At 54.2% G+C, this 40824-nt stretch carries 35 protein-coding genes and 1 other RNA gene (1 of these 36 only partly in view); 21 read left to right on the top strand and 15 right to left on the bottom strand.

All coding sequences use genetic code 11. The features are described 5' to 3' along the window. Positions 1-230: 230 nt before the first annotated feature. From nuoK to NTU47_10170, 4 genes are all read left to right on the top strand, one after another. Complete coding sequence (nuoK, locus tag NTU47_10185) at positions 231-569, top strand: NADH-quinone oxidoreductase subunit NuoK (protein ID MCX6134166.1); 339 nt, start codon at positions 231-233, stop codon at positions 567-569. Positions 570-614: 45 nt separating this feature from the next. Further along, positions 615-2876 carry an NADH-quinone oxidoreductase subunit L gene (gene nuoL / locus NTU47_10180; protein MCX6134165.1) on the top strand — a complete coding sequence of 754 codons (2262 nt, stop codon included), beginning with the start codon at positions 615-617 and terminating at the stop codon, positions 2874-2876. A 70-nt stretch (positions 2877-2946) separates the two neighbouring features. Next, on the top strand, positions 2947-4545 hold the full coding sequence (locus NTU47_10175; GenBank protein ID MCX6134164.1) for an NADH-quinone oxidoreductase subunit M: 1599 nt from the start codon (positions 2947-2949) through the stop codon (positions 4543-4545). Between the two features lie 51 nt (positions 4546-4596). After that, a complete protein-coding gene (locus tag NTU47_10170) occupies positions 4597-6099 on the top strand; it encodes an NADH-quinone oxidoreductase subunit N (GenBank protein ID MCX6134163.1) in 1503 nt (500 codons plus the stop codon). A 146-nt stretch (positions 6100-6245) separates the two neighbouring features. Here NTU47_10170 and NTU47_10165 read toward each other — a convergent pair whose 3' ends face one another. Genes NTU47_10165 through NTU47_10155 form a run of 3 tightly spaced genes read right to left on the bottom strand, consistent with a single transcriptional unit; the run spans position 6246 to position 9424 of the window. Further along, positions 6246-7040: a type III pantothenate kinase gene (locus NTU47_10165; GenBank protein MCX6134162.1), complete on the bottom strand. Its 795-nt coding sequence runs from the start codon at positions 7038-7040 to the stop codon at positions 6246-6248. Positions 7041-7073: 33 nt separating this feature from the next. Further along, positions 7074-7850 carry a biotin--[acetyl-CoA-carboxylase] ligase gene (locus tag NTU47_10160; GenBank protein ID MCX6134161.1) on the bottom strand — a complete coding sequence of 259 codons (777 nt, stop codon included), beginning with the start codon at positions 7848-7850 and terminating at the stop codon, positions 7074-7076. Positions 7851-7855: 5 nt separating this feature from the next. Further along, positions 7856-9424 carry a M28 family peptidase gene (locus tag NTU47_10155; GenBank protein ID MCX6134160.1) on the bottom strand — a complete coding sequence of 523 codons (1569 nt, stop codon included), beginning with the start codon at positions 9422-9424 and terminating at the stop codon, positions 7856-7858. 340 nt (positions 9425-9764) lie between these two features. Between NTU47_10155 and NTU47_10150 the strand changes: the two genes are divergently transcribed. The 8 genes from NTU47_10150 to uvrA all read left to right on the top strand — a co-directional run bounded on the left by NTU47_10150 (position 9765) and on the right by uvrA (position 21440). Then, positions 9765-10169 (top strand): Hsp20/alpha crystallin family protein, encoded by a 405-nt coding sequence (locus NTU47_10150; protein ID MCX6134159.1) that lies wholly within the window; start codon positions 9765-9767, stop codon positions 10167-10169. 11 nt (positions 10170-10180) lie between these two features. Next, positions 10181-10651, top strand: a complete 471-nt coding sequence (locus tag NTU47_10145) for an Hsp20/alpha crystallin family protein (protein MCX6134158.1) — start codon at positions 10181-10183, stop codon at positions 10649-10651. Positions 10652-10803: 152 nt separating this feature from the next. Further along, entirely contained in the window at positions 10804-12756 is a 1953-nt protein-coding gene (gene dnaK, locus NTU47_10140; protein MCX6134157.1) for a molecular chaperone DnaK, read from the top strand. A 96-nt stretch (positions 12757-12852) separates the two neighbouring features. Next, positions 12853-15498: an ATP-dependent chaperone ClpB gene (gene clpB, locus NTU47_10135; GenBank protein ID MCX6134156.1), complete on the top strand. Its 2646-nt coding sequence runs from the start codon at positions 12853-12855 to the stop codon at positions 15496-15498. 92 nt (positions 15499-15590) lie between these two features. Continuing rightward, on the top strand, positions 15591-16922 hold the full coding sequence (gene rsmB / locus NTU47_10130; protein MCX6134155.1) for a 16S rRNA (cytosine(967)-C(5))-methyltransferase RsmB: 1332 nt from the start codon (positions 15591-15593) through the stop codon (positions 16920-16922). Between the two features lie 80 nt (positions 16923-17002). Next, on the top strand, positions 17003-17479 hold the full coding sequence (locus tag NTU47_10125; protein ID MCX6134154.1) for a tetratricopeptide repeat protein: 477 nt from the start codon (positions 17003-17005) through the stop codon (positions 17477-17479). Between the two features lie 3 nt (positions 17480-17482). Beyond that, entirely contained in the window at positions 17483-18379 is an 897-nt protein-coding gene (locus NTU47_10120) for a DUF58 domain-containing protein (protein ID MCX6134153.1), read from the top strand. 187 nt (positions 18380-18566) lie between these two features. Continuing rightward, the gene (gene uvrA, locus NTU47_10115) at positions 18567-21440 is read left to right on the top strand and encodes an excinuclease ABC subunit UvrA (protein MCX6134152.1); all 2874 of its coding nucleotides are present in this window, start codon (positions 18567-18569) and stop codon (positions 21438-21440) included. Positions 21441-21453: 13 nt separating this feature from the next. Here the strand turns inward: uvrA and NTU47_10110 are convergent, their stop codons facing one another. Together NTU47_10110 and NTU47_10105 are read right to left on the bottom strand one after the other, a co-directional pair. Further along, positions 21454-21810 (bottom strand): DNA-3-methyladenine glycosylase, encoded by a 357-nt coding sequence (locus tag NTU47_10110; protein ID MCX6134151.1) that lies wholly within the window; start codon positions 21808-21810, stop codon positions 21454-21456. Further along, the gene (locus NTU47_10105; GenBank protein ID MCX6134150.1) at positions 21740-22003 is read right to left on the bottom strand and encodes a DNA-3-methyladenine glycosylase; all 264 of its coding nucleotides are present in this window, start codon (positions 22001-22003) and stop codon (positions 21740-21742) included. Before NTU47_10105 ends, NTU47_10110 begins: the two co-directional genes overlap by 71 nt. 320 nt (positions 22004-22323) lie before the next feature. Between NTU47_10105 and NTU47_10100 the strand changes: the two genes are divergently transcribed. Further along, positions 22324-23070 (top strand): RluA family pseudouridine synthase, encoded by a 747-nt coding sequence (locus NTU47_10100; GenBank protein MCX6134149.1) that lies wholly within the window; start codon positions 22324-22326, stop codon positions 23068-23070. Between the two features lie 179 nt (positions 23071-23249). On the opposite strand, the gene ruvB is transcribed toward NTU47_10100, so the two are convergent. From ruvB to NTU47_10050, 10 genes are all read right to left on the bottom strand, one after another. Continuing rightward, positions 23250-24287, bottom strand: coding sequence for a Holliday junction branch migration DNA helicase RuvB (gene ruvB, locus NTU47_10095; GenBank protein ID MCX6134148.1), 1038 nt, complete (start codon positions 24285-24287; stop codon positions 23250-23252). Between the two features lie 87 nt (positions 24288-24374). After that, a complete protein-coding gene (gene ruvA / locus NTU47_10090) occupies positions 24375-24977 on the bottom strand; it encodes a Holliday junction branch migration protein RuvA (protein ID MCX6134147.1) in 603 nt (200 codons plus the stop codon). Next, positions 24974-25546, bottom strand: coding sequence for a crossover junction endodeoxyribonuclease RuvC (gene ruvC / locus NTU47_10085; GenBank protein MCX6134146.1), 573 nt, complete (start codon positions 25544-25546; stop codon positions 24974-24976). Before ruvC ends, ruvA begins: the two co-directional genes overlap by 4 nt. 13 nt (positions 25547-25559) lie before the next feature. Next, positions 25560-26312, bottom strand: a complete 753-nt coding sequence (locus NTU47_10080; protein ID MCX6134145.1) for a YebC/PmpR family DNA-binding transcriptional regulator — start codon at positions 26310-26312, stop codon at positions 25560-25562. A 68-nt stretch (positions 26313-26380) separates the two neighbouring features. Continuing rightward, a complete protein-coding gene (gene recJ, locus NTU47_10075) occupies positions 26381-28120 on the bottom strand; it encodes a single-stranded-DNA-specific exonuclease RecJ (GenBank protein MCX6134144.1) in 1740 nt (579 codons plus the stop codon). Positions 28121-28145: 25 nt separating this feature from the next. Further along, positions 28146-28548: RNase P RNA component class A (rnpB, locus tag NTU47_10070), an RNA gene on the bottom strand. A 35-nt stretch (positions 28549-28583) separates the two neighbouring features. Continuing rightward, complete coding sequence (locus tag NTU47_10065) at positions 28584-29000, bottom strand: ribonuclease HI family protein (GenBank protein MCX6134143.1); 417 nt, start codon at positions 28998-29000, stop codon at positions 28584-28586. Continuing rightward, on the bottom strand, positions 28997-29707 hold the full coding sequence (locus NTU47_10060; GenBank protein ID MCX6134142.1) for a C4-type zinc ribbon domain-containing protein: 711 nt from the start codon (positions 29705-29707) through the stop codon (positions 28997-28999). The genes NTU47_10065 and NTU47_10060 overlap by 4 nt, the downstream gene beginning before the upstream one ends. Positions 29708-29849: 142 nt before the next feature. Further along, entirely contained in the window at positions 29850-30977 is a 1128-nt protein-coding gene (locus tag NTU47_10055; protein MCX6134141.1) for a Nif3-like dinuclear metal center hexameric protein, read from the bottom strand. A gap of 235 nt (positions 30978-31212) precedes the next feature. Further along, on the bottom strand, positions 31213-31944 hold the full coding sequence (locus NTU47_10050; GenBank protein MCX6134140.1) for a response regulator: 732 nt from the start codon (positions 31942-31944) through the stop codon (positions 31213-31215). A gap of 214 nt (positions 31945-32158) precedes the next feature. Here NTU47_10050 and NTU47_10045 point away from each other — a divergent pair, with 214 nt between their 5' ends. The 8 genes from NTU47_10045 to NTU47_10010 form a co-directional block, all read left to right on the top strand. After that, the gene (locus NTU47_10045) at positions 32159-32530 is read left to right on the top strand and encodes a response regulator (protein MCX6134139.1); all 372 of its coding nucleotides are present in this window, start codon (positions 32159-32161) and stop codon (positions 32528-32530) included. Between the two features lie 24 nt (positions 32531-32554). Then, positions 32555-33940, top strand: a complete 1386-nt coding sequence (locus NTU47_10040) for a sigma-54 dependent transcriptional regulator (GenBank protein MCX6134138.1) — start codon at positions 32555-32557, stop codon at positions 33938-33940. Between the two features lie 446 nt (positions 33941-34386). Then, positions 34387-35556, top strand: a complete 1170-nt coding sequence (locus NTU47_10035; protein ID MCX6134137.1) for an acyl-CoA dehydrogenase family protein — start codon at positions 34387-34389, stop codon at positions 35554-35556. 29 nt (positions 35557-35585) lie between these two features. Continuing rightward, positions 35586-37046 (top strand): IMP dehydrogenase, encoded by a 1461-nt coding sequence (gene guaB, locus NTU47_10030; GenBank protein MCX6134136.1) that lies wholly within the window; start codon positions 35586-35588, stop codon positions 37044-37046. A 15-nt stretch (positions 37047-37061) separates the two neighbouring features. Beyond that, positions 37062-38126 (top strand): Xaa-Pro peptidase family protein, encoded by a 1065-nt coding sequence (locus NTU47_10025; protein ID MCX6134135.1) that lies wholly within the window; start codon positions 37062-37064, stop codon positions 38124-38126. Next, positions 38123-39442 carry a glycosyltransferase family 4 protein gene (locus NTU47_10020; GenBank protein MCX6134134.1) on the top strand — a complete coding sequence of 440 codons (1320 nt, stop codon included), beginning with the start codon at positions 38123-38125 and terminating at the stop codon, positions 39440-39442. The genes NTU47_10025 and NTU47_10020 overlap by 4 nt, the downstream gene beginning before the upstream one ends. Further along, complete coding sequence (gene purD / locus NTU47_10015; protein ID MCX6134133.1) at positions 39439-40749, top strand: phosphoribosylamine--glycine ligase; 1311 nt, start codon at positions 39439-39441, stop codon at positions 40747-40749. The genes NTU47_10020 and purD overlap by 4 nt, the downstream gene beginning before the upstream one ends. 1 nt (position 40750) lies before the next feature. Then, on the top strand, positions 40751-40824 hold the 5' end (the start) of the coding sequence (locus NTU47_10010; protein ID MCX6134132.1) for an NAD-dependent epimerase/dehydratase family protein. It continues 850 nt past the right edge of the window; 74 of the gene's 924 nt are visible here — the first part of the coding sequence; it begins with the start codon at positions 40751-40753; the stop codon falls past the right edge of the window.

Below are 40824 nucleotides of genomic sequence, written 5' to 3'. Positions count from 1 at the left end.
CCGACTGGAGGATCGCTCCGGAAGCACAAGGGTTCGAGAAAACGGCGCCAAGAATCGGAGAGATGCTGTTAAGCACCTACCTCCTGCCGTTCGAGGTCGCATCGGTAATTCTCCTCGTATCGCTGGTTGGTGCTGCGATGATCGCTCGCAGGGAAAAGAAGATTTCGTAGCTTGCGTCGAATGATGCGCGTCGGTTTGATTCCGCCGCGTGTGATAACGGAGTATTCGGTATGACGATTGAACAATTTCTGCAGTGGCTGCAGACTCCCGGTCTGAACCATTTCTTGCTGATCAGCGGCATCCTGTTTTCTCTCGGGGTCTTTGCGATCCTGACGCGCCGCAATGCGATCATGGTCCTCATGGGAATCGAGCTGGTGCTGAACGCCGCGAACATTAATTTCCTGGCTTTCTCAAGGTTTACGACCGGGACGCTGGATGGGCAGGTCATCGCGATCTTCGTGATCATCCTCGCAGCCGCCGAGGCGGCAATCGCCCTGGCAATCATCCTGAACATCTACCAGAACTTCAACACTGTGAACGTCGACGAGATCAATCAACTCAAAGACTGAACGGACGGCATTTCCATCGGGAACAAGTAGAGCCAAAAACTGACAATGTCTCACGACACGATTATCCAGCTTAGCGTTGTTGCTTATCTTCTCCCGCTCCTCGGGTTTACGATTCTTATTTTCTTCAATAAACGCCTCCCGAGGCAGGGTGACATCATCGAGACGGGGATTGTGTTCCTTGGCCTGATCCTGTCAGCGGTGATCTTCGCCGTGAAGATGGGTTCCTACCACGACGAAACAATTCAGGCGACGTTTACATGGGTGAACTGGGGAAACGTCCCTGGCGTCGGACCGATGACCATGACACTCGGTCTGATGATCGACAACCTGGCGGCCGTGATGCTGCTGGTGGTCTATATCGTCAGCGCGTTCGTCCACCTGTTCTCCATCGGATACATGCGCGGCGATGTCCGCTACGGACGCTATTTCGCCTTCCTCGGAATCTTCACGTTTTCCATGCTTGGCATCGTCCTGACGAACAACTTCTTCATGATGTATGTCGCGTGGGAACTCGTCGGTCTGAGCTCATACCTCCTCATCGGCCACTGGTTTGAGAAGAAATCTGCGAGCGATGCCGCCAAGAAAGCATTCATTGTGAACAGGGTGGGAGATGTCGGGATGTTCATCGGCATCATGATCTTGTTCACAACGTTTCACACGTTCAGCTTCGGAACGATTTTCGAGTCGATAAAAGCGGGAACGCTCCCCTTCGGCAGCGAAGCGTGGCTTACCGCAGCCGGCATCCTGGTGTTCTGCGGTGCGGTCGGCAAATCGGCGCAGTTCCCGTTGCACGTCTGGTTGCCCGACGCCATGGAAGGTCCAACGCCGGTCAGCGCGTTGATCCATGCCGCCACGATGGTTGCCGCCGGTGTGTATCTGATCGCACGCACCTTCCCGATGATGACCGCCGATGCACTGATGGTCATTGCCGCGATCGGTGCCGTCACAGCGTTCATTGCCGCGACGATCGCCATCGTTCAGAACGATATTAAGAAAGTTCTCGCGTATTCGACGATCAGTCAGCTTGGCTATATGGTCATGGGGCTCGGCGTCGGTGCCTTTACGGCCGGCTTCTTCCACCTGACGACCCACGCAATGTTCAAGGCCGGATTGTTCCTCGGTTCGGGTTCTGTGATACACGCGATGCATCACGCCCTGCATCATGCCGGAGACCATCACACTGATCCCCAGGATATCAGGAACATGGGCGGCCTGAGATCGAAGATGCCTATCACGTTCTGGACGTTTGTGATCTACACGCTGGCGATCTCGGGAGTTCCCTTTACATCGGGATTTCTGAGCAAGGATGAGATCCTGGCCGGGACGTTGGCCTACGCGAACCTCACGGGCCGCTGGTACATCCCGATCGTTGCCTTCTTCGTCGCAGGGCTGACAGCCTTCTATATGTTCAGGATTGTGATCCTGACGTTCCTTGGCGAGCACAAAGACCACCACCGGTTTGAAGCGATTCACGAATCGCCGAAGACGATGACGATCCCGCTTATCGTGTTTGCCGTTCTTTCGTTCTTCGCATTCTACAGCTTCAACCCGTTTGGTGCAGCCAGCGGCTGGGTCTACAGCGCCTTGCCCAGGCCGGAATCGGTTGTACCTGCAAGTGTTGCTGCTGCCGGAACAGAGCTATTCGAAGAGACCGTTCACCATGGCCATTCGCTGGCGATGGTCCTGTCTTTGCTTGTCGCCGGTCTCGGGATCGCTGCGGCTTTTGCAACCTACTACTGGAAGAAGATCGATGCAGATGCAATCGCCGCCAGGACGGGACCGCTGTACCGGTTCCTGCTCAATAAGTGGAAGTTCGACGAGCTCTACGGTGCCACATTCGTCTCGGGAACAGTCGGCATCGCGAAACTCTTCCGTTGGTTTGACGGACACATTATCGATGGTATCGTGAATGGAACGGCGAGCTGGACGCGGGGACTGACGCTGGGGACAAAACGGAACTGGGAAGAAGGCACCGTCAGCTCGATCATCTATATGGCCGTCACCGCTGCTCTCTCGCTGTATGTCGGATGGATTGTCGGGTTTGGGCTTCTGCCGGCCGAAGCGGCGATCGGGACGATCATCGGTTACGTTGTGCTTGGGTTTGCAGTTGCCGGTTTGAGCTTCTTTCTCTTCTACGTCGGAGTTGGAGGATTTGACAACCACATCGTGGACGGCCTTGTGAACGCCACCGCTTATCTCGCAGGGTTCCTTGGACTGCTGATGCGCCGTGTGCAAACCGGAAGGGTCCAGACGTATCTTGCATTTGTGATCCTCGGAGTGATGATTCTTTTCCTCTGGTTTCGTTAGTCCGGAGATTTGATTCTGAAAAGCAGCACGGATTGTGTTCGACTTGACTTCATGAAGGAGTAGACTACAAATGGAATTAATGGGAATCGGTGTTCTGAGTTGGATAACGTTCATTCCGATCGTCGGTATGATCCTGATCCTCTTTATCCCAAAAGAGAATCAGAATGCGATGAAATGGACGGCGGCGGCGGCGACATTCCTGCAACTCGTGTTTGCGGTGATGATTTATTTCCATTTTGACCGGAGTCTGACCGGCATCAACTCGCAAGAAGGAATGCAGATGGTCGAGAAGGCCTCGTGGATCGATGTCCGCGGCGTACCGTGGTTTGGAAGGATACACGTGGATTATTTCCTTGGAGTCGATGGTCTGAGCGTCCCCATGGTTTTGCTGACGGCCCTCATCAGCTTCATCGCTGTGTTCGCCTCATGGAACATCCCGAAGGCTCTCAAGGGTTATATGGCAATGCTGCTGCTGCTCGATACCGGGATGATGGGTGTATTTGTGTCGCTCGATTTCTTCCTTTTCTATGTGTTCTGGGAAGTGATGCTCCTTCCGATGTACTTCCTCATCGGCATCTGGGGCGGTCCGCGCCGCGAATATGCTGCAATCAAGTTCTTCCTGTATACGCTCCTCGGAAGTGTCCTGATGCTGCTCGCCGTGATCGCATTGTATTTCAGTGTCACGGTGCCCGACGGAACCACTGGGGAGAGAATATATACGTTCAACATGCTGGCGATGATGAACCCCGCGAACTTCCAGCCCGGCTCGCTGCTTGCCGGATTGGGAACGTATTGGCGGCATCTGGCATACATCGCCCTCTTTGTCGGGTTTGCCATCAAAGTTCCGATCTTCCCCTTCCATACGTGGCTGCCTGACGCGCACGTGGAAGCTCCGACGGCGATCAGCGTCATCCTGGCCGGCGTTCTCCTGAAGATGGGCACCTATGGGATACTTCGTATCAGCTATCCGATATTCCCTGAGCTTGCGATGTACTACGCTTGGCCTCTGGCTGTCGTCGCCCTCATCAATATCATCTATGGCGCTCTCTGCGCCATGGCCCAGCAGGATTTCAAGAAGCTCATCGCCTATTCCAGCATCAGCCATATGGGCATCGTGCTGCTTGGTATGTCCGCCATGAACACGCAGGGAATGATGGGAGCGGTGTTTCAGATGTTCAACCACGGCACCATCACCGCGATGCTCTTCTTGATTGTTGGCGTGATTTACGACCGTGCCCATACGCGTGACATCGATGCCTTCGGCGGCCTCGCGATCACGATGCCGAAATACACTGGAATCATGACCGTGGCATTCTTCGCGGCCCTTGGTCTGCCGGGACTGAGCGGATTCATCTCGGAAGCGTTCTCGTTCCTGGGTGCATTTCAGACTTTCCGCACGCTGACGATCATTGCGACGCTTGGTATCGTTCTGACGGCGGCATATATGCTCTGGACCCTGCAGCGCGTGTTCCTGGGGCAGCCCAATGAGAAATGGGCTTCGCTTCCCGATATCAATGGCCGGGAGCTTTTCACGCTCGTGCCGCTTGCCATCATCGTACTTGCCTTGGGTCTCTACCCGGCGCTATTGCTCGATCTCATGACCTCGTCGTTGAATCACCTGGTTGAATTCGTCAAGCAGGGTGGAGGCGCTCTTGCGCTGGTTCATTGATACCAGTGTAACGTTCTGCAAATACTTTTTGAATCGACTACTGAAAACAATATGATGGTAGACCAAGTCTTGCAGAGTCTGGCGAAGTTTCTCCCTGAAACTACCCTGACGATCACATTCTGTCTGGCGCTGCTTGTCGGCGTCATCTTCCGCTCGAGGCCCAGGTATTCCTTCTTCGTCGCCTTGATCGGCATTCTCATTTCCATAGTCTTCACGGTGCAGGAAATGGGAACTTCGCAATCGATTTTCTCCGGCATGATCGCTGTCGATCCGTTTGCGGTGTTCTTCAAATTGGTCGTCGGAGTTTGTGCGGTGATCATCTTCCTCTTTTCGCTCTATTCGGCCGAGGTACAATCGACCGTCAAACGGCTTGTCGAGTACTCCTCCCTGTTAGTGGCCATGACATTGGGAATGTACCTGATGGCTGGCGCCACCAGCTTGCTGATGATTGTGTTGTCCATCGAATTGACCGGCCTGAGTTCCTACGTGCTTTCCGGCTATGTGAAGGAAGCCCCCGACTCCAGCGAGGCGTCGCTCAAATACATCATTTACGGCGCACTTTCGACTGGCCTGATGCTCTATGGGATTTCGATTATTTTCGGACTCACAGGCGGAGCAGTCGATGTCTATGGAATCAACAGAGCCCTTTCCGCCGGAACTGTCAGTCCGATCGCGTTGCTCGTGGCAACGCTTCTGATCATCGCTGGGATGGGATACAAGATCTCTGCGGTCCCGTTCCACTTCTGGACGCCGGATGTGTATGAAGGCGCTCCGATCACCATCACGGCGTTCCTGTCTGTCGCGTCGAAGGCAGCCGGCTTCGCTATCCTGATCCGGTTCTTCAAGATTTCGTTCATTGATTCAACTGCGTTCGGCCTGCCTGTCGGCTTCTGGTCCGTTCTGCAGGGATTCGAGTGGAACAAGATTATCGCGATACTCTCAGTGCTGACCATGACGCTTGGAAATCTCGTGGCGGTCTGGCAGAACAATCTCAAACGGCTGCTCGCATACTCGAGTATCGCTCACGCGGGCTATATGCTCATGGGAATCGTCGTTCTCAGTGACAAGGGGATTGCGGCAGTGCTGATCTATTTCGTGGTCTACATGTTCATGAACCTCGGTGCTTTCTATGTCGTGATGCTTGTCGCGAACAAGACCGGGAGCGAAGACATCGACTCGTACAAGGGCCTCGGTTTTCGGGCTCCGTTCATCGGCGTGTCGATGGTGATCTTCTTTATTTCCCTGGCAGGTCTGCCGCCAACGGCGGGGTTCATCGGAAAGCTGTTCATCTTCGCTTCGTTGCTCGATGCGAAATGGGTGTGGCTGGCGGTGGTGGGGGCTATCAACAGCGTCATCTCGCTATACTACTACGTCCGTGTCGTGCGGAACATGTTTCTGCGCGATCCTGAAGGGAATGCCGGACCATTGGTCTTCAGTGCTCCTGAAATAGCGATCGTTCTTCTGCTCGTCGTGCCGACACTTCTGTTCGGTCTGTACTACTCTCCGATTGTCGAGCTCGCAAACGCTTCGGTAACGATGCTGGGGGTTCGTTGAGCACGATCTGATTCTGAATGAGTGGGGTTCTTCAACACACAGCCTCCTCCCGGGAAATTGGGAGGAGGCTGTTTCGCGTTGACGAGGGTAGATCGGTTTGCTTCCGTACGGCGTCCGCAAAATGGGAGAAACGACTTTGCTCTCTGCTACACCCGGCTCTTGAGTTTGCTTGTCCTTTCGTGTATGATGCGCACTCCGTCGAGAACAAGGGAAGGGACGCACTCCGAAATCGCCCGCGAGCGGCTTGCCATCAGAAGGGAAAACCCCCCCGTAGCAATGACAAGAGCATCCTTCCGTTCACGTTTTCGGATTTCACCCTGAATCCTCTCCACCATCCCCTCAAGAGCGTCAACTGCTCCATAGAGAATGCCGGCCTGCATGCTCGAAACCGTGTCTTTCCCAATGATCGTCTTTGGAAAGTGGAGCTCTATCTTTGGCAGCTTCGCGGCGCGCCTGTGAAGATCGACAGCAGATGTTTCGATGCCGGGAGCGATGACGCCTCCGAGATAATCTCCGTTGCCGGAGACGACGTCATACGTTGTCGCTGTGCCGAAATCGATGATGATCAGCGGGCCTCCGAACGAAGCAAACCCGGCCACAGCGTTGCAGATACGGTCAGCCCCGACGGAATGAGGGTCGTCATAGAGGATCTTTATCCCAAGGTCAAGGGAGGACGAAATACTCAACGGCTCGACTCTGAAGTACTTCCGGGCCATGGCGGAGAAGATGTCAGTCAGATTGGGAACAACGGAAGAGATGCCGATACCCTTGATTGCCGTCAGGGCGATCTTCTTTTCTCTGAGGAAAAGGCTGACCTGCGTCCCTACTTCGTCCTCTGTTCTCTGCAGCATGCTTGTCACGCGCCAATCTGCGATGAGTGCAGACTTCCTGTAGACCCCAAATACCGTATGCGTATTACCGATGTCTATTGCGAGGAGCATCGTTGCTGTCCTTCAGACGTATTCGTTTGGTTTTCACGATACAAGTGTGACATCACCGGCATAGACCGTGAGCATGCCTGAGGTAGTGGAAATAATGAGGCCTGCATCGTGGTTCAGCCGCAGGGCCGTCCCTTCGATCGCTTGTTCGTGCTGCTGCACCTTGACGGTCTTGCCGAACATGGTGCATCGTCTTGTCCACTCTGACACAGCGAGTGAAAAATCTCCGCCGCGCACCGGCACGTACATTCCGTCCATCTCACGGAGGATGGCGTGGAACACAGCTTTTCGGTCATGAACCCTGCCGGTTTCAAGAGCCAGGGAGGTTGCCCGTTCCGAGATTTCGGGTGGAAGCTGCGATTGGTTCACGTTGACGCCAACCCCGACAACCGCATACGCCAGTCCGGATTGCTGCAGCGAATTTTCCAGGAGAATGCCGCAGAACTTCTTCCCGTGCAGAAGGAGGTCATTTGGCCACTTGCATTCGACGGGTTCTCCTATGCATTGCTCGATTGCCCGTGCCACCGCAACCGACGCATACAGCGTGAGCAGGCCCGACGATTCGACCTGAATGTCGGGACGGAGCAACACTGAAAACAAGAGGCTGGATTCAGGCTCGGAGTGCCACGGTCTTCCCAACCGGCCCCGGCCGTTTGTCTGGAAGTTGGCCACGACGACGCCGCCTTCTTCAGCGGACGCATCACCGAGTGTGTGCGCACAAGCGTTCGTGGAATCGATCGTCTCGAAAACGAAGATCTTCTTCCCGATAACCTGCGTTGCCAATCCCTGGAGGAGCTCTTGTTTTGTGTACATCCCCGTTACTTCGCGAACAGGGAAGAGCCGACGTTCTTTACCAGCCCGCCCTTCATGTTGGCGACTTTCCATCCTGTTGCATAGATGACGCGAACGATCCGCACCATTCTGTCGAAAAGAATCTTGTCCACCGTGTCGGTCGGCCGATGGTAATCGGCATGGACGCCCGTGAAGAAGAACACAATCGGGACTCCATTCTTGGCAAAGTTGTAGTGGTCGCTGCGGCGATAGAACTGATTGGGATCCTTGTCGTCGTTGAAAGTGTAATCAAGAATGAGGTTCTCGGTTTCCTTGTTTGATGCCTTCAGCACACTGTCAAGCTGCGTACTGATTTTGTCTGATCCGATCACGTAGACGTAGTTGGAGCTCTTGAGATCATCATACTTCTTGTCCGTCCGGCCAATCATGTCAGTATTGAGATCTGCGACGGTTTTCTCAAGAGGGAGGATCGGGTGGTTCACGTACCATTCGGATCCCCAGAGTCCCTTTTCTTCGCCGACCACAGTCATGAAGAGCATGCTTCGCTTGGGTTTGACAGGATTTGACGTGAATGCTTCTGCCAGTTCGAGTACGGTCACGGTTCCTGACCCGTCGTCATCTGCACCGGGGTACACTACTCCATCCGGAGTGACCCCAAGGTGATCGTAGTGACCGGTAAATGCCACGACCTCATCTTTCAACTTCGGATCGGATCCTTCCATGAATCCAACCACGTTTTCTGTCGTCTTCAACTCTTTCGAGTTCTTGATATCGATGGTGACCGTCGCTTGAGTAAGGGCAATCGGTTGAAACGAAGAATCTTGGTACGCTGAGAGGCGCAATTGGGCAAGTGTTTTCCCCGTTTCCTTCAGAATCGCAGTCGCCATGCCGGGGCTTACCAATGGCGGAAAACCACCAGTGGCCCGGCCAGGGCGTGCCTGGGCGCCGACGACCGCCATTGACCCACGTTTCATAGCCGCTTCGAATCTGGCCGATTGTCCCTCAATGGAGAGTGGGCCGGATTCATCTGCGATGATGATTCTGGCGAGGCTTCCGGGGAAGAGACGAACAAGGCCCATACGCGTACGAGGTGAAACGCTGGTGTCGCGGCCGTCTTCCTTGCGTCCGGGCAATGCCATGACGATCTTTCCCTTGGTGAGCGATGAGTCAACTTTGGCGTCCATATACCCCACGAAGATGACGGGAGCTGTCACCGGAGCATCCAGGGCAGAGTAGGCGATGAAGTCTTTTCCGATCATAAAATTCGAACTGCCTTGCTTCATCGTGACGGCAAGATTGGATTGGTCGCTGATCTTTGTGGCCTCCGCGTTGAACCGTTGGAAATACGTGCCGCTGTCACCGATTGGTTTGAGCCCAAGTCGCTGAAATTCCGATGCTATGTACCGTGCTGCGATCTTTTGTCCCCGCGTGGTTGTCTCCCGTCCTTCCAAATCCGGTGAAGCGATGAAGTGAAGTCTGGCGCTGAGGTCATTTGCATTGATTGACTGATAACCGACTCGTGCTTCTTTCGGAATTTTCGGGTTTTGTGCGAGCACCAAAGCGCAAGGAATGAGCAGGAGCAGTAGACGACGCATGAGAGACCTCAAATTGTGTGAATGGATTCGATTGTGCAAGTGAAGTGCTTGGCGGAAAAATAGAATAGTTAAAACACGCCTCAGAATCAACTGAAGCAAACGCGGAGGCGACCTGAAATATTTTCAGTCGTCCTGACAGAATAGCTTAATAGCGTGACAATTGTGATGAACAAATCCTGCCAAAATGGCTGGCTGACGTTGCGCTTTGGTTCACGGCTGGAGCAAACTCTCTGAAAATACGCTGAATTACTGGTTTCCATTGACGAGAGACTGTTGGCACGCAGATTGCCACTTGTGTGTCACAAGCATACAAAAACAAAAACTCAGAAAGGGACTCACCATGCTGCTGCAATTCGATTTTCCGAAAACGATGAATGAACTCCTCGAGGAGAGCATTCCAACAGAATACCAATCTGCCAGAAGTTCAGTCCCTTCAATGGATATCACCGAGATCGAAAGTGAATACCTCGCAATCCTTGAGCTCCCTGGTGTGAAGAAAGAGGACGTGAAGATCACGTTCGAAAAGAACGTCTTGACCATCGAAGGTAAGCGAACGCCGTATGCCAATCCTCAGGAAGCGCAGATACTCCTCAAAGAAATGGCCATTCGCGATTTCAATCGATCAATTCGGATCCCAGTCGAAATCGATGCAAGCAACATCAGCGCAGAACTCGAGAACGGGATACTGAAGGTTGTGCTGCCGAAGTCGCAGCAGGCACGTGTTCGCACCATCGCAATCAAATAGGAGAGCACACCATGACACTCATTCGATGGAATTCATCCCCTGAGCTGGACCGGTTGCCCTCTGACTTCTCCGGAATCCACCGGGAGATGAATCGGATGTTCGGAAACTTCATCCGTGGGGGTGTACAAGCCGACGGGAACTTCATCACTTCCTTCTGGACGCCCGCCGTGGATATTGCAGAACAGGGGAACGGCTACATCGTCAAGATGGAACTACCTGGCGTCAATAAGGTTGATGTGAAGATCAGCCTCGAATCCAATATCCTGACGATCAAAGGCGAGAAACATCAGGAGAAGGAAGAGAAGGAGAGGACCGTGAACAGGCGCGAGCGGATCTACGGCTCGTTCCAGCGCTCCTTCGCCCTGCCGGTGACACTGAAAAGCGACAATATCGAAGCGGTTTTCGAAAATGGGATATTGTCCATCTCTCTCCCGAAAGCAGAGGAGTTGAAACCGAAACCTATCGAGGTCAGGGTCAAATAGCATATGTCGGAGATGCATAGGGAATTCAAGGTCGGTCGGGTCCGCTGGTGGGGTGGGCCCGGCCAATCGTATTTGTTGGTTCGAAGAGGAGCGTCACTAAACAGTGCCAGCAGCAACGAGAGCTGTTTCAACCAAAGAGGAGTAATCAAGACATGTCAACCAAATCGAGCAAAATCATAGGAATCGATCTCGGCACGACGAATTCTGTTGTCGCTGTGATGGAAGGGAATGACCCTGTCGTTATCGCGAATGCTGAAGGTGCTCGCACAACGCCATCCGTCGTGGGTTTCCCGAAATCCGGAGAACGGCTTGTCGGTGCTGCTGCGAAACGCCAGGCGGTGACAAACTCACAGAATACCGTCTTTTCCATTAAACGGTTCATGGGGCGCTTCTACAACGAAGTCAATGAGGAAATGAAGCTGGTGCCGTATAAGGTTGTCCATGGAGACAATAACACGGCACGCGTTGAAATCGGTGATCGGATCTACTCACCCCCCGAGATTTCTGCGATGATCCTACAAAAAATGAAGCAGACGGCGGAGGACTATCTGGGGACGAAGATCACAGAAGCCGTCATCACCGTACCCGCGTATTTCAATGACGCGCAACGCCAGGCAACGAAAGAAGCCGGCGAGATTGCCGGACTCAATGTCCGGCGCATTATTAACGAGCCAACGGCCGCGGCTCTGGCGTACGGCATGGACAAAAAGGGGAAGGATGCAAAGGTCGCTGTCTTTGATCTCGGCGGCGGAACGTTTGACATCTCGATCCTCGAGCTCGGCGAAGGTGTGTTCGAAGTGAAGTCGACCAATGGCGATACTCACCTCGGTGGTGATAATTTCGACATGCGGGTTCTGGAGTATATCGCGGATGAGTTCAAGAAACAGGAAGGAATTGACCTTCGAAAAGATCCGATGGCTCTTCAGCGCCTGCGTGAAGCAGGCGAAAAAGCGAAGATGGAGCTCTCGCAGCTGATGCAGACCGAAATCAACTTGCCGTTTATTACGGCCACCGCTGACGGGCCCAAACATCTCAACCTGACGCTGACACGCGCAAAGTTTGAGCAATTGGTGGAAGACCTGATTCAACGATGCCTTCCCCCCGTGGAGAGAGCCCTGAAGGATGCCGGCTTGAATCCAAGCCAGATCGATGAAGTGATCATGGTCGGCGGGATGACGCGTATGCCCAGGGTGCAAACCCTCGTGAAGGAGATCTTTGGAAAAGAAGGACACAAGGGAGTCAATCCGGATGAAGTCGTTGCAGTCGGGGCAGCGATCCAGGGGGGCGTCCTCTCGGGCGATGTGACTGATGTTCTGCTGCTCGACGTCACGCCGCTCACGCTGGGTATCGAGACGCTGGGTGGTGTCATGACTCAGATGATCCAGGCCAACACCACGATTCCGACGAAGAAGAGCGAGATCTTCTCGACGGCATCCGACAGCCAGCCCTCGGTCGAGATTCATGTCCTTCAGGGCGAGCGGCCGCTGGCGATTGACAATCGTTCGCTTGGACGGTTCCACCTTGACGGGATTCCGCCCGCACCGCGGGGAATTCCCCAGGTCGAGGTAACGTTCGACATCGACGCGAACGGGATTCTTCATGTGTCGGCGAAGGACAAAGCGACGAGCAAGGAACAGAGCATTCGCATCACCTCGTCCAGCGGGCTCAACAAGGAAGAAATCGACAAGATGAAATCCGATGCCCAGTCTCACGCGGCCGAAGACAAAAAGCGGAAGGAAGAGATCGAGATCAAAAACCAGGCTGACAACCTTGTCTTCCAGACGCGGAAGCAGCTCACCGACCTCGGCGAAAAAATGTCCGCCGACGTGAAGGCCAAAGTTGAGAACGCAGCGACTGCACTTGACGAGGCTGTCAAGGGGGGCAACCACAACGACATCAAGGCAAAGATGGATGTGCTCAATACCGTGTGGAACGAAGCGTCAACCAAGATGTACGAATCAGCACGGGCACAACAGACGGCTGGTCCGACAACGGGACAACCGTCCGAAGGACAAGAGCAGCAGCAACAACAACAGCAACAAGCTAGCGCCGACAAGGGCAAGAAGGTCGAAGACGCCGATTTCGAGGTCGTGGACGACAAGTAGCCTCACCTTTAGCCGGCAGCCTGCAGGTTGCAGACGCGGTCAAGAAGAAAAAGGCGAGGTGATCCCTCGCCTTTTTTATACTCTGGAGTGACGAGAATGAATTTCAGCAAATTCACTTTGAAATCGCAAGAAGCTGTACAGAATGCCCAGGAAATCGCTTCGAGCTACAGCAACCAGGCAATCGAGCCGGAGCATCTGTTGGCGGCTCTTGTTCAGGATGGCGAAGGGATTATTGTACCGCTTCTCCAGAAAATCGGTGGCAACATCAACTACCTGAAGATAAAGATCAATGAGTCGATCGAGAAGCTCTCGAAGGTGCAAGGCGGAGGGGCGGGGAACCAGCATTTTTCGGCGGCACTCGGGCAGGCGATCGAGGTAGCTCAGAAGGAAGCCGCGCAGCTGAAGGACGAATACATCAGCACTGAGCATCTGCTGCTCGGACTACTGGATGATGGAAACCGAAAATCCTCCGGTGCGTCAAGGCTTCTTCAGGATCAGGGAGTGACCAAGGACGCGGTCTACAAAGTCCTTCGTGATGTGAGAGGGTCGCAGCGGGTGACCGACCAGAATCCCGAGGACAAGTATCAGTCTCTGGAGAAATTCGGCCGGGATCTGAATGAACTCGCCCGAAAGGGAAAACTCGATCCTGTGATTGGGAGGGAGGATGAGATCCGCCGGGTGCTCCAGGTCCTTTCCCGCCGGACAAAGAACAACCCGGTGCTGATCGGAGATCCAGGCGTTGGCAAGACTGCCATTGCCGAGGGTATTGCACAGCGGATCATCCAGGGCGATGTTCCCGAAACATTGAAAACTAAACGAATCGTTGCGCTTGATATGGGAGCGCTCGTTGCGGGAACCAGCTTCCGCGGTCAGTTCGAAGAGCGTCTCAAGTCCGTACTCAAGGAGGTCTCGGATTCGAATGGAGAGATCATCCTCTTCATTGATGAACTTCATACGCTCGTCGGTGCCGGCGCGGCGCAGGGGTCGGTGGATGCGGCAAATATGCTCAAGCCCGCGCTCGCCCGGGGCGACCTGAGGGCCATTGGCGCGACCACGATTGATGAATACCGGAAATACGTCGAAAAAGACCCTGCATTGGAGCGCAGGTTTCAGCCGGTGCTGGTGGATGAGCCGACCGTCGAGGATACAATCTCAATCCTCAGAGGTCTCAAAGAGCGGTACGAGGTCCATCACGGTGTGCGCATCACTGACGGCGCCATTGTAGCTGCCGCTCAACTGAGTCACCGGTACATTACCGACAGGTTTTTGCCTGACAAGGCAATTGACCTGGTTGATGAATCTGCCGCAAAGCTACGGATTGAAATCGATTCGATGCCGGAAGAACTCGATTCGGTAGAGCGAAGGATCAAGCAGCTCGAAATCGAGCGGGAGGCCATCAAACGAGAACGCGATGAAGACTCCAGGGAACGGTCCGCGGCAATTTCGCAGGAATTGTCACAGCTCAATGAGGAGCGCTCGGAGCTTCGGGTGCACTGGCAGCTGGAAAAGGAACTCATCCAGTCCATAAGGAAGATGAAGGAGGAGATGGAACGCGCCAGGCTTGAGGCGGAGCAGCAGGAGCGGCAGGGAGACCTTGGCCGGGTTGCAGAATTGCGCTATGGCATCATTGCCGGCCTCGAAAAAAACCTCAAAGGTGCTTCCGTCAAATTGGGCGATGTGCAGAAGAACAAGAAGATGCTCAAAGAAGAAGTCGACGCTGAAGACATAGCGGAGATCGTGGCGAAATGGACAGGGATCCCCGTTCAACGCATGCTGGAAAGCGAGCGGGCAAAGCTCCTCCATCTCGAAGACAAGATCCATGAGCGGTTGGTAGATCAGCAGGACGCTGTGAAAGCTGTCGCCGATGCGATTCGCCGAAGCCGGGCGGGTTTGCAGGATGAAAAGCGGCCGATTGGCTCGTTCATCTTTCTCGGGAGCACGGGCGTCGGGAAGACCGAGCTGGCCAGGGCCCTCGCCGAATTCCTTTTCGATGACGAATCCGCTCTCGTTCGTATCGATATGAGCGAGTATATGGAAAAGTTCTCCGTTTCGCGCCTGATTGGTGCTCCGCCGGGGTATGTCGGATACGAGGAGGGGGGGCAGCTGACGGAAGCGGTTCGTCGCAAACCGTACTCTGTCGTCCTGCTCGATGAGATCGAGAAGGCGCACCCGGAAGTATTCAATGTCCTGCTCCAGCTCCTGGACGAGGGGCGGCTGACAGACAGCAAAGGACGAACGGTGAATTTCAAGAATACCATCGTCATCATGACTTCAAACCTCGGATCTCACCTGATTCAGGAGAAGCTGCAGACTCTGAATGAGGACAACCGGGACGCATTGATGGACGATATCAGGGTACGGTTGCTTGACCTGTTGAGGCAGAGTATTCGTCCGGAGTTCCTGAATAGAATCGATGAGATTATTCTCTTTAAGCCACTTACTCTGAGTGAAATCCGGCAAATCGTCGACCTTCAACTGGCAGTCGTGCAGAAGCTTGTTGCAGCGAAGGAGATTACGCTTGAATTTACTGAAGATCTCAGGGAATGGCTCGCGAGGGCAGGTTTTGATCCGAGTTTCGGAGCCAGGCCGCTGAAGCGAACAATTCAGAAACACGTTGTCAATCGGCTCTCTGAAAAAATACTTGCCGGTGAAATTGCATCGGGAGATCACGTTGAGGTCATAGCGGATGAGCGCGGGGGAGCGGCATTCATTACAAAAGTCAGAGGAGATGCCGCCGGATAATTGCATCTGGCTCAACCATGATCCCCCTGTCCTTCCGAGGAGAGGGGGATTTCTTTTTTGTGTGCCGAGCAATTTCTCTGTATCTTGACCCCATGAAGTTCTCTTCTCTCCTTGGGCATACACGCGAAGTGCTCCAGCTCGTGCAGGAATCGGGCAGGCCTGCGGACAATCTCATCGACACCTTCTTCCGTACGCACAAGTACCTGGGTTCCCACGATCGACGGTTTATCGCCGAGACAGCGTATGGTACGTTGCGCCACCTGCGGAGATGTGAAAAGATCCTTGTCCAGGTCCTGGGGGCCCGCGCAGATGGAATGCTCCCGGAGGACGCCTTTCTGCTCCTCGCTGTTACATATCTCGCGGCAATCGATCGCCGGACTCCGCTCAACGTCGCCGATGTCACCGAAGCTGTCAAGTCGGGGAGACTCAGGCCTCATCTGCATGCGATCCTGCAGGAAATCCCCCAAGCGAATCTCCCGGAGCCGGTCGATCCAATGGAACGGATTGGTCAGCAGTATTCCTTTCCGGATTGGATTGTGCGAAGGCTCCTGGATCAATACGGGGAACCGGAGACGGAGCAGATATGTAAGAGCCTCAACGGTCAGGCTCCTTTGACGCTGCGTGTGAACACGTTGAAGACGACGGTTGAGGAATGCCAGAGATCGCTTGCGGAAGAGGATATTCAGACGCAGCCCACCCGGTTGTCGCCCTTCGGGCTCACCGTTTCAAAACGAATGAATGTGTTCCAGTTTCAGGCATTTCGCGACGGGTTCTTCGAAGTGCAGGATGAGGGAAGTCAGCTTCTGCCGTTCCTTATTGACCCGAAACCTACAGCAAAAGTGCTGGATGCATGCGCCGGAGCCGGCGGCAAGACACTCGAGCTTGCGGCATTGATGAAGAACCGCGGTGAAATCGTTGCCTCAGATGTGCACAGCACGCGGCTGGAAGAGCTCCAGCGACGTTTGCGACGTGCCGGTGCTTCGAACGTGAGAGTCCGTCGCGTAGACGATATTGCAGATCTGACAGATCGTTACAGTGACTATTTTGACGTGGTGCTCCTTGATGCGCCGTGCAGCGGAATAGGGACGCTTCGAAGGAACCCGGGAATGAAGTGGGTGGTTACAGAAGAGACGGTGCACGAAGTTGCGGAGAAGCAAATGCATATCCTGGAATCGAGCGTTCAGCTTGTGAAGCCGAAAGGGATGATTGCATATGCTACGTGCACGTTGTTTCGGGAAGAAAACGAAGATATTGTGGAGAGATTTCTTTCAGCCCATCCGGACTTTGCCCTGGAACGCCCGCCGCTGAGTGAATCGAGATTCGATCTCACTCCATTTGCCTCAGGGAAGTACACGAAGCTGTATCCGCACCGGGATGGGACTGACGGGTTCTTCATCGCCGTCATGAGAAGGAACGGGATCTGACATCGGTTGTCTCTGTTGTCTCTGTTCCGTATGACGATGTTCACGTCGATGGGCATTCATGTGGTAGACGCGAGGATTGAATGATGCATAGAATCGTATTCTTTATCTTTCTCTTGTGCGTCCTGTTCCCAGCGGTGCAGGGATGCTCCAAGCCGCCGACTGAAGACGAGCTCCTCAAGTCGGCAACATTCCACCATGGCAACGACGAGTTCGACGCGGCGCTGAGCGATTTTCAACAACTGACCGAACTCTACCCGAAAAGCGGTAAGATGCCCGAGGTCCTGTATGCGATGGCAATAATCTATCAGCAGGAGAAGAAAGAGTTCAGGAAGGCAGAATCGCTCTACACGAAACTCGCGATGGAATTTCCGGGGGAGCCGACGGCCCAGGGGGCCGCATATCAGAGGGCAAGGATCCTTGCGTGGAACCTCCACTCGCCCGACTCTGCCGAGACGGCATACGAGTTGTTTCTCCAGAGATATCCCGATATCATGGCAGCCTCATCTGCCCGACAGGAGCTCGATTCATTGAAAAAGACACTGTCCCTGCCGAAGTAAACTATGCAGGATGCTCTGAAATATCTTCAGCCTGAAGTTGTCGCTCAGCTCGCGAACATGGAACTGCGCGCGCGGCTCGTTGTCGAAGGCTTCATCACCGGTCTCCACAAAAGCCCGTACCACGGTTTCAGCGTCGAGTTTACGGAGCATCGGCCCTACATGCCCGGCGATGAGATCAAGCACATTGATTGGAAAGCATACGGCAAAACCGACCGGTACTATATCAAAGAATTCGAAGAAGAGACCAATCTCAAGTCATATCTCATCCTCGACGCAAGTAAGTCGATGGAGTACGCCTCTCCTGGCAATATCAAGAAAATTGAGTACGCATCGTACGTCGCCGCTGCATTGGGGTACCTGATGGTCGAGCAGCGCGATGCCGTCGGCCTTTCAGTGTATGATGAGCGCGTTCGGACGCACCTGCCGCCACGAGCAACAAAGCTGTATCTGCAGCAAATTTTGCGCGAGCTGGAAAATGTTACTACGGGCAACAAAACGGGGACTGCCCAATCGCTGCACGAAGTCGCAGAGAGGATTAAACGCCGCGGGCTCGTAGTCGTGTTGAGCGATTTGTTTGACGACCCAGCACGTGTATCCACTGCGCTGAAGCACTTCCGGCACAAGAGAAATGAGGTCATTGTCATGCAGGTACTCGACCCCCTGGAGCGCTCGTTCGCATTTGGCACGGATGCGGTCTTCCGCGACATGGAAACGGGGGAGGAGCTGCTGACCCAGCCGTGGCACATACAGGCGGCATACAAGCAGTCCTTTCACGAATTTCTGGAATTCTACAAGCGGGAATGCCGTGAAAATGCAATTGACTACGTTCTGCTTGATACCACGACGCCGTTTGATCGGGCCCTGTTTGAGTATCTGAACAAGCGCAAGAGAATCCACTGAAGAATCGGGTGATCCCGCGATCTGTCCATCGGGAAGGCGAACCACTGGATGCACAAGCCCTGAAGACCATCTTCAGATGACCCCGTGAATCCGTGACCTGGCTCGCTCTGAAGCCATCTGTCTTCGTCGGGATGTGGCAAGCCGCAAAATGCATAGTAAACCTATACCTACTACCTGCAACTGAGCATTGGCTGAAGACAAGATCATAGTGAAGGGCGCGCGCGTCCACAATCTCAAGAACATCGATGTGGAGATGCCCCGCGACCAGTTGATCGTGATAACCGGGCTGTCTGGCTCGGGCAAATCGAGCCTCGCGTTCGATACGATCTACGCGGAAGGACAGCGACGTTATGTCGAGAGCCTCTCGGCCTACGCTCGGCAGTTTCTCGGTTTGATGGAGCGTCCCGATGTGGACTACATCGAAGGGCTCAGCCCGTCGATTTCGATCGAACAAAAGACCGTCAGTACCAATCCGCGCTCGACTGTCGGGACTGTGACGGAGATCTATGATTTTCTCCGTTTGCTGTTCGCCAGGGTTGGAACGCAGTTCTGCTACAATTGCGGACGTAAGGTCCAGCGGCAAACTGTCGATCAGATCATCGACGCTCTACTTCAATATCCAGTCGGATCCAAAGTGCAGATTCTCGCTCCTGTTGTGAAAGGACGCAAGGGGCACTACCGGGAGCTTTTTGAGCAGATCCTGAAAGATGGATTCGTCAGGGTTCGTATCGACGGCACGATCAAGGAGATCACGGAGGGACTGAAGGTCGACCGGTACAAGATTCACAACATGGAAATCGTCGTGGACAGGCTTGCCGTTAAGAAGGACGCCCGGTCCCGCGTTGCTGAATCTGTCGAGGTCGCTCTGCGATACGGCAACGGGGCCTTGATCGTTTTTGACGGGGAAAAGGATCAGCTTTTCAGCAGCCACTACGCCTGCCATGTGTGCGGTATCAGCTACGAGGAGCCATCGCCCGGTTCATTCTCCTTCAATTCCCCCGCCGGATCCTGCCCGAATTGCGAAGGGCTTGGGGAGAAGAAGGCGTTTGATCTTCGGCTGGTTATCCCTGACGATACAAAGAGCATCAACGAGGAAGGACTGGCCGCGCTTGGCAAGCCGCGACCGACATGGATGTTTAGTCAGTTGCGCGCAGTTGCCAAGAAGCACGGTTTCACATTTGACACGCCCTTGATGGACCTTTCCGCACAGGCGAAACAGGTCCTGCTGCACGGTGGAGGGGATGAGAAATTCGAAATTGAGTACGCACAGAACGGCCGAAAGACTGTCACCTACCGGCACCGGTATGGCGGTGTGATGGATATGCTGAAGCGATTCTATGAGGAATCGAACTCCAACAACATCCGGGAGTGGGTGGAGTCGTTCATGACAACGACACAGTGCGAGTTGTGCGGGGGAGGAAGACTCCGCAAGGAGAGCCTTTCGATAAAACTCGAGGATTCAAAGACCGGAGAGCTTTTTACAATGCCGGATGTAGTGTCCCTCTCTATCGTCAGCGCCCGTCGTTTCTTTTCTTCGCTTTCCCTCACGTCTCGTCAGGGTGAGATCGCCCGACCAATTCTGAAGGAAATCACGCAGCGGCTCGACTTTATGCTGAATGTCGGGCTCGACTATCTCACCCTCAACCGTACGGCTCGGACGCTCTCTGGCGGAGAAGGTCAGAGAATCAGACTGGCCACGCAGATCGGTACGCAGCTTGTCGGGGTCCTCTACATCCTGGATGAACCCAGCATTGGTCTTCACCAGCGCGACAATATCAAGCTCATCAACTCGCTGAAATCGCTCCGCGATTTGGGGAATACCATCGTCGTCGTCGAGCACGACAAGGAAACGATCCTGAGCGCCGATTACGTCGTTGATCTTGGTCCGGGAGCCGGTGAACATGGCGGATATGTCGTGACCTGCGGAGCGCCTCACGAACTCAAGGTGAGAAACGAGAAGCTGAAACGCTCCGGAAACGGCCTCGAGGGGCAATCGCTCACGGCCCTCTATCTGAAAGGAAAAAGAAGCATCGATGTTCCGGCTGCACGGCGGAAGGGAAACGGCAAGTGGCTGTCTGTCACCGGATCTGCCGGGAACAACCTGAAGAACATCACGCTGAAAGTGCCTCTCGGGCGCTTCGTGTGCGTGACCGGCGTGAGCGGTTCGGGGAAATCGACCCTGATCAACGAAACGCTTTATCCCATACTTTCGAACAAGTTCTACCGGACGCGAATGGTGCCCCTCCAATTCAAGTCGATCAAGGGGCTGGAGCATATCGACAAGGTCATTGACATCGACCAGTCTCCGATAGGGCGCACACCCCGCTCTAATCCGTCGACATATACAGGGGTCTTCACGCTCATCCGTGATCTGTTTACCCAGTTGCCAGAGGCGAAGATCCGCGGCTACAAAGCAGGAAGGTTCAGCTTCAACGTGCAGGGAGGACGATGCGAAGAATGCGAAGGGGACGGGGTCAGGAAGATCGAAATGAACTTCCTGCCGGACGTTTACGTGCTCTGCGATGTCTGCAAAGGGAAGCGATACAACAGAGAGACTCTCGAGGTTCACTTCAAAGGTAAATCGATTTCTGATGTCCTCGACATGACGGTTGACGAAGGGATGGAACTGTTCAGCGAGTTCCCACGCATCCTCCGTCATCTGCAAACACTGCACGATGTTGGCCTCGGGTACATACGCCTCGGTCAACAGGCAACGACGCTCTCGGGCGGCGAAGCACAGCGTGTGAAGCTCTCCACGGAGCTCTCAAGAGTCGGAACCGGAAAAACACTCTACATTCTCGATGAGCCGACAACCGGACTTCACTTTGAAGACATCCGGATGCTTCTTTCCGTGCTTGACAAGCTTGTGGACAAAGGGAACACAGTTATTGTGATCGAGCATAACCTTGATGTCATCAAGACGGCTGACTGGATCATTGATCTTGGTCCGGAGGGAGGAGATGCGGGCGGAGAAATCGTTGCTGAGGGGACTCCCGAAGACGTGGCTGCTGCTGAGAAATCCTATACAGGTCAATTCATCAAACGAGAGCTGTCACAGTAGGGTTTGTTTCGGGTCAACGCGAGACCCACCTGTTCCCCTTTATAGTGAATCTCCACTTCTTCTCTCTCCCCTGACTGATCCCGATTCTCGTTGACCGTGCCACCTTCGCCGAAGTAATCGCAGATGCTGCGACGATATAAACTTCATCCTCCAGAAGGTTCGCTCCGTTCTGCTTCCAATGAATAGAGAGCGCCTGACAGAGCTTCGCAGGTCCGTTGGTGAGATTGTGATGATGCGGATTTCTGGACAAGCGAGCTCCGAATCTGTTTTTCGCCATCGCTTCGATACCTTCCATCGGCTCAATTGCCCGGATCAAAACCGCTTCTCCGCTTTCTTTTCTCCCTGTGACAACATTGGCGCAGAAGTGCATGCCGTACGTGAAGTAGATATAGAGACGTCCTCCCCCCCCAGTACATCACCTCGTTGCGCTTCGTTTTGCCCCTGAACGTATGAGCTGCCGGATCGAGTGCTCCCCGGTACGCCTCGGTTTCGACAATCCTGCCGATCAGCCTCATGCCTTTGTGGTGCCGAACGATGCATTTGCCGAGCAGCTCTCTGGCCACTGTCAGCGTCGGGCGCTGGTAAAACGAAAGAGGTAGTTTTCTCAATTGTCGAATTGCGATTGAGGATTGTCGATTGTGTACTTGCCGGTGGAGTGTTCAGAACCCCCCGACGCAATTGCGAAACTCGTAGAGAGCCTGCAGGCAGGTCCCATCTCATTACGGCTCACCGAAGTACCTAAAGTCTATGGAGCTAAGAGTATTCCTCTCAAGGTGAATGTAGGTGAAAATAGAGTGAGTTTCAAACGAGCGTCGTGCCGAAACGAATGCGCCGGGGGTCCGGCTTGTAAATGTCTTGCCGATATTCTATTTTGATCCTTATCATGCACCGCAAACTGAAATGGCGGCTGGAATCGACGGGGTCGGAGATTGTCCATGAGGATGATCAACTGCTCGTTCTGAACAAGCCAGCGAACCTGCTCGTCCTTCCTGACCGGATCCGGCACGATCTTAAGAGTCTCGATGCCATCCTCTCCGAGGAACTGGGAACGGCCTACGTCGTGCACAGGATCGACAAGGAAACGAGCGGCATCATCGTGTACGCGAAATCGGCTGAAGTGCAAGCTGCTCTGAATGACCAAATCGAGCATCGACTTGTGGAAAGAGTCTATTTCGCAATCGTGGCTGGTGCGCCAGCGGTCGAGTCAGGGCGCATCGATACGCCCATAGCCGAGAGGGTTCATGAGGTGTCTGATCTGAAAGTGAATATTCGGGCTGGGAGGGACGCCGTCACCGAATTTCGGGTACTCGAACGTTTCAAAGGATACACCCTCCTGGAATTAAGGCCACGCACCGTGAGGATGCATCAGATCAGACTCCACCTGCAATCGATTGGAACTTCACTCCTCGCAGACCGGACGTATGGCGATGGTCAGGCGTTCTTCCTTTCCCATATCAAGCCGGGATACAGACCTGAAGGGGAGGAGAAGCCACTGCTGGACAGGACCGCGCTCCATTCGTTTGCCATTTCGTTCGACCACCCTGAATCCGGTGCTCGCACGAATCTCATGGCTGAGCTGCCAAAGGACATGAATTCTGTTCTGCGGTATCTGAGGAAGTTTCGACTGTAGGGAAAGGAAGTGCAGTGGGGAGAAATGCGAATACCGATATCCTAGACAGAGACGGAGAGCGGAAGATCATAACTGAGCACTCTGTTTCCGTGGCTCTTGTGGAGATGTCCTGGCATTGAGTTCTCAGACCACCCTCGAGCTTCGGTCTTAGAAACTCGGGTTTGATATCTTTCTGTTGCTCAAAACAGCTTGTCCTGCCCCGGAGGTCTTTTTACCGCGCCGAGGTGCTTGTATGCCATCGATGTTGCCTCGCGGCCTCGGGGAGTCCGTTGCAAGAACCCTTCCTGAATGAGATAGGGTTCGTACACTTCTTCAATTGTCCCTGGCTCTTCGCCGACGGCGACCGCAAGCGTGTTCAGTCCAACCGGTCCACCCGCATATTTCTCGATGATCGCATGGAGGATTCGTTTATCCATTTCATCCAGGCCGTGGTCATCAACTTCAAGAGCGCGAAGGGAGTACTGAGCAACCTCACGCGTCACAACTCCACCATGGTCTGACAGTCTCTTGTCGGCTTGTGCGAAATCCCGGCAGCGTTTCAGAAGCCTGTTCGCAATTCTCGGAGTACCGCGGGAACGTCGTGCGATTTCCCGGCTCGCATCAGATGCGGTGTCGATCGCAAGTATCTCCGCAGACCGGGTCACGATGGACTCGAGCTCCCCCACGTTGTAGTAGTCGAACCGGTTGGTAATGCCGAACCGGGAACGAAGAGGAGAACTGAGGAGCCCGGCGCGCGTAGTCGCGCCGACGAGCGTGAACGGCTCAAGGTTCAGCGAAATGGTTTTTGCCCCGGGACCGCTGTCGATGATAATGTCCACCCGGAATTCTTCCATCGCCGAATACAGGTACTCCTCGATTTTTACCGGGACCCGATGAATCTCATCGATGAAGAGCACTTCCCCCCTCTGGAGCGACGTGAGAATACCGGCGAGATCTCCGGGTTTCTCGAGCGCGGGACCGGACGTGACTTTGATTCCGACGCCCATTTCGTTGGCAACGATGAATGCCAGCGTGGTTTTACCAAGGCCCGGAGGGCCCGTGAGGAGAACGTGGTCGAGCGGCTCCTTCCGTTGTTTTGCAGCTGCGATGAAAATTCTAAGGTTCTCGACGAGTTTCTGCTGGCCCACGAACTCGCCAATCCGGGCCGGACGCAACGTCTGGTCGAGCTCCAATTCGTTCTCGAGCCTTTCGGGCGATGTATGGTCTGAATTTCTCATATGTACTGAAGGTAGCAAGGAAGGGAGAGAGTTTCAATGGTTGAAGTGAGCATCGGCCCGGTTCGCAGGGCCGGAAACCCACTTGTCTCAGGTCGTATATCGGAGGGCTTTCTTGATAAGATTCTGAAGAGAGAGTTTCTCTCCATTCATCTCGGCCAAAACCTGGCGAATCGCTTTCTCCGCAACCGGTCTGTTGTAGCCCAGAGAGGTGAGGGCGAGGAGCGCTTCCTCACGCAATTCATCTTCTCCATCCGGACGCCCTACCGATGTCGGTCCCGCCGTGTCGATCTTTCCGATCTTGTCGCGCAGCTCGATCACCAATCGCTCCGCCGTCTTTCGCCCGACTCCGGGAATAGCTGTCAGCGCTGAAACATTCTCCTTCGAGATGTGCTGTTTCAAATCGGAGACGGCGATTCTGGAGAGAATTCCCTGCGCAATTTTCGGGCCGATACCGTTGACGGAAATGAGCAACTTGAAGAACACGCGCTCATCGTCGGTGGCGAAACCAAAGAGCTGCAATAGGTCCTCACGCACGTGAAGGTGTGTGAGGATTGTTGCGTTTGAACCGACCTCCCCCAGTTTCTCAAAGGTCGAGAGGGGAATCGTCACTGCATATCCCACACCGTGCACATCGAGGACAATGTCGGTTGGGTTTTTAACTTTCAGAATTCCCGTCAGAGACGCGATCATCGGGGCCTCGCTAGTTTTTCCGGATGTGCCTGGACGTAGGCTTTCCACGAACTGCTGGACTGTTTGGGCTTGCCGGATGCCTTTCCGCCTCTCTGCGCCTTGATCGAGGCGTGGCAATGGCAAAGTGCTACGGCGAGAGCGTCGGTTGAATCATAGAACTTCAGAGGGGACTTCAGATTCAGAATTGATTGAACCATGTAGCTGACCTGGTCCTTTGAAGCGGCTCCGTTTCCGACGACCGCCCGCTTGACTTCGCGGGGTGAGTACTCCGCCGTTGGTATTTCATGATTGACTGCGGCGAGAATGGAGACTCCTCGTGCGTGTCCCAGTTTCATAGCCGACTGGGCGTTCTTGCCATAGAAAGCTGTTTCGATGGCGAACTCATCGGGGTGGTGACGGTCGATCACGGTGCAAAGGGCCGCGTAAATTGACTTCAGGCGGACCGGCATTGTCGTGCCGCTGCGATTCTGAATGACGCCAACATCGAGGACCTTGAACTTGCCGCTCTTTGCCTCGATGACGCCATAACCGGTTATGAGGGTTCCGGGATCAACACCCAGGATTATCATCGTCCGTTCGCGGTCAGCCGGCATTCAGGGAAGCCAGCACGCTCTCATCGATGTCGAAATTTCCATAGACGTGCTGGATGTCGTCGTGGTCTTCAAGCCCCTCGATGAGTTTGATGAGGGTCTCGGCATCTTTGCCTTCAACTTTGACAGTGTTCTCGGGGACCATCTGAATCTCGGAGTGCTCGATCGGGATCTTCCGGTCCTCGATGGCCTTCTTCACCTTTTCGAGTACATCGGGGATTGACGTAATAAAAAAGTGTTCCTCGTCCGAGGCCATATCGTCGGCACCGGCATCCAGGATGATTCCCATAAGCTCGTCCTCGCCGATCTTGTTGCGGAGGACGGTGATCTGCCCTTTCCTGTGAAACTGATATGCCACGGATCCCGATGCAGCGAGCTTTCCATGATTGCGATCGAGGACGTGACGAATCTCGTTCACGGTCCTTGTCTTGTTGTCTGTCACCGCCTCGATCAGCAGCGCTACGCCGGCCGGACCATACGCCTCATACGTCGCATCTTCGTATGCCATCCCGGGCAATTCTCCGGTTCCCTTTTGAATAGCCCGCTTGATGTTGTCTGCAGGCATGTTGCCGGATTTCGCTTTGTCGATCGCCAGACGGAGGCGCGGGTTCCCGGATGGGTCACCACCGCCAAGCCTTGCCGCGATTGTGATTTCTTTGATGATCTGCGTGAACATCTTGCCGCGCTTTGCGTCTGTCACGGCCTTTTTGCGACGGATTGTCGCCCATTTCGAATGTCCTGACATGGACTTTGCCTCTTACGTGTGGTAGGGCAGGAGATTTCTTGGGGCGTGTTTCCTCGCTACTTCAATCCTCATTTCAAGTCTCGAATCTTCAGCTGAGGCATCGCCTCCCCCGCATATTCACCTTCATCGAGGGAGAAGGCGATGTCGATTGTCTTCCTGCCGTGCAGCAAGTTCTCCATCAAAGACCCAAGGTTGAATCCAATTGCGTCGAAGACCTGACCATTCGCCCTGACCTTGAATTTCAAGTGATTGCGCCCGACAATACGCGGTGTTCCATACAACTCCACATTTCGTGCAACGAAGACTGGTCGCATGTTTCCAGGGCCAAACGGAGCAAACTGGCTGAGGATCCGGACGAACTTTGGCGTGATCTCACGAAGCGGAATTTCTGCGTCGATGCGGATTTCGGGAGTCAGGAGCTCTTCTGTGAGAAGCTCTTTCGCGACGATGTTGAAGGCTTCTTTGAACTCGTCCAGCCGAGCGACTTCGACGGAGAGACCTGCTGCATACTTGTGTCCGCCGAATTGCACGAGTTTGTCTTCGCACCGTTTGAGCGCCTTGTAGATATCGAATCCCGCGACACTTCGGGCAGACCCCTTTGCGATTCCATCGACAGTGGTCATCATTATTGTTGGCCGATAGTAGCGCTCGACGAGCCGCGAGGCGACGATCCCGATGACTCCCGGATGCCATGTTTCCTGGTGAAGGATAATGGCCCCTTCACTTTCCAGATCGAGGAATTTCTCGACAATTTCCTGCGCTTCGATGAACGTGTCCTCGTCGATTTTCCTGCGGTTCTTGTTTTCTTCTTCAAAAATGCGAGCGCGATCGAGGGCTACCGTGAACGAATCTGAGGTGAGCAGTTCCACCGCCCGTGTCGCGTCTCCCAGCCTGCCGACGGCATTGATTCTTGGAGCAAGGACAAAAACGATCTGTCCGGCAGTGATGGTGCCGAGCCTCAAACCAGATGACTCGATAAGTGCGTGTACTCCCGGACGAGGATTGGTGTTAAGGAGCTCGAGCCCAAGTTTGACGAGGATGCGATTCTCACCGGTGAGGTTCACGATGTCGGCAGTCGTCGCAAGTGTCACAAAATCCAGGTACCGGTCGAGTGACTGCCCGCCCTCTTCGAGGTACGGATGGAGAACCGCATTTTGCGAAAGTGCCTGGATGAGTTTGAAGGCGACGCTGCACCCGCACAGTGTCTTGTATGGATAGTTACACGTGGGTTTCAAAGGATCCAGTACGGCATATGCGGACGGAATGACATCACCCGGCTCGTGATGGTCGCAGACGATGACCTCGATGCCCAACTCATGTGCCCGTTCTATCGGTTTCAGCGCCGTGATCCCACAATCGACAGAGACGATGAGCTGCACGCCGCGGTCCTTTGCACGTTCGACGCCTGACACCGAAAGCCCGTAGCCGTCTTTGATTCTGTCCGGTATGAAGTATTCGACGTCTGCGTGAACGCTTGTGAGAAAAGTCCAGAGCAATGCCGCCCCGTTTGTGCCATCAACGTCGTAATCACCGTAGACGAGGAGCTTCTCCTTGTTCGCGATGGCACGCACAATTCGCTCGACGGCGAGGTCCATACCATCCATAAGAAACGGGTCGTGAAGATCCTCGAGACTTGGGCGGAAGAAAGCCTTCGCTTTTTCGAAGGTATCGATGCCTCGTTTGACCAGAATCTCGGCGAGCACGGGGGAGACCGTGAGCTCATCGCTGAGCCTCTTGATCTTTTCCATGTCCGGAGGAGAAAGCTCCGTGCTTGGGAATGTCCAGCGATATTCGCGTACAGGGGTCATGGGTCGTGGCGTTATTGAAAATGCAGGAAGTGGCCGGCCGATAAGCCGAATTCTGTCTGATCCCGATCCGACGGATGTCAAACCGGAATGAGGCAGTCATTTCTCTAGGCGACCTACCCATCCCGTCCCTCCGAAGAGGATTGAACGGGCAGCTCTCTCTCACGAAGCGTGAGAACGGGACTTACATGGTCTTGCACCAGGCGGGGTTTGTCGTGCCTTCGACATTACTGCCGAAGCGGTGGTCTCTTACACCACCTTTTCACCTATCTCTTCCGCCAGAGGCGAAAGATGTATGTTTTCTGTGACACTGTCCGTTCCTGCAGGATGTTGCCTGCAGGACCCTCAGTTGACCTGAGGCGCCTCGCCCTTTGGTGTTCGGACTTTCCTCCCCACTCGCGAACGAATGGAGCGACTGCCTGGCCGACCACACCTGCTAAGTTGTAGTTCCTTTTCTGGAAACTTGTCAAACTTTGATAGCCTTGCGTGAATCGATTCCGAGGTTCGCAAGCTCGTCAGCTTCTTTGTTCAATTCTCTCCTGACGTGCTTGATCTCGAACTCGAATGCCGCCGCCGCAAGGAGACGGCGAACCTTGAGATACAACACTTTGAGTTTCAGGTCCTTCACCTTGTATTCTCCGAGAACCTGGCGGACCATGAGTTCGCTGTCCGAATGGACAACAAGGCGGGAGCACTTCGTTTTCGGCGCGCTCTTGAGGCACGCTAGAAGGGCCGTATATTCCGCGACATTATTGGTCGTTTCGCCGATATAGCCGTGGAGTTTCACCAGTGTCGCGCCCTGCTCGTCCTTGAAAATGACACCAATCCCGCTTTCGCCGGGGTTCCCACGAGCTGCGCCGTCCGTAAAGGCGTGCACCGTCATAGAGCGTTGCCGTAACTGTCCACGATATCGTCCGAGACCAGGAGCCGGCCGCAGTGTTCGCAAGTCATGAGCTTGGAGTTCTTGCGCAATTCGACCGCGACCTGAGGAGGCACACGTTTGAAGCATCCGCCGCAGGCGTTCCGGCGCACAGGCACGACGGCTTTGCCGTCCAAGGCACTGCGGACCCTTGCGTACAGCTTCAGGTCAGCTTTCTCGATACGAACCACGAGCTTATCCCGCTCATGCTTCAGTTTCAACTCCTCGTCTTCGTGTTCCTTGTTGACGAGGTCAAGCTCAGCCCGTCGATCCTTCAGCTCCTTCTTGAGCTCCTCCAATTCGGGGTTCAGGACCTCGAGGTCCTGCTTCGCGATCGATGTCTTCCCCTCTGTGCTCTCCATCTCCTTCTCAAGGGCGATAATGCGCTCCTGCGACAGATCGATTTCTCTCGTCAGTGCGTCATACTGTTTGTTGGTCTTTATCTGGAATTGCTGTTCCTTGTATTTCTCGATTTTCTGCTTCGTCGTCACGATCTCAAGTTCGATTGCGTCTCGCCGGACCAAGGATCCCTTGACGGTGCTTTCGAGTCCTTTCCTCAACGCTTCCTTCTCCTGAAGCTTCTTCTCCAACACATCCACGAGGTGGGGGAGATCTCCTTTGAGTTCGTGGAGCTCATCGAGATTCGAGTCGACTCGTTGAAGGCCATACAATCCTGAAGTTTCTTCTCCAGAACATCCACGAGGCGGGGGAGATCTCCTTTGAGTTCGTGGAGTTCATCAAGACTCGAGTCGACTCGCTGAAGACCAAACAACAGGCGTAATCGGTTTTCCAAATGATACTCCTTCAGTATTGCTAGTAAGAATGAATTGGATTTGTTGAATGCTGTGTAAGTGAAACAACGAGTTTCTCGTTTTGTGATGCCGCCCATGAGCGGAGTTTCGAGGCGAGGACCGGGAGAACCACCTGCTCTGTCTCCCAATGGCCTGCATCGACAAGGGCAATGCGGCCCGCTGCTTCATGGAACGGGTGATAGCGAACATCGGCCGTGACGAACACATCTGCCTTCGCGCTGACGGCATGCTCCAGCAACTCTGCACCTGCGCCTCCGCAGACCGCAACGCGCTGGATTTTCTGAGTCAGGGAACCAGTGAACCGGACTGACTCAGCGTGGATTGCCTTCTTTAGCCTCGTAAGAAACGCTTTCAGCGGAATTGACCGCGGGAGATCGCCTAGAGCTCCCATCCCGAAATTTGGATTCGTATTCTCCAGGGAATAGATGTCGTAGGCAACTTCTTCGTACGGATGCGCTGATTTCATCGCGGCGACCACCGCCTGCAGACGCGCACGAGGAACGATCATCTCAAGCCGGGTCTCGTCGACTTCTTCGAGCCGAAGAGGCTTTCCCGAAAACGGGCTGGATTTTTCAGAGCCTCGGAATTGTCCTATTCCTTCCGACCGGAAAGAACATGACGTATACTCTCCCACGACGCCGGCGCCAGCCTCTGCCATCGCTGCCGTCACCGCTTCGACGTAATCGGCTGGAACGAACACCGCCAGTTTTGCAAGCGAGTCCTTCATGGGTGCCAGGAAGACCGGGTTCGGTATTCCGAGCGCCCGGGCAAGTGCAAAGCTGACTCCGTCCGGAGAGGCATCGAGATTCGTGTGAGCCGAGAAAAGAGCGATGCGATGTTCTGCCAAAGAGAGTAGAAGTGAGCCAACAGGTGTTGAGTCGGAGATCGATGACGGCGGCCGGAACAAGAGGGGGTGATGGGAAACAATGAGGTCGATGTCCTTCCGGATTGCTTCTCCGACGATCTCGGGAGTGACGTCCAGCGCGACAAGAACGTTCTTCACTCTCCGGGAACGACGGCCCACCTGAAGGCCGACATTATCACGCTCCCACGCGGTCCATCGCGGGACCCATGATTCAAAAAATCGTTCTATGTCCGCCAGTTTCATACTTGTACGGATTCGGGACAAAAAAAGTGTCCCGCCTTCTGGGCGGGACACTTGTGGGAATTCTGTTGTGGAGACTTGGGAAACTTGAGATCGAGTTGTCTGGGCCTTATCCGATTCGACATCGCCAATGGAATACGCTTAACAGAACATTGCCATATACACGGTTACTGTCACCCACCATGATAGAGAAAATCCGGCTTACTTGCAAGAGCCTTGCATTGACGAAAATGCGCGGAAACGTTCAATCGCAGGAAGGCTATTGGCGGTTTGACGGCGTTGGAGAACTCTGAGCGGCGGCCGTAACGGTGGTGCCGTGGAAGTCAATCCGCTCGAAGCTGATGTCACGGAGCCGCTTCACTTCCGACTCGATCTTCTGAAAATTCTCTTCGAATTCCTTCAGTATGCTCTTGTCTTCCTCGGTCGGGGACTGGCGGCGGATCAGATCGGCGCTGATTTTGATGGCTGCGAGGGGATTGTTGAATTCATGACAGACCGTGACGACGAGTTCTCGGATTGCCTCCGCCCGTTTTTCGGCGATGAGCATCCGTTTCTCAACGGCTGTGATCTGTTTGTACATACGAACGCGATCAAGGACGTTCAGGATGGTGCGAGGGAGGACAGATTCAGCCAAATCTTCCTTGATGAGGAAGTCCTCGACACCGAGCTTCATTGCTTCGATGGCCAGCTTGAAATCACGGGTCGCTGTCACGAAGACGATCGGAATCTCGGAATTCAACTGATTCAGCTGGAGGCAGAACTCCAGCCCGTTCGAGCCGGGAAACACGTAGTCTGTGAGGATCAGGTCAATAGCATTGTTTGACTGAATCTCCTGAAGCGCCTCTTCCACACTCTCTTTCCAAACCAGATTAAACTCCCGATTCTGGAAGAGTTGGAGTTGTCGTTGGACGATTTTGGCAAAGCCGATGTCATCATCGGCCAGGAGAACATTAATTGCTTTCAGGGGTTTCTGTGGTGTGGGTGTGCTCATTGTGAGGGATAAAGGTAAAAATTCTTTGTGTGATTTGCAACGAGTTGGGGGACGAGCACAGACCAAAACGATATCTCAGAAGAAGGTTGTGCGATTCGTTTGCCCAGAAGTTGCTCGTTTGCTTTTCTGTGGGATTTTCTCTATGTTATTTTGTCTCAGAGCAACAATAACGCTCTCTGGCAGCTTGATCGCGGATCTCCCAAGGAGAATTCTTATGGCAGAAAAGAATAGAATTCTGGTTGTCGATGACGAAGACGCTCTCCGGACGGTCTTGAGCGCTGAACTGGAGGGGGAGGGATACAGAGTCTCGTCAGCGGGAGATGGAGCCGAAGCGATCAATATCCTCCGTGGGCAAATCTTCGATTTGATCCTTCTCGACATCAAGATGCCGAACGTCGATGGATTCGAAGTGCTGAAATTCGTGAAGGAGACCCAGCCGGCCACGAAAGTCATCATGCTGACCGGTTTTGCCGACCTGAAAAACGCAATTGAATCAAAAAAACTCGGCGCTGAGGATTTCGTCAGCAAACCGTACGATCTTGTCGATCTGCTTACGACGGTCGAACGCGTCCTGAGTGGTCTCTAGCCTCGACGACGAACCGGTGATGCCATGGCGAAGAAGTACCGGATCCTGGTTGTCGACGACGAAGAATCAATAACCTTCCTTCTCAAGACAGAGCTCGAAGAACTCTCCGATTTTGACGTCGATGTCGCACTCAACGGCACCGAAGCGATCAACCTCATTCAGTCCACCATTTACGACATTATCCTCCTCGACATCAAAATGCCCCGCGTCAGCGGCATCGATGTGCTCAGGTTCATCAACGAGCACTCACCTGCGACGCAGGTCATCATGTTAACAAATGTCAGCGACTACAAGACGGCTATCGAAACGATCAAGCTCGGAGCGTACGACTTCGTCAGCAAGCCGTACGATACGCCGCAACTGCTCGCGACGGTCCGGCGCGCCGCCGAACGCCGCCAGCTCGTCATCGACAAAGAGGTGATGAAACGTGAGCTGAATCGCATCAGCGGCCCGAGTGGGTTGGTCGGCGAATGTGCCGTGTTCCGTCAGGCTGTCGACAATGCCCGAAAGGTCGCGGATAGCGAGGCGTTTGTTCTGATCCAGGGTGCGAGCGGGACGGGCAAAGAGCTTATTGCACATCTTCTCCATAATGAGAGTCCTCGGAAAGACCAGCCTTTCGTCGCTGTCAACTGTGCCTCCATTCCGGATCAACTCCTCGAGAGTGAACTGTTCGGACATGAAAAAGGGGCGTTTACAAACGCCTACGCTGCCAAGCAAGGACTTGTCGAAGTCGCAAATGGAGGGACGCTGTTTCTTGATGAAGTTGGGGACATCAGCCAGCCAACTCAGGCCAAGCTGCTCAGATTTCTGGAGACGGGCGAATTTCGGAGAGTCGGCGGGACGAATTCCATGAAGGTCGATGTGAGAGTCGTGTCCGCCACCAATAAGCTCCTTCCCCAGGAGGTACAGGCCGGACGTTTCCGAGAGGATCTGCTGTATCGTCTCAATGTTGTAAGCATCAAGCTTCCTTCTCTCTTGGAACGAAAAGAGGACATCCCCCTGCTCGTTGATTACTTCCTGAAGCGAAAGACCAAGGCTGGTCCCAAGAAAGTAAGCCCCGAAGCGATGTCGATCTTGATGCGCTACGATTGGCCGGGAAATGTGCGTGAACTGGAACACGTAATCGAAGGAGCAACTGTCCTGAGCCAGGGAGGCACCATCGAGGCCAGGGATCTATGGATCAATCCGTCTCTTTCTGGAAGTTCGGACGTTCCACGGATCGAGCGTCAAGAGGATCAAGGAGTTCTTCCCTCCCTTGAAGAGATCGAAAGAATCCACGTCGAGAAAGTGCTGCGAGCCAACCAGTGGAACAGGCTCAGGACGGCACAGGTCCTCGGCATCACCGCAAAAACACTCTATCTCAAGATCAAGAAATACGGGATTAAGAACTCCGGCTCCACAGAGAGTTGATCCTTCTCACACGTCCCGACCCCCCCCCGTCCCACCAGATCTACTCAATATGTGCGCTCACAAGTGAACCGTCAATTGGGAAGTTGAGTTCGTGATGACCCGGGCGGCACACGATCGTGAAATCCAGGGTTGGAAACACAAGGAATAGGGATGATCGCACGGAAAGTGGCTGCGAGAAATAATAAATCATGATTATCTGATGCAACTTTCTCTCTGAACCGCCGTCAAATACTATGTAGGGAGCATAACGCTACCTCCTTCTTGATGGGCCAGTCATCGGTCGCCTATGGTGGGACGACTGAGAAACTGGCCTTCTTTTTTCCCTTCTCCAATGCTTTCCTTGACTTTTGGGCGTTTGTTGAGTAGTTTTTTTGTTCAGCAAAGGCTCTCTGTCAGCCTGTCGTCAAAAATAGACATACCTCTGCCGCTCCCAATAAGGACGCTACATGCTTGGATTCCACGGGGTCGACTACTACCATTTGAGTGACCTGCTGTCGGAAGACGAGATCCTCGCCCGGAACACAGTCCGCGCATTCGTCGATGAAAGAGTGCTTCCCATAATCGAGAGTCACTACGAGGAAGGGGTCTTTCCGATGCACCTCGTTGCGCAAATGGCTGATCTCGGTCTTTTCGGTTCCACACTTCCGGCGAGATACGGCTGCGCAGAAATGAACAATGTCGCGTACGGGCTTGTGATGCAGGAACTGGAACGGGGCGACAGCGGGATCCGGAGCTTTGCCTCGGTGCAAAGCGCTCTCGTCATGTATCCGATCTTTACGTTTGGCTCCGAAATTCAGAAAGATCGCTGGTTGCCATTGCTGGCCTCCGGGAAGGCCATTGGATGCTTTGGCCTGACGGAACCCGATTTCGGTTCAAACCCTGGCGGCCTGATCACGCGGGCGGAAAGAACAACGAGCGGTTTCGTCCTCAATGGAGCCAAGATGTGGATCACGAACGGGACGATCGCTGACGTTGCTGTTGTTTGGGCGAAGCTGGATGGAGAAATCAAGGGATTCCTTGTTGAGAAGGGGGCCAGAGGGTTTTCAGCCCCGGAGATGAAAGGAAAGCACTCACTGAGGGCGTCAGTCACCTCGGAGCTGGTGTTTGAAGACTGCCTTATCCCGGAAGAAAACATCCTTCCGAAATCCGGCGGATTGAAAAGTCCGCTGATGTGCCTCAGCCAGGCGCGCTACGGAATTGCTTGGGGAGTTGTTGGTTCTGCCATGGCATGCTATGACGCAGCGCTGCAGTACTCCAAAACACGAATTCAATTCGGTAAGCCTATCGCATCGTTTCAACTGACGCAGCACAAGCTTGTCGAGATGGTCACGGAGATAACCAAGGCGCAACTTCTTTGCCTCCAATTGGGGCGGCTGAAAGACCGGGGGAAGGCCAAGTTTACACAGATCTCGATGGCCAAACGCAACAATGTATACCACGCTCTGGAAATTGCCCGAGCATCAAGGGAAATATTGGGCGCTAACGGAATTCTGAACGAGTACCCGGTGATGCGCCACGCTGCGAATCTGGAATCGGTAAAGACGTACGAAGGAACGCACGAGATGCACACGCTGATCGTTGGTGAGGACATCACCGGCCTACCGGCGTTCGAATAGGACTATCACGTCATGACAGGATTAACACTATGCCTTTAAAGAAGATTGTCGGCGAAGCGATAACGTATGATGATGTGTTGTTGCTTCCTGCAAAATCCTCGGTTCTTCCACGAGAGACTGAAGTGAAGACGCTTCTTACGCGCGAAATCGAGCTCCACATACCGCTTGTCAGTGCAGCCATGGATACGGTAACCGAATCCGCGATGGCCATTGCCCTGGCGCGCGAAGGGGGTATCGGGATTTTGCACAAGAACATGACCATTCATCGTCAGGCCGAGGAGGTTGACATGGTGAAGAGGTCAGAGAGTGGCATGATCCTCCATCCTATTACGCTACACATGAATCAGACTGTACGGGAAGCCCTTGAGGTGATGAAGAAATACAGCATCTCGGGCATACCGATTGTCCAGGATGAGAAACTCGTGGGTATCCTCACAAACCGGGATCTTCGTTTCGAGCCAAACCTCGATCTCGAAGTCTCCAAAGTAATGACTTCCGTGAACCTCGTTGTGGCGCCGGTTGGAACGACGCTTGTCGAAGCTGAGGCGATCCTGCAGAAGAATCGAATCGAAAAGCTCCCGGTGGTCGACAAAAACGGGAAGCTCAAGGGGTTGATCACATTCAAGGATATACAAAAAAAGAAGCGGCACCCGCACGCATGTAAGGATAAACTCGGTCGGCTCCGCGCTGGGGCTGCAGTGGGAGTGACGAGCGACTCACTCGATCGTGTTGCCGCGCTTGTCGATGCCGGTGTAGATGTCATCATCGTGGATACAGCGCATGGCCATTCGAAGGGGGTCCTTACGATGGTCAAACTGATCAAATCGAAATTCGATATTCAGCTGATCGCGGGAAACATTGCGACGGAAGAGGCAACGCGTGATTTGATCAGAGCTGGAGCCGATGCAGTGAAGATTGGTATCGGGCCCGGCTCGATCTGCACAACCCGGGTTATCGCGGGAGTCGGGGTGCCGCAGATCACGGCGATCATGAACTGTGCGAAGGCCGCATCGCGATCCGGTGTTCCGCTGATTGCAGATGGCGGCATCAAGCAGACGGGAGACATTGCCAAGGCTATTGCTGCGGGAGCTGATTCTGTGATGCTCGGCAGCCTCTTTGCAGGCGTTGAGGAGAGCCCGGGTGAGAAAGTGCTGTACGAGGGAAGAAGCTACAAGATGTACCGTGGCATGGGTTCGATGGAAGCCATGAAACAAGGCAGCAAAGACCGGTATTTCCAGGATGCCGAAGATGATATACAGAAGCTCGTTCCTGAGGGGATCGAGGGGAGAGTGCCCTTCAAAGGGAGCCTCAGCGAGACTGTCCATCAGATGATCGGCGGACTGCGTTCGGCGATGGGGTATTGCGGGTGCCGGACAATCCCGGAGATGAAATCGAAAGCGCAGTTTGTCCGAATGACGGATGCCGGACTCCGCGAAAGCCATCCTCATGATATTGCAATCACCAAAGAAGCCCCCAACTATCACCAGTAAAAACCGACGATGGTCGTGCGACGGCTTCACGAGGTGCGAAGACATCTTGCCGCTTTGAGATTGGATGGTCTTCTTGTCTTCCATATTCCCCATGTCCGCTATTTGACCCGATTCTCCGGCTCGAATGGCCTGTGCGTTGTCACCCGCCAGAAGCAGCATTTTCTTACCGATCGCCGTTATCGCGACCAATCCAGGGCCGAGATTGAAGGATGGGAGATCCATGTCACGCCGAAAAGTCTCCTCGAGGAGGTTGGAAAGCGTCGGCTACTGAAAGGCGCTGGGCGGGTTGGTTTCGAAAGCGTGCATACGAGTGTGGAGGCCCACGCATCGATGAAGAAGCTGTTTCCCGGCTCGTCATTGGTGCGGACGAAATCCCTCATCGAGGGCATCGCCGCTGTCAAGGACGAAGCTGAAGTCGAAAGCATCAGGGCTGCCGTCCGAATCACCGAGAGAGTTTTTCAGAAGCTTCTGGGCGTTCTTGCGCCAGGGCTCACAGAGCAGGAGGTCGCTGCGGAAATCGGTTACTGGCACAGGCGATACGGAGCGGACGCGGATGCGTTCGAACCCATCGTGGCATCCGGAGTCCGTGGGGCTTTGCCTCATGCCCGGCCTTCTGCAAAGAAAATCAAACCCGGGGAGTTGGTGACGCTGGATTTTGGTTGTGTTCTTCACGGTTACCACTGCGATCTCACCCGTACTGTCGCGGTCGGACGACCTTCTCCCCGCGCGAAGAGAATATATCAAATCGTGCTCGATGCACAGTGCAGGGCAATTGAAGCGGCGCGTCCCGGCATGAGGACAAGTGCCCTCGACAGGGTCGCACGGAGCGCCATCAGCCGCAAAGGCTTGGGCAAGTACTTCAGTCATTCACTCGGGCATGGGCTCGGCATCGAGATCCACGAGGAACTCCGGTTGTCCGCGCAAAGCAGGGAAACGCTCAGAGTCGGCAATGTCGTCACGATCGAGCCAGGGATATATATACCTGGCTTTGGCGGTGTACGAATCGAGGATGATGTTGTTCTCCGCGATGGCGGCTGCGAAGTTCTGACAAGCGCACCGAAAGACTTGATAATTATATGAATAGTGAATTTCGAAAAGTTCTGGTTATCGCGTACTATTTTCCCCCGATGGGGTTGAGCGGCGTCCAGCGGACCGCCAAGTTCGTGAAGTACCTTCCAAAGTATGGATGGAAGCCTACTGTCCTCACCGTTACCCCCACAGGGTATTATGCCGTCGATACCACCTTGCTTGCCGAGGTTGAGGAGGCAGGGACGGATATCCTTCGTGCGAGTTCGCTCGATCCCAACCGGTTGTTCAAGAAACAGGGTGTCGTCAAGATGCCTTCAGAGCGGATGAGGAAGATTCTGCAGTTTGGAGGAGACGCGCTGTTCATTCCTGATACAAAGATTGGCTGGAAATCGAAGGCTCTGAAAGCCGCACAGGAGCTTCTGCGCCGGGAGCATTTTGATGTGATCTTCGCCACTGCCCCGCCGCAGACGGACTTTCTGATTGGGGAGGCGTTGAAGAAGGAATTCCGGATCCCTCTCGTGCTCGATTATCGGGATGCCTGGCTGGACTATCCATTCAAGTACTATCCGACGCCGCTGCACCGTTACCTCCACTACCGTCTGGAGAAACGCGTCCTGAAAGTCGCGGATAAGATTGTCGTTACAGTCAGGCGTGTCAAGGAGAGCATCCTGAAGCACTACCTGAATCTGGACTATCATGATGTCATTATCATTCCTCAGGGATATGACCCCGAAGATTTCGAGACGCGCGTAGCTCCGAAGCAGCCGGCCCGGCGAAAGATGCGAATGACCCACGCCGGCACCTTCTACGCCGAACGAAATCCGTCTGTTATTTTCCAGGCATTGCACAACCTCTTCCGGGACGTTCCGCAGATGCGGGGGAGGCTGGAACTGGATCTCATCGGAAACGTGCGTGAAGAAGACCAAAATCTCGTCAGCAGACTCGGTCTGCAGAATGAGGTCAAGTTCCTTGGATATCTCGATCACAAGGAATGTACGCGGCGTCTCCAGGAATCAGATGCCCTTTGGCTGGTGCTCGACAATGACTATCAGTCACCGGGGAAGCTCTATGAGTATTTCGGTGCCCGCAGGCCCATTCTTGGATCGCTCAATGAAGGACACATCAAGCAGTTGATCCTCGAGAGCGGTGCCGGTCTTTGTGTGCCCCTGAAGAACCTGCAGGCGCACGAGGACGCGGTGAGAGAATTATTCACACAGTTTGAGAAGAATCAGCTCAAGCAGGTGCCGGAAGATTTTTCGGGGCACTTCAATCGCCAGATTCTGACTGGAGAGCTTGCACGTCATTTCGAATCTTTGACGGATATCGACAAGAACGCTTTTCTGAAACTCGAGGAAGAAATCCGATGAACATTCTGGTAATCGGCTCCGGCGGGAGGGAACATGCAATTGTCTGGAAACTGAGGCAGAGTCCACACGTCAAGGCATTGTATTGTGCTCCCGGCAATGCCGGCGTCGCACAACAGGCCCGGCTGGTATCGCTCAAACCAACCGACATACAGGGCTTGATGCGCTTCGTAAAAGAAAACGATGTCGATCTCACGGTTGTTGGTCCGGAGCAGCCTCTTGTTGACGGGATCGTTGACGAATTCGAACGGAGCGGCCTCCGGATCTTCGGTCCAAGCAGGGCGGCGGCGATGCTCGAAGGAAGCAAAGTGTTCTCCAAATCGTTCATGGCGCAGAACGGTATCCCGACGGCCAAGTTCAGAAGCTTCTCTTCGGGTGAACTGAATGAGGCTGAAGCGTTCGCTCTCGAACTTCCGGTTCCTGTTGTGGTCAAAGCGGATGGATTGGCCGCAGGAAAAGGTGTGCTGATATGCGAAACCCATGATGCGGCAGTGATCGCGATTCGGGAGATGGTGTTGAACAAGGCGTTTGGGTCAGCAGGGGAGAACGTGGTGATCGAGGAGTATCTGGAAGGGGAAGAAGCGTCGATTTTCGCGCTCACCGATGGCGAACGGTTCGCAACGCTTGCATCTGCGCAGGACCACAAGCGGATCCTGGACGGCGACAGGGGGAAAAACACCGGGGGCATGGGGGCGTATGCAAACGCTCCGATTGTAACGCAGGAGCTCCTCAAACGAATCGAGATAGAGATCATAGTTCCAACACTCAAGGGTATGAGAGATGCAGGGACTCCGTACCGCGGATGTCTCTATTGCGGCTTGATACTGACCAGGACGGGGCCGAAAGTGATCGAATACAACTGCCGATTCGGCGATCCTGAAACGCAGGTTGTCGTGCCGCTGATCGAAGGAGATCTTGCGGAAATACTCTATTCGATCGCCGAGCATCGGCTGGATCCTTCCACTGTCCAACTCCACGCCGCGTCGGCCGTATGCGTTGTGATGGCTTCGCGTGGATACCCTGATGACTACCAGACGGGAAAGGAAATCCATGGTCTGGAGAAGATGAAACAGGAGGAAGGCGTGGTCGTGTTTCACGCCGGCACACGGTCTGACGGAGAGAAGATCCTGTCATCCGGTGGAAGAGTGTTGGGAGTGACGGCTGTCGGATATGCGCATGACCTCAGAGGGACCATTGAGGCTGCGTACCGCGCTGTTGGTTCAATTACGTTTGATGGCGCATACTATCGCAGTGATATCGGTCAGAAGGCTCTGCGCCGGTTGTCTAACCCGAGCGGCCAGGAACATTGACATGAATATTCTCGTTACAGGTGGTGCAGGGTTTATTGGCTCACATGTGGTTGATGCCTACATCAAGGAGGGACA

Source organism: Ignavibacteriales bacterium, assembly GCA_026390595.1.
Lineage (GTDB): Bacteria > Bacteroidota > Ignavibacteria > UBA10030 > UBA10030 > UBA9647.
The sequence above is the reverse complement of the archived record's forward strand: the minus strand, read 5'-3'. Positions and strand labels throughout refer to the sequence as shown.

Bases quoted from the DNA above. Each gene is read 5' to 3' on its own strand.
- nuoK (MCX6134166.1), top strand. From the start codon at position 231: ATGACGATTGAACAATTTCTGCAGTGGCTGCAGACTCCCGGTCTGAAC.
- nuoL (MCX6134165.1), top strand. From the start codon at position 615: ATGTCTCACGACACGATTATCCAGCTTAGCGTTGTTGCTTATCTTCTC.
- NTU47_10175 (MCX6134164.1), top strand. From the start codon at position 2,947: ATGGAATTAATGGGAATCGGTGTTCTGAGTTGGATAACGTTCATTCCG.
- NTU47_10170 (MCX6134163.1), top strand. From the start codon at position 4,597: ATGATGGTAGACCAAGTCTTGCAGAGTCTGGCGAAGTTTCTCCCTGAA.
- NTU47_10165 (MCX6134162.1), bottom strand. From the start codon at position 7,040: ATGCTCCTCGCAATAGACATCGGTAATACGCATACGGTATTTGGGGTC.
- NTU47_10160 (MCX6134161.1), bottom strand. From the start codon at position 7,850: ATGTACACAAAACAAGAGCTCCTCCAGGGATTGGCAACGCAGGTTATC.
- NTU47_10155 (MCX6134160.1), bottom strand. From the start codon at position 9,424: ATGCGTCGTCTACTGCTCCTGCTCATTCCTTGCGCTTTGGTGCTCGCA.
- NTU47_10150 (MCX6134159.1), top strand. From the start codon at position 9,765: ATGCTGCTGCAATTCGATTTTCCGAAAACGATGAATGAACTCCTCGAG.
- NTU47_10145 (MCX6134158.1), top strand. From the start codon at position 10,181: ATGACACTCATTCGATGGAATTCATCCCCTGAGCTGGACCGGTTGCCC.
- dnaK (MCX6134157.1), top strand. From the start codon at position 10,804: ATGTCAACCAAATCGAGCAAAATCATAGGAATCGATCTCGGCACGACG.
- clpB (MCX6134156.1), top strand. From the start codon at position 12,853: ATGAATTTCAGCAAATTCACTTTGAAATCGCAAGAAGCTGTACAGAAT.
- rsmB (MCX6134155.1), top strand. From the start codon at position 15,591: ATGAAGTTCTCTTCTCTCCTTGGGCATACACGCGAAGTGCTCCAGCTC.
- NTU47_10125 (MCX6134154.1), top strand. From the start codon at position 17,003: ATGATGCATAGAATCGTATTCTTTATCTTTCTCTTGTGCGTCCTGTTC.
- NTU47_10120 (MCX6134153.1), top strand. From the start codon at position 17,483: ATGCAGGATGCTCTGAAATATCTTCAGCCTGAAGTTGTCGCTCAGCTC.
- NTU47_10110 (MCX6134151.1), bottom strand. From the start codon at position 21,810: ATGCACTTCTGCGCCAATGTTGTCACAGGGAGAAAAGAAAGCGGAGAA.
- NTU47_10100 (MCX6134149.1), top strand. From the start codon at position 22,324: ATGCACCGCAAACTGAAATGGCGGCTGGAATCGACGGGGTCGGAGATT.
- ruvB (MCX6134148.1), bottom strand. From the start codon at position 24,287: ATGAGAAATTCAGACCATACATCGCCCGAAAGGCTCGAGAACGAATTG.
- ruvA (MCX6134147.1), bottom strand. From the start codon at position 24,977: ATGATCGCGTCTCTGACGGGAATTCTGAAAGTTAAAAACCCAACCGAC.
- ruvC (MCX6134146.1), bottom strand. From the start codon at position 25,546: ATGATAATCCTGGGTGTTGATCCCGGAACCCTCATAACCGGTTATGGC.
- NTU47_10080 (MCX6134145.1), bottom strand. From the start codon at position 26,312: ATGTCAGGACATTCGAAATGGGCGACAATCCGTCGCAAAAAGGCCGTG.
- recJ (MCX6134144.1), bottom strand. From the start codon at position 28,120: ATGACCCCTGTACGCGAATATCGCTGGACATTCCCAAGCACGGAGCTT.
- NTU47_10065 (MCX6134143.1), bottom strand. From the start codon at position 29,000: ATGACGGTGCACGCCTTTACGGACGGCGCAGCTCGTGGGAACCCCGGC.
- NTU47_10050 (MCX6134140.1), bottom strand. From the start codon at position 31,944: ATGAGCACACCCACACCACAGAAACCCCTGAAAGCAATTAATGTTCTC.
- NTU47_10045 (MCX6134139.1), top strand. From the start codon at position 32,159: ATGGCAGAAAAGAATAGAATTCTGGTTGTCGATGACGAAGACGCTCTC.
- NTU47_10040 (MCX6134138.1), top strand. From the start codon at position 32,555: ATGGCGAAGAAGTACCGGATCCTGGTTGTCGACGACGAAGAATCAATA.
- NTU47_10035 (MCX6134137.1), top strand. From the start codon at position 34,387: ATGCTTGGATTCCACGGGGTCGACTACTACCATTTGAGTGACCTGCTG.
- guaB (MCX6134136.1), top strand. From the start codon at position 35,586: ATGCCTTTAAAGAAGATTGTCGGCGAAGCGATAACGTATGATGATGTG.
- NTU47_10020 (MCX6134134.1), top strand. From the start codon at position 38,123: ATGAATAGTGAATTTCGAAAAGTTCTGGTTATCGCGTACTATTTTCCC.
- purD (MCX6134133.1), top strand. From the start codon at position 39,439: ATGAACATTCTGGTAATCGGCTCCGGCGGGAGGGAACATGCAATTGTC.